This is a genomic window from Candidatus Omnitrophota bacterium (assembly GCA_028699255.1).
GTDB lineage: Bacteria > Omnitrophota > Gorgyraeia > 2-01-FULL-45-10 > 2-01-FULL-45-10 > FEN-1322.
This window is the reverse complement of sequence record JAQVUX010000002.1, coordinates 1-57671: the sequence shown is the minus strand read 5'-3', so window position 1 is coordinate 57671 and position 57671 is coordinate 1. Positions and strand designations below refer to the sequence as shown.

Sequence of the window (57671 nt, the reverse complement as noted above, 5' to 3'; positions counted from 1 at the left end):
TAATAAGTTCGGCATTATGCTGGTATAAAGACTACCGGGCCCCATCACTATTACATCAGCTTTTCTTATGGCATCTATCGCTTCATCGGCAGGCCTGCAATTTACCGGCTTCAGACGGATGCGTTTTATGGCTTTGCCCGATTTAGGGATTTGGCTCTCTCCGGCCGTTTCGGTACCGTCGGAGTGCTCTGCCACCAGCGTAACCTTATCCAGGGTCGAAGGTAGCACGCGCCCCCTGATCGCCAGGACCTTGCTCGATTCTTTTATAGCGGCGTCGAAATCTCCCGTTACCTGAGAAAGCGCCGTTATGAACAGATTGCCGAAATTATGTCCGGCAAGTTCCGTGCCTTCGGCGAACCTGAATTGAAACAGCTTACCCACCAATAACTCGGCGTCGGCCAGCGCAACCAGACAATTGCGTATATCCCCGGGGGGCAACACATCGAACTCTTTACGCAAACGGCCCGAAGACCCGCCATCATCGGCAACAGTAACGATAGCCGTAATATTGCTCGTATATTCTTTTAATCCGCGGAGAAGCGTGGAGAGCCCTGTGCCTCCGCCTATAACCACTACTCTGGCCCCTTTTTCGAGAACTCTCTTCTTATAAACTTTATCTACGAGCTCATCCTGGTTTTGCGGAAGAAACACCAGCACCAGGGATCGGATTATACGTTTTATCCCGGTCACCACCGCAAGTATGCCAAGGATTATTATTATTCCCGCGAAGGTTTTGTTCCTGGTCTGCTGTTCCAGTAGAACCATGACAAAACCCATAGAAACCATTATAACGCCGAATACGGTTAGAAGTATCCAGCGCTTCACCCACATGCCGGGATAAAGCCATTTGAAGGCTTTCAGTATTTTCATTAGTATTTCTTCGAATCTTCTTCCTGAATTATACGAAGAATCTCTTTTTCGTCGCCGGCTTTTTTAAGCAGCTCTCTAAAAAATTTATCTTTCAACATGCGGGAAATGCGCGCAAGTGCTTTAAGGTGGGGCCCCGCCGATTCTTCGGGCGCTATTAGAAGGAAGAATATATACACCGGGTCTCCGTCCAGCGAATCGAAATTCACGCCTTTCTGCGACAACCCGAATGCGGCCACGAGACCTTTAGCGTTAACCGATTTCGCGTGAGGTATGCCTATTCCTTGACCTATCCCCGTTGAGCCCAATGATTCCCTCGTCAGGAGCGCTTTAATAAGTTCTTCTTTATTCTTTATATCTTCGGCCGCGGCGAGAAGATCGACCAACTCCCGTATCACACCCTCTTTATCGGAGGACTTGAGATTGGCGGTTATCGCTTTTTTGCTTAAGAAATCCATGATCTTCATAAAGCACGTCTCCTTTTAGTACTAGCGTCTTAGAAATTTCCTCTTGAAAATTCCAAAATCAAAACCCTGCTTATTCCCTCATCTCCTTAAAATTTTTCTCTGAAAATTTCAGGGAAAATCGAAGTATCTGAAACTCCAGGACCCGAAAACTTTCTTCGAAAAGTTTTGCTCACTCCTTCGATTTTCCGGAGGAAAATCGAAGTATCTGAAACTCCAGGACCCGAAAACTTTCTTCGAAAAGTTTTCGGAGTACCCAGATTTTGTTCGGAAATTTCCAAACAAAATCTGGACTTGTCAAACCCCAGGACCCTAAAATTTCCTATTGGAAATTTTAGGAGCGTGGTGCCCGCACCAAGAATCGAACTTGGAACCTTGACATTAAGAGTGTCCTGCTCTGCCAATTGAGCTATGCGGGCGCTATAATCTTACTCTTTAGCCCTGTCGGCGAAATCTCGCCGAAGCTTCATCCAATCTTACTGTCGTAGCGCAGGAGGATGAGCTATGCGGGCCAGGATTTTTCAGAGCAAAATCGAAGTATCTGAAACTCCAGGACCTGAAAACTTTCTTCGAAAAGTTTTGCTCACTCCTTCGATTTTGCGGAGCAAAATCGAAGTATCTGAAACTCCAGGACCTGAAAACTTTCTTCGAAAAGTTTTCAGAATATGGAGCGGCGGATGGGGTTCGAACCCACGACATCGACCTTGGCAAGGTCGCATTCTACCACTGAATTACCGCCGCTTGGAAATTTCTCTTGAAATTTCCAGTCCTATAGCGAATCAATAAATTTTAAATTTTCTCCGAAAATTTAAAATTTGAAGGAGAGCTATAGGACAAATATATCAAAATACGAAAAATACGCTCAGAAAATCTTCTTTAAAATTTCTACGAATAAAGGCTCATTATACTTAATTTTGTTAAACGTGTAAAGATGAATTTACACTAAAGTACCTGAAAATTTTGCCATCCAATTTCCCGAGGATTTTTTGAAAGACTCCTTAGGAAAATCGGGGCTTGTGGTGCGGACGGAGAGAGTTGAACTCTCAAGCCTTGCGGCATACGGTCCTAAGCCGTACGTGTCTGCCAGTTCCACCACGTCCGCTAGAAAAATTCTTTTGTAAAATTTTATATTCCGCCCCTTGCGTAAACATATGAAAATTATCTTTGATAATTTTCATATATGCTTCGGGGCGTTTTCGCCATAGTCTTACAGTGGCGAAAACTGGCGCGCCCGGCAGGAGTCGAACCTGCGACCTAGTGGTTCGAAGCCACTCACTCTATCCAGTTGAGCTACGGGCGCAATTTATATATAGCTTCATTTACATCAACAGGGATCAATATCTGGGTTTTTTGATAATTTCCGCTGGCAGTGCCGTCTCGGAAAACACGTTTTTTGCAACCCACTCCTTGGCCGGTGAAGCTGGCGACGATATCTCGACTTTTGTATTACCATCGTCGATTTTTGTAAAGAACATACCTACCGGTGTAGTATTAGGATTTAAATAAAATACCGCTATCATTCCCTCGTCCTGATAATATATCGAAATGTTCGGCATGGTTTTCAGGATACCCTCTACCTTCGCGTAGCATGCCTGATAATCATATTTGAATACTTTTACAAGCGCGGTCTTGCGGGCCTCCTCTACGCTCAATGTCGAATTACCTATGGCGGCACGCAATATCTCTACCGGCGAGAACTGCTTTTTCGAAACCTCTTTCAGCGACGACGCACAGCCGCTTAGAAAGATGGACGCCAATAGCACAGTTAAAATATACTTCATCACTCCCCCTTTGCTCTTTTACTCAAAAGTTCCCTGATCTTGCCCAGCAATTCCTGCGGTTCGAACGGCTTCGTAACATATTCATCCGCGCCCGTCTCTTTAGCAAGCCTTATGTCTTCTTCCTGGGCCCTGGCCGAGAATATTATAACAGGTATACCGGAATACTGAGAATCCTTTTTCAGGATACTGCATACTTTGTATCCATCGAGCTTAGGCAACATGAGATCGAGCATTATCAGATCCGGTTTTTCTGTCCGCGCTTTTTCGAGCGCTTCAGCTCCATCCTCCGCCGTTACCACACTATACCCTGAGTGCGACAATCGGAACTTTACAGTCTCCAACAGGTCTTTTTCATCATCAACAACCAATATCTTGTATTCTCCTGCCATATCATCTCCTTTAGATTTAACTGCTTCTTCGCCTTTCCGCAATAGGAAGTACGAAACTAAAAGTAGCCCCGGCGCCCGCCGCTGTGGATTCCGCCCATATTCTTCCGCCGTGGGTCTTTATTATATCTTTTGATATTGCCAATCCCAGGCCTGTACTGCCGGTTTTTCTGGTTGAGCCCTGGTCTAATTGTTCAAACTGTTTAAACAGCCTGGGGATATCTGTATCTTTTATTCCCGCGCCGGTGTCACTCACAGAAACTTTGATAAAGTTTTCGCCGCCTCGGCTTGTTCTAATAATTATCTCGCCCTTATCCGTATATTTGATCGCATTGTCAATAAGGTTGATCAATACCTCCATTATCCTGTCCTTGTCGAATTTCACGCGGGGAAGCACCTCATCAAGCTCCGCTTTTATCTCCAGGCCTTTACCGCTCGCCGCAGAGGTCATCATGCGGCCCGCTTCCTCAACCACCTCGTTAATATCGTGCTCCGCAAAGCGAAATTCCATTTTTCCGGCTTCCAGTTTCTGGAAATTCAATATGTCGTTTATAAGCCGTGAAAGCCGGTCGACATTGCGCTTGGCTATATCGAGAAAACCTTCCTGGTCTTTGTTTATGGATCCGGCAGTGCCGTCGGCAACTATCGATATCCCCTCCTTGATGGCGGCTAACGGCGTTCTTAGTTCATGCGATACCATCGAAGTAAAATCTGTCTTTATCCTCAGGCTCTCCTCGAGCTTCTTCGAATATTTATCCAATTCCTTTTTCGATTCGGCCAGATCCTCCAGCATATTAAGAGTTGCCGCCTGGGTGTGGGAAAGCTCTTTAGTCCGATCCTCTACCATGCGTTCAAGGTTTTTCGAAAAGTCTTCAAGCTCCTCCTGTTTATTTTTTACTGTATTTACCATCGACTTAAATGCTTCCGTAAATCCTTCCAGATCGTCGCCGGTCTTAACATTTAATTTATAACTCCAATCTCCAGCCATTATATGCTCAGCGGCCACATTAAGCTCATGTATAGGAACGGACAGGAAGTTGCCAAAAAAAGAACCTACGGGTATTATAACTATCAATAGCACGATCGCTACACCAACAAGCTGAACTATAAATTTATAAAGCGACGCCATCGTTTCATCCGCATCCTGCAGGATGACCATCGTCCATCCTACGCCTCTTCCAACAATGTAATGCGGGTTAACAGCGGAGAACGCCGCAAATATTTTTCCGCCGTTAGGATCAGGATTATTAAAAAAAGCATACCCCTTTTTGTTCGCGCGTATACCGATAAGCTCTTCATCGCTGAAGAGCTGTCTGCTCATGGGCGGAAGATTTTGATAAAATATAATGCGGCCTTCGCCGTCAATCAAAGCGACGCGTCCGGTCTTACCAATACTGAGAGTTTTGATCCCGGCAAGAAGACGATTTAACGAAATATTGTACTTACAGATACCTATTACAGCGCCCGCCTTATCTTTGAACGGGATCGCGATAGGAATAACCCAAATGCCGCTCGACTCATCATGTTCCGCTTCCCCGACAAATATATTACCTTTACCGTCATTGTACGATTTTTGCCACCATTCCTCATCGGCCTGATAAAAATCGCTCGATCTTCCGGATGCCGCGACGAGACCGCCGAATTTATCGGTTGCCAATAACTCCGCTATGCTTTTTCTTACCGCCACTATCTCCGCCATTCCTACGCTTACCCTGTTTTCAAGGCACTCTTTTATTATCGGACTATCCGGTTTTGCACCCATCCACTTCTTATCCGTATCCAACAAATATGTTTTTATCGCTTCACTATTCATCCCTTGATATTTATTATTCTGTTCCTTCAAAAAATTTAGCCATATCGATCTTGTGGCGTAAGATTTTGCGTCTTCTACTTCGCCGTCAATGGTTTCATTTATATAATTGCTGAGCAATCGCGATATCTGTAAATATTCTTTTCCTATGGACGCCTGTAATAGATTGGCCTGTGAAAAATATACAAGTATCGCGCCAAGAGTCATGGTAACAAATATGGAGAAGGATATTATAAGTGTAAGCCGGGCCTTTATCGTGGTCTTCCTGGCCATAAAAGAAACGCCTTTATTAAAAACACCCGTCATCATAAAAAAGCCTAACGCCAGCATAGCGGCACATATCATACGAACCAACTGTACGGGAAAGCCGAATAGTTTCATAAAGTTAGAATTATTAAAAACAGAGGCCGGGAAAAATCCGTATTCCGGAGTAACTAAACCTGAGAACACGCCGTAAATAATAAAAAATATGCCCGAAACGTATATACCTATCGAAACGGTTAGGGGCAAGCCGGTATTTTTAAATTTTTTGAAAGCGCTTAACAGGACAGCGGCTGTTAGGAATATCCCCGGAGCCCCAATCAGGTAGCGTGAAAATATCATGGTAACCGTAAAATCTTTGGAGAAAATATATACGCCTAAAACAGTTATCAAACAAACTATTGGCAGGAAAAATATAATTTTTAATTTAGGCCGATACCGCACAAGTATCCTGACGCCAAAAACAAAAAGTACAATAAAAGACAGCGGTAGGAGCGCGCCACGGATCACGCGTATAACGTGCATCGACATCGAGCCTCCGCTTAACGTCAGAAGCTCGGTCCACTCATACAGGCCATGCAATAGGCCAAATAATCCGATGAATTTTATATCTCTATCCAGCCCAAAATAATCCTGTTTCCTGGGCATCAAAAATATAACCGCACCCATGGTCAAAAACGCCAATCCGTAAAAGAAATAGACCGTTACCATTTTACCGCCTGTTTTAATCCCTCGACAGAAATAATAGTATACACTAAAATCGTATTTTTCAAACGACTCTTACTTAACGTACGGATATTTATTCAGGACATTAAGAATCTTGTCCGCGGATTTCGGCATTTTGGTCTTATTCTCGAGTAATATTTCTCGGGCGGATAGCTTTTTCCCATAAAGCTCGTCATCGCCCTCCCAGTGCTGTACGATAACGGATCCGCCCAGTTTTGCGCCGGCAAACAATCCCCTGCTACGTGAATATGAAAGAATGCCGCCCTTAAGCTGAATGTCGGTCGAGGCTTCCGCGGCCCTGCCCACCGGCCCCGCGGCTACGTCCGCGTCCACGCCAAGTTTGAATTTGCCCTGCAGGATGCCATCCACGCTTCGCCTGTTCATGATAAGAAGCACGTAATCCGTCGCCTGCCCGCCTATCTGCAATCCTATAGATCCACCCGCTATTGTAAATATAGCCGGCGACGACCACTTGCCGCTCGCCGTATCCCTGACCATTATAATACCCTGCCCATACTGCCCGCCGATACCAAAACCCGCCGAGATCGTAGATGGAAATATCGCTATAGCCGAACATTTTGATAAAAGTTCCGATGGTATCGAATCATCCGGCATCTCCTGGACCTCGGATAGCACCTTACCCGATTCCTCAACGAGCGCCGTCCATTTATTTTCGGCAAACACATGCGCAGGCATAAACACAATGCTTACGGCCATAGCTATAATCAAAAAAAACACGCATCTTTTCATTTTAATCCTCCCGTTTTTATATTATTTTTACAACTATGATCGTAAGGTCGTCATGCTGACCGGCTCTGCCTTCGAATTTTTTTACATCTTTTTTTATCGCCTCTATCAATTTTTCCGATGAGGACATCCGGTTCTTTCCGGAAACACTCAGCAATCGCTCGGTACCATACATTTCGCGGCGGACATTCATCGCCTCGGTAACGCCATCCGTATAGAATATTATTATATCACCTTTCGCTATGGACGCGCGCGCGGCGGGATAATTTCCTTCAAATAAGCCGAGAGGCGTACCGCCGTCGGTATCTAAGAATTTCGCTTTCTCACCTTCATGTAAAAGGATCGCCGGTAAATGCCCACCGTTCGCGTAAACAAGTTCTTTGCCGGATACGTCCAGTATGGCGTAGAAAGACGTCAGGAATAGTCCCGACGAGGACTCTTTGAGAAGCTTCATATTGAGTGAGGACAAAACTTTATCCGGCGACGGGGCTGACTCTGCCGACGATCTGAACGCGCCTGCGGACAGCGCCATGAAAAGACTCGCAGGCACGCCTTTGCCGGAGACATCCCCTATCATTATGCCTATCCTGCCGGCGCCCATATCGACAAAATCATACAGGTCTCCGCCAACCTGCTTTGCCGTAACCATACCTGCGGCTATTTCTACCCCATCCATGCTCGGTACGCTCTTCGGCAAAAAACTCTCCTGTATCTTTTTAGCGATATCGAGTTCGCTCTCAAGAATAAGACGCCTCTTCCATTCCGCGGCGTATTTACACAAAGTAAAAAAAAGGTATGCGGCTACTAAAACGGCCAATGGGTAAAACAGATCGATCCATAGCCCGTAGAGATTGAAAAGCAAAATAGCGACGCCGGAGAAAAACAACGATTCGACCGCAAGCATTAAAAATCCGGCAACAGGTTTCATTTTTAACGCTATCAGAGATTGAAACGCCGCCAGGAACATCAGTACCGCTAAGTTCGGCCATCTTCCGATCCGCGTTATGAATCTTTTGTTAATTATGGAATCGATCACTTCGGCATGGACACCCATCGTTGGATAGAGCGGCTCGAGAGGGGTGGGGTGCAGATCTACCGTACCTGTGGCAGTCAAGCCTATTATGCATATCTTATCCTTAAAAGCTTTCATATCAAGGATCGGAGCGTCGCCCCGATCGGATGCCATATACGACTGCAACACATCAACGTAAGAGTAATGATGAAATGCCCGCTTCCATTTCCCGGAAAAGTTTATCACGATATTGGAATATTCGTCGAGCGGCACTGCCTCTATCCCGGGAAAACCGGGATAATCGGATGCGACGCGCAGGGCCATGGAGGGGCGTCTCGCCCCGTCATATTCTATAAGAAGCGGCGCCATTCTGAATTTTCCGTCATTATCGGGCGGAACATTTATATACCCTTCCCCTTTTGCCGATAAACTTAATTCGTTCAGGTTTCCGGCTATAATACCTGAAGCCGTGAGACAATCTTTCGTTTTTTTTGATTGAATGTCGAAGACAAACGGCAGGTATACGTTTCCCGCGTCCTTCATGGCGTTTTCCAGGTCTTCGTCATATTCACGAGGTTCGCTGAAAAATATATCGAATACTATCGCGCGCGCGCCGGCCGCTGAAAGGGCCCTTATGAGAAGCGCGTGATAATTCCGCCCGATCGGCCAATCGCCCAATTTCTTTAGAGTATCGTCCCCCATCTCGATAACCGCGATATTATCCGAAACCCCCGACGGTGGACGAAAAGCAAACCTTAGATCGAGGGCTTGCAGCTCCTGGGCGTCGAAGGCACGAAAATATGAACCCGCGGATACAGCCAGGATCAGGATGGGAACAAAATAGAGTAAAGGATTTTTGATAGGACTGTAGGTCATTTTCCCTTCATCAGCAGTTTCCATGGATGATGCTTAATATCCTCGCTGAATTCCTTAAAATTGACACTCGTCGCCTCCAGGTTTGACGCTATGCCATCAATCCTGGCTTTATTATCGGAAACAACGTTATTGACGTTTGAGGCAAGCGTCTTCACTTCCGCGAGCGTCTTGTCGAGGTTCTCGGATATCGCATCCGCCTTCTTCATCAGTTTTCTCATCTCGACAGGGTCTTCGCTCGCGAGCGTAGAACCGTCTTTTGCGAAAGGCTTGTCGGGCGAGCCCGGCGTTATGCCTACATAGGCGTCGCCTATCATGCCGGACGTCGATATGAAGGCAACCGAGTCCTCATGGAATTTAGCGATATCGTTTATTGTGAGCACCAGCTCTATCTTGGTCTCAGGCAGATACTGAAAAGTTATCTTCTCCACCCTGCCCACATCTATACCGGAGAGTTTTACTATCGAATCGGACTTAACTCCCTCGGCATAGTTAAAATATGTTTTGATGCGATACGGTTTGGTTTTAAAATCCGTCGTCTTGGCCCAAAATATCACACCTACAGCTATCGCGGATATCACAACAACGGCTGTTTTTATCTCATTGGTTATCTTCACGTTTCATCTCCTTTGGCCTTATTTCATCAACTGCTCTAAATAATCGTCTTTCTGCTGGAAAAATTTTATCGGGCCGTCCGGACTGCCCGCGACGAACTGTTGGACCATCTGATTTTTACTCCCGCGTATCTCATCCGGCGTACCCACTTCGAGAACCCTACCTTCGTACAACATGGCAACTCTGCTCGCTATGGAAAATACGCTCTTCATGTCATGGGTAACGACAACGCTCGTAATGGAAAGCTTCTGCGATAGATCCAGTATAAGCTTATCTATCACGCCTGCCACTATCGGATCCAGTCCCGCCGTCGGCTCGTCGTAAAATACTATCTCCGGATCCATCACTATCGCCCGGGCAAGGCCCACCCGTTTTCGCATGCCGCCTGATATCTGGCTCGGCATAAGATCTTCGAAGCCTCTGAGCCCGACAAGCTCGAGTTTCATCTTTACCACTATATCTATAACGCTCTGCTCTATCTTCGCGTGTTCTTTAAGCGGCAACGCGACATTTTCTCCAACCGTCATCGAATCGAAAAGGGCCGATGACTGGAACGACATCCCTATCTTCTTCTTTACGCCGTCCAGATCGTCTTCTTTTAAAATACTCAAATCTTTACCCAAGAGATAGACCTTGCCGGAATCGGGTTTTAGCGCTCCTATCAGGTGGCGCAGGAACGTGCTCTTGCCGCAACCGGAGCCGCCCATTATAACAAAGGTCTCGCCTTTATATACTTCGAGACTTACGCCGCTTAGAACGGTTCTGTCGCCGAATTTCTTTACCACATTTTCTGCTTTTATTACTATCTCTTTTTCCATATATTATTTTTGCGTAAAATAGAATAGCCCTGTCAATATGCAGTCAAAAAGTATTATAAGTATAAAACTTGTCACTACGCTCATGGTCGTCGCTTTGCCGACACCTTCGGCGCCGCCCTTAGTTTTTAATCCCGTATGACATCCAACCATCGCTATCGTTATCGCAAATACAACGCTTTTGACAAGCCCTGTCCAAACGTCTTTCCATTGCATATATTTGAATGAGAATGTTATGTACCTGTAAGGATCGAGATGAAGATTAAATACACCCACCAGAAAGCCGCCGAATATGCCGATGATATCCGCCAGAACGGTAAGGCATGGGAGCATAATCAGAAGCGCAAGAAACCGCGGAACGACGAGAAACCGGACAGGATTCAAGGCCATCGTCTCGAGCGCCTCTATCTGCTCGGTAACCTTCATCGTGCCGAGTTCCGCCGCTATTGCCGCGCCAACGCGCCCTGTAACCACAAGTGCCGTCAGTACCGGCGCAAGTTCCCTTGCCAGAGCCACCGCGACCATCGGAGCGACATAGATATTAGCGCCAAACCTCGCGAGCTGATAAGCCGACTGCATCGCTATGACTATGCCTGTGAAGAATGCGACGAAAGACGTTATCATAAGCGAGCCGACACCGGCGAATACCATCTGGCTGAAGATACTGTCCGCTTTTACAAATTTATTCTTCAGCGGACCGACGATCAGCCAGTATATGGTGTCGAAAAAAAGCGCCAGAGTATTATAACCCATCCTATAACCCCGCAACGGCTTCTTCTTCGCTGGCCATTATCTCGAATAGCTTATCCAATTTAGTTATCTCGAAGAGGCTCTTTATTTTCGGCGACATCGCGGCAAGCCGCATCTTCCCGCCGTAAGAACGCATATTCTTCAATATACCGACGAGCGTAGCAAGCCCCGATGAATCGACATACGTAACCTTCGACAACTCTATCACTATCTTCGGCGTCTTCTTCCCGGTGAGTTTATCAAAAATCTTCTTCATCTCCGGACTGCGCACTATATCTATCTCGCCGTCTATGTAACAGATCGTCAACTCGCCTCTTGTCTCCGTTTTTACCGCCATCTTACCTCTCCTCCGCCAACCGCACAGGTTGGCCAATTACTCTGTCAACCGCGTAGGTTGGCCAGTCATTTAACTCAGATAACCTACGCGGTTATCTGCTACACGCCAACCGCGTAGGTTGGCCAGTCATTTAACTCAAATAACCTACGCGGTTATCTCCTACGGTTATCTCCTACACTACGCGATTACCTCAACGACTTTTCCATCCTGATCCTGTTACCTCTTTTATTAAACTCCACCCGGTCCATAAGCCGCACGATGAGATGCAGTCCACGGCCGGACTCTTTAGTTATATTGCATTCTTCGGTAGGATCCGGAACGCGTGCCGGCTGAAAACCGGCGCCCTCGTCCTCTACTTCCACAGCGATATTATCACCGTCTATGCTGTAATCAACCTTCACTTGCAATTTTAGGTCGGAACGATTGCCGTGAATAATGGCGTTTCTGACCGCCTCCTCGATACATAATGTTATATCAAAGAGCCGCTCTTCGCTCACTTTGTACGGCAAAAGTTGTTCAAGTATCCCGGATGAAACTTTCTTTATCGAACTTGTCCGGCTCGGAACCTTTATGGTTCCCGCGCAACTATCCATTACTCACCTTTAACGTCAGGATCGTATTTTGCGAAATAGATGTCGTCTATATAAACAACTCCAACCTTTTTGGTAACGGCTATATCGCTGAATACAACAACTATTTCCTTCATATCCTTAAACGTATTTATGCCGACAAAATCCTTTAGCGGCAACACTATGCGTTTCCATTCCGACGTTATACCATCAACCTTCGCGCGGCCCGTCTGGCGCATATTCTTAAGCTCAACATTCACGCTGGTCGTAAATCCGGCTATCTTATCCCCTTTTATAGAGAATACAAGATACTTGTAGCCGGAGATGTCTATGCCCATCAGGTTTGTAAAGAAACCGTTATAGGCTGAGAATGATGTCTCGACATCATAAGTAAGTTTTAAAGCGTAGCCTTTTTCGCCCACCCTCTCCAATACCGTAAACTCATCCCTGCAATACTGACTGGGGTCGGAGAAGAACACATTCCACGATCCGAACGGCCCGCTTAAGTTGTTGAAATTTTCTTTCCTGTCAAAATCGTTCACCAGGACTTTGCCTTCTCTTAAGTATTCCACATTCTTCGCCCAGGATTGCCATACCTGCGCGTCGAGTTCGCCCAGCGGTACCTCTTTTATGATAACGCCCTTTTGTATGATCAACTCTGTGCCCTGGTTGGCAATGCGTTTACCCATCTTCGGTTTCCCTGCGTCATTAAGTTCTCGAACGAATACGGAGTTGTCGAATACACATACTTTCGTCATCCCCGGAGACGCTTCCTCCATCCATCCGGTGCCTCTGGCGCCGCATATAGCGGTGGGTGTCTTCACCACAAAGGAGGACTTCGGCTCCAGCCTCTTCACGTTTACCAGTAATTTGCCTTTAGAAAAATTGAGCGACGTCGGGTTGATCCCTTCGAATTCCACGATACTCTTCTCGCCTATCTTGATCGCCTTATCTGTATTGGCGCCTATAACTATATCGGCCGTCGATTCGCCGGCGGTCTCTATTACGTCTCCTTTTTCGATAACCGTAGAGGCTTCAAGTTTATGCCAACCGCCTCCCGCGCTTATCTTATTTATCTTTACATCGCCTTTTACGAGAAATGTATTACTGGTCTGATCTAATATAACCTCTTCCCTGGGCGCGAATAATTTTCCCGCAAATAGGAATACAGCAACGCCGGCAAGAACTACAAAAAGCAGGATTAAAACCACCACTAAAGGTTTCTTATTCATGACGCCGCTCCTTTTCTAGTTCTCCTTCGAGATCTTTTATCTTTTTCTTTAATTCAACCATCTTCAATTCACGATCCACGGTAGTCTTATTAATTATTTCCATCTCCCTGATCTTAATTTTTAGCGCCTCTTCAATGCGCCGGCGTAGCGTAATATCGTGCACTATATTCATGATAACCTGCTCACCGCGCAAATCCACCATTTGACTGTTCACTTCCAGACTGACAATCGTCCCGTCGCCTTTGTTATAAATAACATCCGAAGTGATGCGTCCATCCTTTTTTACTTGCGCGATTCGATCGGATATCAGGGCAGTGTTTATGGAGGATTCTACGTTCGATGCCGACATTTTGAGCAATACTTCGTGCTCATATCCCAATAAATTGCAGGCGGCGGGATTGGCCTCGATAAATTTTCCGGTCATGTCGTAAATATATACGGCATTGGGCGTATTATCAAATATAGTCGTAAAAAAAAGCGACTCTCTCTCTTGCTTATCTCTTAAAATTTTGTGCTTTAATTCCGTCTTATCTATAAAAGCCGCAAACCATATTATAAATGCGCTTATTACTGCCGCATTGGCTGTAGCCACCAGCGATATGCCGATCTCGTTGTTTATGACACCTCTTTTTTCGGCCAATAGCTTAGCCATACCGAAAATCGGCGGCACGATAATAGCGATAGGCGTCAGGCTCCGGGCCACAAGACCTCCTGCGCTATACCGTGTAACTATACTAATCAGCCCCGTATCCGGCCGGGCAAAAATAACTCCGGGAAACATTATAAAAAATGCTATGGAAGTATGGAATGCCATCACCGGATTCCCGCGCGGGAAATGATAAAGAAGCGGCACGTTATAAAGGTACCCCAATAACACGGCCGAGGCAATCAACATACCAAAAATTGCCGGAACCTGGTACAGATAATGACCGCGGCCCTCTTTTGATATTATTAAAAACATGGCATAACATACGAGAAAAAAAGTTATCACCGTACTCAATGCCATACGAACGGGGTTGACGGTGAAATCCGAGGGGATATTTACATGGATCAGTAATTGATCAATGCCTATATCTATACCGGAGATATATTCAAAAAACGTAAGGCCGGCTATCACGGCAATCAACGAAATACAACATAGCGCTATCAGTCTGTTCGTCCTGGTATTGCGGCTTATCTGAATCAGCCATAATGAAAGACCGGCGAGTATAAAGCATAATGCGGTATTGACCTTCATCGTAACGAGTCCCGGGATCGCGTTCCTTACGACGGGAGTATTTATAAATATGCCGATGCATCCCGCTATAAAAGTCAGGATGGCCGACAAATTTGAAACGGCCGCAAACGAAAGTATAAGGCGTTCCTGCGGGGTTGGTTTCATCAGCGCCTATTATAGCTGTATTTTATGCCCGGCGACAAGGAAAATCGTGCATAAAACTCAGGAGTGAACGCATTATCGTTAATGGATCCGGTGGGCATCCAGGGATGTGCAAAATAACAGGCAGGATATTTTCTACACCGTCGCGGGTATAATAAGATCCTTTGAATGCCCCTCCGTCCTTGGCACAATCTCCCAGGGCAATCACAAATTTCGGCTCAGGCATCGCCTCATATGTTTTCTTCAGGGCAAGGATCATGTTCTTAGAAACGGGCCCGGTAACAAGAAGCGCGTCCGCGTGGCGTGGAGAGGCCACGAAATCTATGCCGAAGCGTTGTATGTCGTACAAAGGATTAGAGCACGCGATTATCTCCGATTCGCATGCGCCGCATGAACCGGTATCGACTTCGCGGATGTGAAACGACCTGCCGAACTTCGCGTGAATAGCTCTTTTAAGATCCCGGCCGATATTTTCGATTTCGGGCAGTGCGACAATACCGGCCTCGTCGAGTTTTAACGTAACTCTGCCCTTTTCGATGCTACTTTTAAATATTCTAAAGTTCATAGGTCATTACCCGCGTATGATAGATCGAAACTTTTATTGCATAAAGGAAAATCGGGAATAATGTTTCCCAAAACGGCAAACGAGAGAGCGTCCCAGTTATGAAAAGAAGGATCCACGATCTTGCATCTGGCTATCTTACCGTCGCGATCCAACCTCATCCAGACCAGTACAGCTCCGCGCCATGCCTCGACATAGCCGAATGCAATCCCTTCCTTCACTTGCCCCGTAGCTTTGATTTCCGGACTGCATGAACTGAGTTTTTCCAAGGATTGGCTAATAAGGCTAAACGACTCTTTCGATTCGGCGATTCTTACCCTAAGGCGCGAAGCGACATCGCCCGCATGCTCTTTCGCCGCGGCGAAAGATAGGGTATCGTAAATACCCGGCAAGGCCTTTCTCAAATCCAGCGCAATGCCGCTTGCGCGCGCGGCTACACCAGTTATGCCGAGGTCGCGGGCTGTATTGGCGCGCAAAATCCCCGTCGCGTCGACACGATCCATAAAAGAGACGCTCGTTAAAAGCATATCTTCCAGAGAACAGATATCTTTTTCTATCTTCCCAAGCGCCTCGCGGATAATTACGGCTTTATTTTTATCGATATCCTGTAAAATCCCCCCGACTGCGTTAATACCTTTAAGATATCGGGAAGCGGATATTTTCTGATTGAGCTGGAGTATCGATTCTTTTATCAGGCTCGCGAATTGCGCGGGGAAACTGAAACCTACATCGAGGGCGATGCCGCCCATGTCGTTTGCGTGATTATACAAACGTTCGAGCTCCAGGTATATCACGCGAAGCAGTTGCGCCCTTACAGGAACGTCTATGCCAAATATCTTTTCCGCGGAACGGCAGAAAGCGAGGCTGTAGCCAAATGCCGTGTCGCCGCTTACGCGTTCAAATATCTTTACCGCCTCCGAGGTATCCATACCTTCGAGAAGCTTCTCGATGCCTCTATGCGTCCACCCGAGCCGCAACTCCAGATTTACTATCGGTTCCCCCGCCGAGCTGAACCTGAAATGGCCCGGCCCTATAATACCGGCATGCACCGGCCCGACTGGAATCTCGAATATGCCTTCCCCTTCTACGCGTTTAAATCTATACGCCGGACCAGGTGCGGGGAGATCGCGCGGCGCGATAAAATCTTTACGAAGCGGGTAATATCCTTCGGGCCAGACCTCGTCGTGAAGCTTAAGCCTTCTTAAGTCGGGGTTGCCCGATGGCATTATCCCGAACATCTCTTTTATCTCGCGCTCAAACAGGCTGGCGGAATAAATATTCTTCGCAAGCGAATCGAACGCCGGATCATCCTGCGCGATATTCTGCCGGACGAATATCCAGGAACGCGTCTGCAGGCTTAAGAAACCGCAATAAAGCGCGAAGACGCCCGAAGCCTCGCGCAGGTCCTCGGCAAAAAATGTCATCACCGGAGAATCGAGCTTCTTATGCATGAGACTGCATGTTCCGGCAAAATCCGCGGCGGAAACGGTAAGATACAACTCGTCCCGGCGCAACATATCAAACCCGGACGTCTTGATATTCGCGGAATCCAGAATGTTCTTTATATAATCTTGGGTATTCATCTTACGTTCCTAATATCAGACGCTCGCAACTTACGAGCAGGTCAAAAAACGGCTTCGGAATATTCAACCCGAACCATAATATAAAGATACCTAAAAACACCAGCGCTATCTTGGCGCTAAGCGGCTCTTTCCGGACCTGCGCCGCATTGGGCTTGTTCCCCAAAACAACTTTACTTATATGATGCAGAAGTCCCGCGAATGCCATGGCGATAAAAGCGAGTATAATCGCGGCCAGAAGATAATGTTTTCCGTTAAAAACAGATATCAGGATCATCAATTTGCTTACAAATATGGAAAAAGGCGGCATGCCGACCAACGCGAACAGACCCAAGAACATCGCCGTCCCGGCAAAAGGCGCGACCTTGATCATCCCCTGCATCCGGCTCATGCTATTGCCATGGTATGCGCGCACCGCCTCTCCGGCGCAGAAGAACATGAGCGCTTTGGTAACCGCGTGATTAAATGCCTGGAGAAGGCCTGCGAATATGCCGCCACATGGGCCAAGACCGAGAGCCAGAGACACCAGCCCTATATTTTCAACGGTCGAATACGCAAGCAGTCTTTTCAAATCCTTTTGCACAAGTATAAAAGCGCCCGCTATCACGATAGAAACGATACCGAAGAATACGAATATCTTCGCGCTGAACGCGTATCCGACGGAAAGATTCGCCAGCATCACAAAACGGAGCATTGCGTACAAGGATATTTTTATCAGCACACCCGAGAGTAACCCGCTCACCGGCGAAAGGGCCTGGCTATGAGCGTCGGGAAGCCAGTTGTGCATCGGCGCGAGTCCCGCCTTGGTGCCGAACCCGACGAGGATAAAGATAAGCGCAAGCTTCACGATCTTAGGGTCGAACGCCCCCGACCCCGAAAGCATGCTCGCCCATTCCAGGCTCTTGACGCCCGCATCTTTAGAAGATGTGTAGTAGAAAAATATTATCCCTAAAAGCGCGAACGCTATTCCTACCGAACATATAACGATATATTTCCAGGCGGCCTCTATCGATTCTTTCACATTGTGAAAACCGACGAGGAACGCCGAGATGAGCGTCGTCATCTCTATCGCGATCCAGATCAACGCCAGATTGTTCAGGACGGGAACCATGAGCATCGTGAATGAGAAAAGATTGAATAACTGAAAATACCCGGACGCCTTACGGACAGATATCTCCGAGTTTTCCACTTCCTGACGGATGTATCCTATCGAATATACGCTTGCGGCGAAACTAACAACGGCGGTAGTGAATAAAAAGAAGACACTGAGCGAATCGACATATATCCATCCCCACAAACTTACCGCGGAGCTTCCCTTTGCTAAAAAGTCCTTCATGAAGAATACAAATGCGGCCAGAAGCGCCAGATAGCCGAACGCATTCACCATGCCGAGTATTTTCACTTTCTTGATAAAGGATGAAAGGATCGTCAGGAGGATCGGTATAAATATTATCGTTGCGATAAGCATAAATTAACCTTTAAGCGACTTCATCTTTGATGTGTCGATATGCGTAAAAAGCCTGTTTACCTTATATACGAAAACTTCCAATATTATAATGAAGACAAATACGTCGAAGAAGAGCGCTATCTCGACGAAGAACGGCATGCCGCCTGCTATAGCGCCCGCCGCCAGGAATATGCCGTTTTCCATTACAAGAAGCCCGATGACCTGGCTTAGCGCCTTCATCCTGCTAACCATAAGAAAGAATCCGACGCACACCGTAGTAAGCGAAACTATGAAAGCCGCCGAATGAGCGAAGTCGGTAAGCGCCATGGTGTGGCGCGCGAAAATATATGAAAGATATGTAAAAACGAGCGCTATCACCATGGAAACCTGCGGATTTATGAGAAGCCCCAAGTCCTCTTCTACATTAATACGGCGCACGATACGTTTCAGCATGAATGGTATGGCTATGACTTTTAATACGAGGATCAGCCCGCAGACGATAAATAATTCCATATGCAACTGGCTAAAGCCCATATATAAAGTATAAAGAAACAAGAATATCGCCTGAGCCATGAATGCCCGTATGAGAGCGGTCACTCTTTTGGCAATGACCAGAAGAAACGTAACCACAAGGAAGCCGCTTAAAAGAAAGTTTATCATCATAATTTTACAACCCCAAACTCGCTGTAATCGTCGCGACGAGCGCTACAAAAAAAGCGAAGCTTAAAAAATCTACAACCCTGAATAACCGCATCTTTGCCACCGATACCTCGATAACCGCCATGACAAGACCTATGGCGGCGATCTTTATCGGGAATAGCGCCCAGCCCCAGCGCCCTGCTTCTACGGGCATGAAAAAACACCCGGCGATAAGTACGAAAAATAGCATCTGTTTTACATGGCTTGCCAGCTCTATGAGCGCCAGGCTCCTCCCCGAATGTTCAAGCACCATCGCTTCGTGCACCATCGTAAGCTCGAGATGCGTCTCCTGGTTATCGACGGGAATACGCGATGTCTCGGCGATCGCCGCCATCAAAAGCGCGCACCCCGCGAGTATGCCTGATACCTTGAACGTGGTGCCGGTGCCCATGCATAACGCGAATACCGCGACAAATATCGTCGGCTCGGCAAAGCTCGAGACGAACATTTCTCTGGAAGACCCCATCCCGCCGAAAGCCGAGGCGGTGTCGAGCCCGGAGAGCGCCAAAAAGAATCGCCCCAGGCTTAAGATAAAAAAAGCCGCTATGATAACCGCCACCCCGCTATTCGCAGGAGGACATATCCGGGCAAACAATATCAAATATAGCGCCAGCGCGCTCGTTGCGAATACGACTACCGGCGCAGTATAAAATATCCACGAAACGTTTTTCGAAATGACCTCGTTCTTCGAAAACAATTTTCGTAAATTATAATATGGCCAAAATATGCCCTGCCCTTTTCTCATGCGGAAATTATTCTTTAACTTCCGTATGAAACCGCTTAAAAGCGGCGCGAGAGCCGCCAGTAAAACCGTTTCCATCCCGATAATGATAACGTTATATAATATTGTCATGATTTAAAACATTCCCATAAAGGCCAAAAGGCCCGCCAGAGTAATAAAAACGTACAGGATATACAAATGAATACTGCCGGGTTGAAGCTTCCGCATTTTGAACGCGGCCGAGTATATCAGATTCACCGCCGGCTCATAAAAATAGTGTTTGAATACCTTGGTAGTGTGCGTCTGATATGTAAACGTACGCACATGATAAAAAGAATCTCTTATCTTTTCGCTTTTACGGTACGGCAAAAGGAAAAAGCTGAACGCGATCCTGAAAGGTTTCGAAAAAGCGGTCGAGGTGTATTCATTGCGGCTGTCTATGGAGTAATATCCGCAATCCCATGTGTTGCAACTGACCTGCGCGCGGCGCAGGCCGAACTTGAACCATAAGAAAACCGCTATCCCGATAAAAGCAAGCGCAACAGCGATAACGGGCGGCAGTACGCAGACCATGTAAAACGGCGGCTGAATACTTTCGATACCGAGCACCGCGCCGGAGATCTTTAAAATAACGGGGGCTATAAATCCGGCGCCGATACCAAAGAGCGCTACCGGCACGGCCAGAAGCGCCATCCCCGCCTTCATCGCAAATCCCGCCTCCCTTGCGCCTTCGGCGCGCGGACTGCGCGGCAGGGCGAGAAAAGTTATACCAAACGCTTTGACAAAACATGCCGCCGCAAGTCCGCTGGTCAAGGCCAGCGCCGCGCCGGCCAATACCATGGCCAGCTTAACCGCGCCCTGCGATTGTAAAACTCCTGCAAAAAACGCCTGGAATGCAAGCCATTCGCCGACGAAGCCGTTTAAAGGCGGCAGTGCGGAGATACCCATCGCGCCTATAAGAAAAAATATCGCCGTAAGAGGCATGGTCTTTATGAGGCCGCCCATCTTCTCCATGTCACGCAGATGAGTCGCCTTGAATATACTCCCCGAGCATAAGAAAAGCAGGCCTTTGAATAACGCGTGATTGACCAGATGATATAACCCTGCGCACATGGCAAGTGCCGCAACCGCATTTACGCCGAGGGAGTTAAAGAATATCGCGGTGCCAACGCATAGAAGTATTATACCGACATTCTCTACGCTACTGTACGCAAGCAACCTTTTAAGGTCCTGGTCCATGAGGGCATAGATCACGCCGGCAAGGCATGAGATTATTCCAAACGCGAGGATGACGGCGCCCCACCAGGCGGGAGCTGGCCCAAGGAGCGTTACAAAAAACCTGATCATGCCATATACCGCTATCTTTATCATAACGCCCGACATGATGCTCGAAACATGGCTCGGGGCCTGAGGATGCGCGTAAGGTAGCCATATATGAAATGGCACCACGCCCGCTTTTACGGCAAAACCGGTAAATAACAGCAGAAATATTATATTGCGTTCCTGCGGCGCAAGCAATAACGCGGCTTCCTTGACCGCGTTATAATCAAAAGATCCCGCGTGGTTATACAGGATGAAGAACGCGGCCATAAGGCAAGCGGTGCCCGCGTGAGTCATGATAAGGTATATCGTTCCGGCGCGCACAGACTTTTCGTGCCGAAAATCGGATACAACGAGAAAATAGGACGCCAGCGACATCAGTTCCCAGAATATAAGGAAGGAGAAGAGGTTCCCCGCTGTCGCTACAAAACACATCGACAGGACAAATACGGACAGAAGCGCCCAGGAGACAGCCCTCTTTCTTAGTGAATCTTCGCGCATATAACCGATTGAGAATATCGCCGAAGGAACGCACACCAGAGCGATGACTGCGAGGAAAAATACAGCGAGAGGATCGAACAGAAAAAGTTGTTTTGGTAAAAAATCTATCATAAAAATAAAACCTCCATTGGCCGATAATAATATCGCGTCAACAAAGGTTTCTCGTTATTGCGAATCCAGACCCACCTTTAAACCCGGAACTATCACAATGTTGTTTTTTATTTATAACATTTTTTTACCTAAAAATCAAGATATTTTAATATTTTTTTTAATTGTATTGTGTTTTATCACATTTAAAGGTATACTACTGCAAAAAGGAGGCTGTATGGGTTATCAGGGAGGCGGCAGTTTCGGTTCAGGTCCAAGAGAGATGCACAAAGCGGTATGCGCTGAGTGTAAGAAAGAATGTGAAGTGCCATTTAAGCCCAGAGAAGATCGTCCGGTATATTGCAAGGATTGTTTCTCTAAGCGCAAGGATAGCGGGCGTTAAATAGGGTTATAGCTATAGATGTATGTTATTGGGGCGTGTTGCGTTTTAACACGCTCCAATTTTTTATGATCTGCTTATTTTTTTAAAGTTTTTGGTTATCCACGAAAGAACTGCCATTTGACGCTTTGTCTGGGCGATCGGCCTGGCCGGGATACCCCAAACGATAGCGCCGCTTTTTACATTGCCGATAACCGCGCTTTTAGCGCCTATAATTACGTCATTGCCGATCGTAACATTATCCGCGATCCCCGCCTGTCCGCCTATCGTTACGTTGTTCCCGACGGTAGTGCTCCCGGAAATGCCGCATTGCGCGGCCATCAGCATATTTTTCCCGATCTTCACGTTGTGAGCGATCTGGCAAAGATTATCTATTTTTGTGCCCTCATCTATTATCGTATCGCTCAAAGACCCCTTATCTATGGTAGTATTCGCGCCTATTTCGACGTTGTCTCTGATAATTACTTTTCCAAGCTGAGGGAACTTATATACGCTGCCATTATCTTTTACATATCCAAATCCGTCCGACCCTGCCACCACACCGCTATGCAGGATAACATTTTTCTGTAATATAGTATTTTCATACAGCGTTACATTAGGGTGAATATGGCAAAACGAACCCATTTCGCAATTTTTCTTTATTACGGAATTGGACTCTATAATTACATGATCTCCGATTATCACGCCTTCTTCTATCGATACGCCCGAACCGATCCACACCCCTTTTCCGAGATGAGCTTTATCGGAAACAACGGCTGTCGGATGTATGAACGACTCCCTGACCGGCGGCACATTCAATATATTACTGCTTATAAGAAAGGATAGTTTTGGGTTCGTTACCCGTATAAGAGTTTTTGTGGATTTTCTTATGGTTTTATTTGTCAATACGCAGGAGACGTTACTTTTTTCGGCGCCCGACAGCCTTTCTTCGTTAAGCGCAAACGCCATATCTCCGGATTTTGCGGTCTCTACGCCGCTTACTCCGTTTATATCGATATTGCCGTCACCTTCAACCGCACCACCTATCATCTTTGCTAATTCCCTTATCTTCATGCACTGCTCCTTATTTTTTTTGAACTAAAAACGCGATGGCGGCGGATATTGCATAAAATAATATTATCGATATCCAGATTATCCATGTCTTTTTGCTCGCCATGTTTACCTCTTCATGTATAAACTTAATGCGCCGCGATCATTCCCGTATTTTTAACCTTACGGAAGAGGAACACCGTAAATGCGCACAGAATAGCCATCGCGCCAAACGAATAGAAACTATCTATATACGCAAGAAGCGCGGATTGACGCAATAAGTTTTGATAGATCAAGCCATCGCCCATTCCGCGACCCATAGCCTGAGATGTCTGCCGATACACGGCATCATACGGCGTAAGGTGTCCTACGAGAAATGTCTGATGCACCTGCGACATACGCGAAAGCATCGTTGTGGTCATCGCTATGCCTATGCTTCCTCCTATATTCCTCATGAGATTAAAAAGGCCCGAGCCGTTCCCCATATCCTTGTTCGCGAGATTCCCGACGGCAAGCACCGACAGCGGAACAAAGGCTGTGCTTATCCCGAAACCGATAGCGATGGTAGGCACTAACATGCTGAAAATACCGATCTGCAGATTAATGCCGGCCATATAAAAACAGGCTACACCCAGGATTGACATACCCAGCACAAAAAATATCCGTCCGTCGAAACGTCTGCTCAATATCCCGACAGCTATGGCTGAAACGAACGCCCCTATTCCGAGAACGGCAGACGCCAGCCCGCCTAAATAAGCGGAATAACCGAGAAGCGTTTGATAAAATAGCGGCATTAAAGTCATGATGCCGTACATGGAGGCGCCTATAAACGTAGCCGCTATCAATCCTCCGGAAAAATTCCTGTCTTTTAATATTTGAAAATTAACTACGGGATGCTTTACCCGCAATTCCCAAAAAACAAATACTATAAGGGCGATACAGGTAAGCACCGACATCTTGCAAAGCCAGGGCGATTGGAACCAATCAACCTCCTGCCCTTTATCCAGCACGATCTGCAAAGCGCCTAATCCTATCGCCATGAAAGAGAAACCGACGTAATCGATCATCGTCTTCTCCTTCTTAATATACGGCGGATCCTCTATAAATGTCTTGGCCATCATGACAGCTATTATCCCTATAGGCAGATTGATAAAAAATACCCAACGCCAGGAATAATTATCGGTAAGCCACCCTCCTATGATCGGGCCCACTATGGGCGCGACGATAACGCCAACCGCGAAGACCGCCATCGCGATACCGTGCTTCTCCTTGGGAAAAGTCTCGAGCAATACCGCTTGCGATATCGGCATCAACGCGCCGCCGCCCAATCCTTGAAAAACCCTGGCAAAAAGCAAAAAACCCAGGCTATTGGCAAAACCGCATAATAAAGACGCTACGGTAAATAAAATAATACAGCTTATAAGTAGCCGTTTCCTCCCGAAAAATCCGCCCAACCAGGCGGCCGCCGGCAAAATTATCGCATTCGCCACAAGGTAGCTTGTTAACACCCATGTGGCTTCATGCGTAGTTACCCCCAGGTTGCCGGCGATGTTCGGCATAGCAACGTTGGTGATAGTAGTATCCAAAACCTCGATGATGGTCGCCAACATAACCGCGGCGCAGATCAGCCATGGATTATGCGAAGGGCGCCAGTGGGCCTCGACATTGCCGAGGACTACCTCTTTTTGCATCAACGCACCTTGACTTTTGGAACGACGGACATGCCTATGCTTAAAGGATGTTTTTCATCCTGTTCTTTATCGAAGACTATCTTCACCGGGATGCGTTGGACGACTTTAACAAAATTGCCCGCGGCGTTCTCGGGAGGGAACATGCTGAATTTGGCCCCGGTGCCGCGCTGGACACTATCTACATGCCCCTTCAGCACATGACCCGGATAAGCGTCTACCCGTATCTCGACGTCCTGTCCAGGGCGCATGTGAGCCAATTCCGTCTCTTTGAAATTCGCCACTACCCACATATCTCTGGGAACAACCGCCAGCAGAGGTTGCGCGGACTGTATCTGGTTACCCACCTCTACCGATTTTTTGGTTATATAGCCGCCCGACGGAGCGCATATCTTGGTATAATCCATATTTTTCTGAGCGATCTTCATCTGTGCCTCGGCGGAATCTGTCTGGGCTTTCGCCAGGCTAAACGCGGTAAGCGCGTTCTCATAGCGCTCTTTCGGGAATACCTTTTCGTTATAAAGCGCCTCCGCGCGTACTTTGTCGCACTGAGCGTCTTCGAGAGCGGCCTTTCGCATATCAAGGTTAGCCGACGCCTCGGCAACTTTGAGCTCGTAATCTACCGGGTCGATCTCGATAAGAACATCGCCTTCGCTGACGATCTGATTATCTGTAACATTAACTAACTTGACTGTACCGGGGATCTTCGATGCTATGCTGTGGATCCTGCCTTCGACATAAGCGTCATCTGTACTGACATAACCGAAATTACCCATGACATAGCGCGCGAGAAATATGCCGCCGATCAGCGTTACTGCTATAATAAAAAATATCTTCCTGCTCTTTTTATGTGCCATGGCTATTTCTCCGTTTTATTGTAAATCGACATCAAATCGTTCCCTGTAGAATATACCAGTTTCGCGTAACAGCGTTTTAACTCATAATCCGCGCTGTAATAGTTGGTCTCGGCTTTGGTCTGAAGATTGATAGCCTCGAGAACATCCGTCGAAGTCGCGGCGCCGTTATTGTATTTGACACGGTAAAAACGCAGGTTCTCTTCGGCCTGCTGTAAAGCGCCCTTGGCAACCTCCATTTTCTCAATAGCATCTTTTAATCCGAGAAAACTACGTTTGACCTCATATCGAATATCTTCGACTATTTTACTCTTCTGCTCGTGAAGTTGCTTGTTCATGTTGCGCTCTTTCATGATCTCCGCGCCGGTCAGGCCGCCATCATACAGATCCATCTTCGCGCCTAACTTGACGTACGCGTTATCTTCGTGAACCATGTATTGATTCTGCGTATAAGCGTAACCGCCGTCGACAAAAACGGTAGGAAGGTTCTGAACCGTCTTGGCCTGTTCCCTTAAAGCGGAAGACTTGATCTGTTTATTAAAGAATAATATCTCCGGCCTTTTAGCTTCCGCGCAGACCCAGGCATCACTTAATTCGGGAAGTGCCGGCACCTCCCCCGTAACATCCTGAGTGATTATGCCTTCTGTAAGCGGCATGGTGAGCATCGTATTGATAGCGGAGGCGACCACCTCCCGCCTGTTGCCGGAAGCTATGAGTTTTTGTTTGGCATCGGCAAGCTTCACCTTCGCCGGCAAAAGGTCATTCTCTACAATAACGCCCTGCGTGTAGAGGTGCTCCATATCATTAAGGTAAGAGGTAAGGCTATCGACTTCTTTGCCGGCCACCGCGATCATTTTTTCCGTCTCTAATAAATCGAAGTAAGAAACTATGAACTCGAGCGTTATTGTCCTCTTCACGCTTTCCACGCTCGCCTTGCGAGCGTTTAGCATTTCCGTAGATGCTTTATAGTTCGAAATGCTTTTGCCGAAATCGAATAGAGTCTGATATACATCGATGCCGCCGGAGAACGGATTCCGATCGCCCATAGGCACCGCTACCGCTCCGAACATCATTTCCGGTGTATACTTATTATACGTCTTGGAAATACTGGCGCTCAAATGGGGTAGTAGCGGAGATAGCGCTATAAGAGTATCATCAAAAGACATATCTTTGCCGGCTATTTCGATCTTTACGAGCCGGCTGTCTTTAAGTACTATGGAGATGCCCTCCGGTATCGTAAGTAGCCTATCGCTCTTTTCTTTGAGACTTCCAAAAGATTCCGCGCCGTAAGCGCAAAACGGAGAGTAGCTAATCAGCACAATCAGAACCGATAGGATCATTTTCCTGGAAATCATAAATATGCCTTTTTCTTGAATGTTAAATCGTTTTTTGAATTATAATTCATATATAAATGGTACCATTCATTTTTACTACCTGTCAACATTATTTTTTGCCGACACCGTTTAAGAACATGTTAAAAATAAAACCGGCCTTGTCGATTAGATTGCCCGCGTTACCCGATTTCGTTTTCGTCCAATTTATAATCATAGAACCCATGATCGACGTCAATACATCCGCGACTTCCGAGGCGTTGCAATCTTTTCTTATGACTTCCTGCTTTTGCGCCAACCTGATGATATCCTCAACGTAATCCGTAAGATATTCTATCGACGCGAAGGATTCGGAAGCCTCCTTCCCCACTATCAGCTGGAGGGAACTTTTTTCAAGCATATATATACGGAAGAAACTCTGGTTCTGTTCGAAAAAGATGAGGCTCTCCTGTATAAAAACCTCCAGCTTCTTTCTGGCATCCTTAATATCCTTTATCTTTTCCTGCACCGTTTTCGCCAAACTCTTTATTTTTTCCTCCAGGAGAGAAAAATATAGCGCGTTCTTATCCTTGAAATACAGATAAACTGTTCCGGTCCCGTACTGGGCCACTTTGGCGATATCCTGTATAGTCGCGTCGTGATACCCTTTGGACGCGAATACAGATTCCGCCGCCTTTAAGATATCCGTCTTCCGTAGTTGCTTATCTCTTTCCTTCCTATCGATAGTAGCCATTGCCGTATCCTTCCGGTTGTATTTTTCAATAATTGAACATTTATTCATATTATAAATATACCATTCATTATTGAATTTTGCAAATATATTAACGGGCGGCTTTATTGGAAAGAAACACGCCTGCGCATTAGAAACAAAAATCCTATGGCTTAATGAACGAAGTCATAGGATTTTTGTTTACTACCGGCAAAAGAGGCTTATGTTTTAGACCAGCCCCTGCGCTATCATGGCATCTGCTACCTTCACAAACCCGGCGATGTTCGCACCCTTTACATAATCGGTGTACTTACCGTCTTTGCCATAACGAACACAATTTTCGTGAATAGCTATCATGATGTCGTGAAGCCGCCTGTCGACTTCTTCGCGCGTCCATGACAACCTCATGCTATTCTGGCTCATCTCAAGTCCGGACGTAGCCACGCCGCCGGCGTTAGCCGCTTTCCCGGGCGCAAACAGTATCTTGGCTTTCTGGAACACAGCCACTCCCTCGGGAGTAGTCGGCATATTGGCGCCTTCGCCTACCGCTATGCAACCGTTCTTCACGAGCATCCTGGCGTCTTCGCCGGAGATCTCATTCTGGGTCGCCGAAGGGAAAGCCACGTCGCACTTTACCTGCCATGGCCTCTTCTTGTCGAAATATTCGCACTTGAACTCCTTGGCGCATTCTTTGATACGGCCGCGACGGACATTCTTCAGATCCAGGATGCATTTCAATTCCTTATGATCGATACCGCCCTCGTCGTAGATGAACCCGTCCGAGTCGGAAAGGGTCACGACCTTCGCGCCCAACTGAAGCAATTTCTCAACCGTATATTGGGCAACGTTACCCGATCCTGATACCGCGCAGACTTTGCCTTTGAGAGAATCCCCTTTTGCCTTCAACATCTCTTCGACAAAATAGACACATCCGTACCCGGTGGCTTCCGGGCGTATAAGACTGCCGCCCCACGCTAACCCCTTGCCGGTAAGAACGCCGGTAAATTCATTCGTCAGCTTCTTGTATTGGCCGAACATGTATCCGATCTCGCGGCCGCCCACTCCTATATCGCCGGCAGGAACATCCGTATCGGGCCCGATATGCCTGAAGAGTTCACTCATGAACGCCTGGCAGAACTTCATCACTTCGTTATCGGACTTTCCTTTTGGATCAAAATCGGAGCCGCCCTTCGCGCCGCCCATAGGAAGCGTGGTCAAGCTATTCTTCAGCACCTGCTCGAAAGCAAGGAACTTAAGAATGCTTAAGTTTACGCTGGGATGGAACCGTATGCCGCCTTTGTAAGGCCCTATGGCGCTATTCATCTCGATACGATAACCGCGATTGATCTGGATCTCCTCTTTATCGTTAAGCCACGGCACGCGGAACATGATCAGCCTCTCCGGCTCGATCATTCTTTCGATGATTTTAGCATCTTTGTACTTTTTATTCTTTTCAAGGAACGGGACTAAGGTTTCTACGACTTCCCCGACCGCCTGATGAAACTCCGGCTCCCCTGGATTTTTGCTTTTAACCTTATCCATTATCTCTTCCATATAACTCTTCATCTTCTTCTCCTTGTTATTTTTTTGCCTTGTCCAGATAATCAATGATGGCGGCGGCCGCCTTTTTGGCCATCCCCATCGCTTCTATAACCGTCCCTTCACCTCCTACGATATCTCCACCCGCGAAAACCCCTTTAATGGAAGTCTCCATCGTCTTGCCATCCACCACCACATCACCGTATTTATCCGTGGTCAGTTGTGGAGTAACGCCGGTGAGTATCTTGTTGGCACCCAACCCTATAGCTATTACTGCCTGATCGCAGTCTATCTCAAAAGAACTACCCGGAATAACCGTCGGCTTGCGTCTTCCACTGCTGTCGGGCTCTCCCAATTCACAACGTGAAGCGCGCAGATTCCTGACGAACTTCTTGTCATCACCTACGAACTCTTCCGGCTTGACCAAAAGCTCGAATTTAACGCCCTCTTCTTTGGCATGTTCTATCTCGAGCCGACGAGCGGGCATCTCCACTTCCGTGCGCCGGTACAAAACTGTCGTATCGGGGGTTATCCCGTTCATATGCTGTAACCTTATGGCGATACGCGCCGCATCCATCGCGGTATTCCCCCCGCCTATAACGACTATATGCTTACCTATATTAATAGGGGTGTGGCTTTTGGGAAATTCATGTGCGGACATCAGATTTACTCTGGTTAAAAATTCATTCGCGGAATAAATATTACAAAGGTTCTCTCCTGGAATACCCAGGAAAGAAGGAATCCCTGCGCCCAGACCGAGGAATATGGCGGAAAATCCTTCGGCAAAAAGCTCGTCGATCGTCTTTACCTTGCCTATGACGGTATTGGTCCTTATTTCAACTCCGAGTTTTTTAAGGGAGTCTATCTCGAAATCGAGGACATTCCTCGGCAACCTGAAAGGAGGTATGCCATAGCGCAATACCCCGCCGGTTTTATGCAACCCCTCGAAGACCACGACTTTGATGCCACGTCTGGATAATTCTCCGGCGCAACACAAACCCGCCGGACCCGATCCGACAACGGCCACTTTCTTCTGGGCGTGCTTTCCTTCACCGTCAGCCTTTACCTGCAGACCTTTGCGAGCCCCGTGATCACCGACGAAGCGCTCGATAAAATGAATACCGATCGCTTCGCGGGAAGCGTAAGGGGCCGCCTTCTTCGTAAATACGCATGCCTTGCGGCACTGGTATTCTGCGGGACATACCCTGCCACAAATGGATGGGAAATTATTTTTCTGGCGTATGGTAAAATACGCGCCGTCGTAATCTTTCTCCGTTACCTGCCTGATAAATGTCCTGATATCGATCCCGACCGGACATCCGGTGGTGCATTTCGGATCCTTGCACTGGATGCAACGCGAGGCTTCCTGCAGGGCTTCCGCCTCCGAAAAACCTTCCACAACTTCTTCGAAGCTCTTGGCCCTGACCGCACTGCTCTTTTCTCTTACTTTAACCGGTTCTTTTTTCATATGAATTAACCCGCCCCATGAAGACGACAGATATGTTTTTCTTTTTCGGAATAAATATTATTACGGCTTAAAAGTTCCTGCCAATCGACCTGGCTTGCGTCAAACTCCGGGCCGTCGACACAGCTGAACTTCACCTCTTTGCCGACAGTGACCCTGCAACAACCGCACATCCCGGTACCGTCGACCATTACCGCATTGAGCGATACCAGAGTAAGAACGCCCGAAGCTTTCGTCACCATGGAAACCGCTCTCATCATGGGTATCGGGCCTACCGCGTAAACGAGATCGTATTTTGATTTTTCGAGAAGTTCTTTGAGCGCTTCGGTAACAAATCCCTTACGGCCATATGAACCATCGTCGGTCATGACAATAAACTCGTCCGAAGATTCTTTCAGGTCGCGCTCGAGTATCAAAAGCTCTTTGGCGCGCGAACCGATAATAACGGTCACGTGATTACCTGCGTTCTTCATAGCTCTGGCAACAGGCAGTATCTCCGCTATCCCAACGCCGCCGCCTACAAGAATAACTTTACCGTATTTCTTTATTTCTGTCGGATGGCCTAATGGGCCTACAAGGGAATAGAGCGAATCTCCCGGGACAGCCTTACCTAATAGCTTCGTAGTAAGCCCTGCCTCCTGAGCGATAAGCACGATGGTACCCTTTGCCGCATCTGCTTTCACGACAGTCAGAGGTATTCTCTCGCCCTCTTCCTTCACCATCAGAACGACAAATTGTCCTGCCTTTGCTTTCGCCGCGATATCCGGAGACCGAATAGTGATCTTCACTATTCTCACCCCCTGGCTATCTACCAAAACTTCCTTCTCGAGTATCTTCATATGATATTTCCCGATTGCACATTTTTTAGGCATTCAAAAATAAAAAAGACGTCCACAAATACTATATGGACGTCTTTGTCTCATACTTATCTTTTCGTATAATTTAAACCTTTTACGCCCGCTTGTCAATATTTATTTTCCCCGCGACGCGGCGAAGAATACGGCTTTTGCCACGCTTTTATGCACGGCGGTATTCATGAAATTCGGAACAACTTCATTTTTGCCGGCTAATGACGCGACCGTTTCGGCGGCGGCAAATTTCATGCAACTGGTTACTTCGCGAGCACGCGAGTCGAGCGTACCGCGCATGATTCCAGGGAACACAAGCGCATTGTTTACCGTCCGGCCATCCATCGCGATAGCGGCCCCCGCTTCTTCGGCGTCTTTCGGCCATATTTCCGGCACAGGATTAGCCATTGCGAAAATGACCGGCCGTTTATTCATGGTTTTTACCATTTCTTTTGTAACGAGCCCGGGTGCCGATAGGCCTATAAAAACATCTTTACCTTTAAATACATCCTTCAGAGCGCCTTTTTCCCTGCGCTTGTTAGTGATGAGGGCAATCTCTTTTTTAAATCCGTTCATGTCGTTCGTTCTGCCTTTATATATAGCTCCGGCCCTGTCGCACAGCACTATGTTCTTAAAACCATATTCCAAAAGAAGCTTCGCCGTGGCAATGCCGGCCGCGCCAGCGCCGTTTATCACGATATTTACTTTCTCTTTCCTCTTCTTGGTGATTCTAAGCGCCTTGATCAATGAGGCCAATATAACGGTGGCGGTGCCATGCTGATCGTCATGGAATACCGGTATCCTGACTTTCTTCTGCAACCTTTGCTCTATCTCAAAACAAAGAGGCGCCTTAACATCCTCTATCATGATAGCGCCGAATGTTTCCGCGACACAGGAGAGCGTATTAACTATTACATCTGCATCGGCGCTTTCCAATAACAGCGGGATACAGCTCACGCCACCCATCTTATTAAGTATGATCGACTTGCCTTCCATTACAGGCATCGCGGCCAGAACACCGATATCCCCAAGCCCCAGTACTGCCGAGCCATTCGTCGCGATACATACGGTATTGCCTATGGATGTATATTTTTTCGCCTCGTCAGGATGCGCAACTATATAATTACATACCTGCGCAACGCCGGGAGTATATATCATGCGCAGATCATTTAGGGTCTCGAACTTCACGCGGGGCTTTATCTCTATCTTTCCGCCTTTGTGTAAATTTAAAACCTCATTCTGCACACCCAGCATCTTATAACCTTTGAGTTTTTTGACGGCAGTCATTGCTTTAAGAAAATGTTCCTCGTCATCAAAAAACGCGGTAATATCCCTCACTACATAATTAGAGGTAAGATGCACCCGGGCTATGTCGCCTAAAGTAACCTCTTCCGTGCCAAGTCCAAGCGCGAGGGCGCCAAGCGCTCCGGGGACATCCGGTATCCTGAACCTTATCTTTTTTGCGATCTTATGTGAATGCTTTTCTATTTCCGCCATTTCTTCTCTCCTTGGTATAAAATATATTATAATGGCTTTGCGGCGATAAACAAGCAAATTATAACTATTGAACCCATTCCTCACTCTAACGGTGGCGGGGAGCTCTGTGGCGATTAGCTAAATTGATACGAAATGTCCGCCTCGTAGGGGAGGGCGGACATTTCTGGTACGACCTGGAATTGCGCGGAAAACTATTTAGTAAAACCCGCCATGATCTTTGCGAAATTTAAATATACCATGTTAGCCTGTTTTTCAAACGCCTCTCTTTTTTCATATGCGTCTATCAGCATATCCTTGGCGACAAGACGTTCTTTTTCATCTTTTATATATTCTTTTACCCATGATCCTATTATGGCCGGCGTAACTTCTATGTGAAATTGTAAGCCATAAGCATTTTTACCAAATCTAAACGCCTGATTATGACAGGATTTAGAATTAGCCAGGCACACCGCGCTTTTCGGAATATCAAATGCATCTTCATGCCATTGAAATACTTCGAGTTCCTTGGATAATCCGGCAAAAAACGGATCCTTTTCTCCATCAGCCGTTAATTCTATCCTATGCCAACCCATTTCTTTCTCCGGAGCCTTCCTTACTTCCGCGCCGCAGGCCTTCGCCAGTAATTGAGCACCTAAGCATATCCCCAGAATCGGGATCTCTTTCTTGATGGCTTTTTTCAAGAACAGATCCTCGTCCCTCAAAAAAGGATAATCGGCTTCTTCATAAACATTCATAGGGCCGCCCATAGATATTATCGCTTTGATATCATTAAGATCGTCCGGAGGAAAGCCTCCGGCGGTAAAATCGAGTGTCGCAAGCGACCAATCAGTATTTTGAAAAAAACGCTCAATGGTGCCCGCACCTTCGATTTCAACATGCTTTATGATCAATATCCGTCCTGACATAATTACTCATACTCCTATATATCGAAATATAAATAGAACTCATACGGATGCGGTCTCATCCTGACCGGATCTATCTCTTTCTTTCTCTTGTATTCAAGCCACACGTCGATAACGTCTTTTGTAAACACGCCGCCTTTTAACAGATATTCATGATCCGCCTCAAGCGCATCGACCGCGCGCCTCAGGGATGACGGCACCGTTGGGATTCTCGAAAGCTCTTCTTCATTTAAGTCAAACAGGTCCGTATCTGTCGGGTTCCCCGGATCTATCTTATTTTGGATACCGTCGAGACCTGCCATCAACATCGCGCTGAATGCCAGATATCCGTTACAGGCAGGATCGGGTGGGCGGAATTCTATTCTCTTTGATTTAGGACTATCGGAATACATAGGTATTCTAACCGCGGCCGACCGGTTTCTTGCTGAATAGACCAGATTTACCGGAGCTTCATAGCCCGGGACTAAGCGCTTGTATGAATTGGTCGTCGGCGCGCAAAAAGCCATAAGTGAGTTTGCGTGCTTAAGCAACCCTCCTATATAATACTTTGCCGTCTGGCTTAATAACGCATAACCTTTTTTATCGTAAAACAGATTTACTCCGTCTTTCCACAAGCTTTGATGGCAGTGCATGCCGGATCCGTTATCCGCAAAAAGCGGCTTCGGCATAAAGGTTGCCACCATCCCGGCTTTTTTCGCCATATTCTTTACTATATACTTATACAGCAGGAGGCTGTCGCCCATTTTTGTCAGTTTATCAAATCTCATATCTATTTCGCACTGCCCGGCTGTCGCAACTTCATGATGGTGCACTTCCACATTTATACCCGACTCTATCATCTTGAGGATCATTCTGCTTCTTAAATCCTGGATAGAATCATTCGGCGGTACAGGAAAATAACCTTCCTTAAAACGAATCTTATATCCAAGATTCGGATTTTCTATCCTTCCGGTGTTCCAATCGGCTTCTTGAGAATCTATAAAGTAGTATCCGGAATTCTCCGTCTGGTCGAAACGGATATCATTAAAGATGAAGAACTCGGCTTCGGGGCCAAAATAAATCGTATCGGCTATGCCTGTTGTGTTTAGATATTTTTCCGCTTTCTTAGCTATATACCGGGGATCGCGCGTATAAGCTTTTCTCGTTAACGGATCATAAATATCGCATATGATACTTAAAGTCGGCACTTCACATACCGGATCGACCACAGCAGTATCCGGATCCGGTATCAGTATCATGTCCGATTCCTGTATCTTCTGAAAACCTCGTATCGAAGAACCGTCGAAACCGATGCCGTCGACCCAGATAGATCTCGTAATATCCTCCATATTCAGCATTTCCCTCGCGGGTATGGAAAAATGCTGCCACAGGCCAGGCAGGTCGTTAAATTTCAGATCGATTATCTGGATGTTCTTCTCTTTGATTAATTTCAACACACCCCTTGCGGCCTTTTCATTAAATGAGCCGTTTATAAGCGGGTTTGCCAACTTGACCTCTTTTTTTAATGTTTTTTTCTTATTCATAACCACTTCCTCCTTTTATTTAACCATCCACTTCAATTGCGCAAGGATCAGTAGGTGCGCAACGATAAGAGATGGGATCGCCACAACGACCCCCGCCTTTAACCATTCTAAAAAACTTATCTGGCCAAGCTTACGCCGTTCCATAACGCCTACAGCCACCATATTGGCGGTACTGCCTATTATGGTTAAATTACCGAGTATTGTAGAGCCAAACAGTATCGCCCACCACAGCGAAGGCGAATGCACTCCGGCAGTCCCTATATCCTTAACTATAGGAACGAAGGTCGACACGGCCAGCACATTATCTATAACGGAAGTAAGCGCACCCGATGCCCATATAAATATACTTACCAAAGCGGGGACATTATTTCCTGCAACTTCCATTATTCTATGGGCCAATACACCGGTTATGCCCTGATATTTTAATGTACCTACAGATGCGAACAGAAATAAAAAGAAGGCGAGCGTCCACCAGTCGATGCGTTTTTCTACCAGGCCCCGCGCCTCGTTTTTATGAAGTGCGAGTGCGGCGCATGCGCCCAGTATCGCGCTTCCGAGAAGCATCGTATTCTTTTCCAGAGCAAAAAAATGCTCTATCCCGGCATGAAAGACAAGCCCAAGTATCACGCACGCAAAAAGGATGCCCGGGATAAAGGCTTTCTTATAAAGATGAGCGCCTTCCAGAAGTACGGCCTTGCCTGCCATTTCTTTCTTGTGAGCTTTAAAAGCTTCATTGAACTGTCGAATGGGTCTGGCATAATATATATAGAAAAGCCCGATGGTAACAACCAGAACCACGAGTGATATAGGCGCCGCCCACCGCAGGAATTCCATAAAACCGAGTCCGCTCCTTAGTGCGATTATTACCCCTACGGGATTGCCTATTACGGTCGCGCTCGAACCAACATTTGTCGCGAAAACTATCATAATGATGAATGGAATAGGGTTTAGTTTAAACCGCGAAGTAAGATTGAGCATTGCGGCACTCATAAATAATATAGAGGTTATCTCATCTACAAGAGCGGCTGAAGCGAAGGATGCTACCATCAAAAGGATAAAAAGGAGATGGCCATTAGTCCCTACAAGCGCTATCAATTTATTAACAAGGTGTTCAAAAAATTGCTTCTCTTCGAGAAATCCTATGATTATCATCATTGATATCAGGAACAGGACAATGTCGATGCCGGCAAATTCGATCACGTGTGGTACGTCCAGTAGGCCCAATGTTAAAAGCATGCCCACTCCGAAGAATGCGAACACAAGACGATGGCGCCAGAAAAAAATAGCTCCGAAAAATATAGAAGAGAACCCGCCTATTGCCATCAACTGCTTTGCGGTAAGCCCCAAAAAAGACGATGCCCACACAGTCGCGATAATGCCGATTACGTAATATAATATTGCATTGACCATATAAATTATGTTGTGTCCGCCGATGTTATCCCCACCGGCGGACACCCTTATTTATCCTTTAAACAGCCGTTTCGCCTTTTTCTCCCGTTCGGATACGTACGGCATCCTGTATATCCGAAATAAATATCTTCCCGTCACCCACTTCTCCGGTTTTCGCGGCTTTTATTATAGTTTTAATTATTGAATCTACATCTTTATCATTCACTACTACGTCGACTTTCATTTTTGGAAGCAGCTCCATCCTGTATTTTTCTCCACGCCACTGCTGTACAACGCCCTTCTGTTTGCCATGTCCTTCGATCTCACTGATCATGAGTCCGCCACAATCGACCTTTTCCAGGGCTTGTCGGACTGCATCGAGTTTCTCGGGTCGTATAACAGCTTCTATTTTTTTCATTTTGTGTGCCCTCCGATTTTATTTAGGACTTATCTTCATTCAAGCCCGAAAATGAATATGCCGGTTTTCGGGTCAAAAATTCCGGATAAGCGGAATTACCATGTTCACCTATATCCAGCCCATCTATCTCTTCTTGCAAACTCACCCTAAGGCCGATCGTAACTTTTATAAGCTTCCAAGTGATAAAAGACGCTATGAAAACAAACGCTCCGCATGCCAGGACGCCTGCCAATTGCGCCATAAGCAGTTTGGTTCCGCCGCCAAAGAACAACCCGTTCCCTGTGGCCGTACCTGTAAGCTTATCCTGCGCGAACAATCCTACGCATATGGTACCGAAAACACCGTTTACCAGGTGGACCGATAAAGCGCCCACGGGATCGTCTAATTTAATTCTGTCAAAACCCATAACCGCAAGGACTACTAAAACACCGGCTATCAGGCCTATTATCACGGAACTTCCGATACTTACAAAAGCGCATGAGGCTGTTATCGCCACAAGTCCTGCCAGGCAACCATTAAGTGTCATACCAAGATCCGGTTTACCTGATAATATCCACGACAAGAGCGTCGCGCTCAATATTGCCGCCGCGGCCGCCGTATTAGTAGTAATGCATATGTGGGCTATTGCAACAGGGTCGGCGGCCATAGTGGAGCCGGGATTAAAGCCGAACCAGCCAAGCCACAACACAAACGTTCCGATAGTTGCTATAGGTATATTGTGCCCTGGTATCGGATTTATCTTGCCACTATCCGTATATTTTCCAAATCTGGGGCCTAAGACCAGGACTCCTGCTAAAGCGGCCCATCCGCCAACTGAGTGAACTACTGTAGAACCGGCAAAATCGAACATTCCCATTGTTGCCAAAAATCCGCCGCCCCATATCCAATGTCCTACTATCGGGTATATAAGCATAACCAGAATAAACGAAAACACTATAAAGGAAATGTACTTTATTCTTTCAGCTACGGCGCCGGATACTATCGTAGCGGCCGTTCCGGCAAAAACAAGTTGGAAAAAGAATTTTGCCAATAACGGAACCCCTGTCCAAGCTAACGCGGTATATACTCCTTTATAAGCCTCGCCTGTTGCTGGCGAATTGTCCAATCCTCCTAAGAAAAACAGTCCCTTCAGACCTATAAACGGGTTACCATCGCCAAACATAAGCCCATACCCTACGGCAAGGAATCCGATCGAGGCTATGGCGAAGACTATAAAGTTCTTTGATAAGATATTCACGCAATTCTTCACCCTGGCAAAACCCGCCTCCACCATCGCAAATCCAAGATTCATAAAAAACACGAGCATTCCCGTAACTAAAACCCACAGCGTATCAAGAACAACTTTTGTATCCATACACAAACTCCTTTCCCATACTTAGAATTTTCTATTCTAGAAAGTGAATAGAACGTCTCCTGCTAATGTTACCTGGCTTCTATCGCCTTTGGCGAAAACCGCCTCATCGGCCCAGTCTATTCTTACTTCCGGCCTGAATAACATATTCGACAGAATCTTATCTTTAGGGAACGGTTTTATAGCGGCTCCCAAGGTAGTCTCATAATAATTTGCGCCTATTCCGGCGCCGGTGGCAAATCCGTATGACGAGTCATTAAACCATTCTAAACGCCCATTCGCTGTTGCATATTGATTGATTGCATAACTCAAATATCCGGTTATACCCCCCCATTGCTTGGAACCGTTTTCTAATCCCGGTATACGCGGAGCGTTTACAAAATCCACGCCTGTACCTAAGCTAATCTTATCGGTAAGCTTGTGAGTTATCACGAGATCCATGGAGGTCCACCAGTCCTTAGTATCCGCATCAGGCAATCCTCGCCCTACTGCGACAGGATATTCCGGGCCTTCTGTCATCGCAAATATTATTGTCGTCTTATCCGTTGGCGCGTAGGTAATTCTTCCTATTATATCCAGATAACCGTTAGGATTACGCGAAGAGTGGTTCCAGCCTTCTGAAAATCCTAAATCTAAGGTCAGATGAGGGTTTACTACATATGTGCCGAGAAGGCCTGTTTGAGTGCCAGGCTCCGCGTAAAAACACTGATAACTATAAGAGTAGAAGGCCCGCATCGGATCGCCAAACGCCCCATAGAGATTAGCATCAAACTGTTCAAATCCTCCGAGCTCTAACCATTTTCCTACGCGAATTTTCACGGGAATATAAGGAAGCGCTACATCCACATAAGCCTGAAGCGGGTCAAGCTGATACCGGCCTGTCTGGGTATCGCCAAGACCTGCCGAATGAATAAATTTCGCATCATAGCCCCATATACCTTGCAAACAAAACCCTATGTCAAATTGTTTTTTAGCGGCGTCAACTGTTCTTTCCGCTTTTAATGATATCTTATTTACAACCGGCGTATTTCTTAAACTGTCAAAAGCCAAATATGTCGGCCCGGCGTAAGGTTGCGGAGCCGTCGTATCGTACATATATCCGGCTTCGGCGTAACCATAGATTTTAATGCCCGTCTGATTTAAGTACTTCCCTAACCCTACCTTATCCAGGATAGTCATCAGGAGTCCCTGGTCCGGCGCAGACACGACCTCCGGCGTAGACACAGATGAGGACGATTCTGCTGATACTATTTCCTTTATACTGCCCGTCTCGTCGGCATACACACAGACAGAGCCGGCAATCATACCGGCCATCAACAAGCTGATAATTGCAAAACTTTTTAATCTATTCATATACGCTCCTTTTTGTCATATCCGATAAAACGAGGCGCCCCGTCTTTTGCCACCGCGGCGGCAAACAGGGCGACCATGCCCTCTACTGAGCACTTCTTTGTGCTCAAAACTACGAAAATAAAAAAGACGTTCCTTTTTTAGGAACGTCTGTGCCCCACCTATATTGCTACCAACGCATCAATGCGCCATAATATCTTAAACTACACTGCTACAAGTAAAAAATGGACCTTTTTGGTAACCTCCTTTTAAATTTATTTTTACCTCTACTGCTTTTTCATATCCCAAGCCAAAATAATCGCCTCGGCAATCTCACGCATCGGCTTGCATGTATCCATACTCTTACGATGGATTATCCTGTATGCCTCATCTTCGCTTATCTTCGACTGTCTCATCAGTATACCTTTTGCCCGCTCCACCATCTTTCGCACTTCCAACGCTTCTTTGGCTTTTAACGCATCTTCCATCAGTTTTGTATTTTCAACCGCCACAGCCGCCTGATTCGCCACCATTTGCAATATATCGATTTCCTCTTGCGTGAATAAGTGTCGCTCTATTGTATAAACATTAATAATGCCTATCGCTTTATCTCTTACGACCATAGGTACCGACAGCATCGATGTAAGATTTTCTTTAACCGCTAAATCCCTAAAATGGTATTTTTTCTCACTCCGGACATCATAGATTACAATGGGTTTTTTGGTTGTTATAGTCTCTCCACTTATACTGGTATTCACTTTTATATTTGGCTTCTTTTTATACTCTTCGCTCAAGCTCTGGGTAGCTTTAATAGCCAGCTCATCACCTTTTTGATCAAGAAGCATGATAGAACAGATTTTAGAATTAAGCATTTTAGCCGTAACAACAACGATAAGGTTCAAGATCTCGCCTAAATACCCTTGTGAAGTAATAGACCTGCTTACCTTGGTTAAGCTGTCGAATTGCAGGGCCTTTCTCTTATCCTCTTCATGTAATCTGGCATTTTCAATAACACCGCCTACCTGTTTAGCTATGATCGAGATTAAGCTAACAGTATTTACGGCATATTCGTGCGGCTTTTTATGTTGGACATTAATAACTCCCGTAGGCCTTCCTTTATAAATGATAGGAACAGAAAGAAGCGCCTCATATTTATCCTCCGGCAGTGCGTCAAAATTTTTAAACCGTGAATCCTGATAAGCATTTTTTTGTATGGCGACAGGCTTATTCTCGCGAGCGACCCAGCCCGCAATGCCTTCTCCTATTTTAAGATTCACGCTACCTATCTCTTTTTTATGCGGAGTTTTTGAAGCGATAAGAACCAGATGCCGCTTTTTCTCATCAAATAGATAGATAAAAACAGAATCCGCTTTGGTTATATCGTTAACAACATTAACGATCTCTCCAAGAATTAATTTTAGGTCAAGCTCGGAATTCGTGATCTCAACGATTCTTCTCAGGATCTTAATTTCCTGAGAAAGAGTAATATTAGATCTTTTATCTTTTATATTTGCCATTTGATACCTTCAGTCACATTTTTTATTATAGGCTGAAATAAAAAATCCTCCTTCAAACAACTATGTTTGCAAAGAGGACCTCATCGCCCATATTAAAAAATATCTAACTACTTTGTTTAGTCTATAACGTCTTTGAAGGATTGTCAATAATTTTTATTTCGCATAAAAACTTCGCTCTCACGCAATATTATAGCGGGCAGGCTTTTCCTGTTAATATAAACTTTTATCTTTGACTCTTCAGACGTAATATTACTTATCTCCTTATCCTTATCCCACGGCAATCGTATGATATTGATACCTAAAAACGATATCTTTTTTATAAGCGTATAGATTATAGGGGTAACTATATTTATATTACTTCCCGCAATAATAATATTATCCACCCCGCCCATGGCCGCTACGCCCTCTCCGATATATTTCATTATCTGAGATTCATATACGTTGAATGCCAGATCAATTTTGGCATCCTTCCCGCGCATTTTGATCATATCTTTTAACTCAATATCATAGCCTGTAAGGCCTTTAAAACCGCTTTTGTTCTTTAGCATTTCATCGATCTCGTAGATCGAGAAATTATGAACATTCATAAGATAAAAAACTATCCCGGGATCCAGATCCCCGCAAGCCCTGCCTGACATTATGCCTTCGAGAGGAGTATAACCCAGGCTTATGGAAAGCGGCCGCTTGTTATAAATGGCGCATACGGTTGTCTGCTTATCAAATACCAGAGAAATCGTCCTGCTCCCCGAGGGCACCATGCCGGCATTCGCTTCGTGGAATATCCCGTGAAATCCAAATTTCTTTATCTTGCTGTTTTTGTTGTATTCGAATGGCAGGGCGTAATATTTTTCCTCATCCGGTAAATTCAGAAAAAATGAAGTCTCGAAGAAAACTATTAATGGGATATCCCTGAACGCGCCGCGAAATCTCTGCAACATGTCCAGCGTCGACGGAATATAAAATGGGAAGAAAATTGTCAATTTTCCGAACTGGGGGAAAAAATTCGAATTGATAATCTGGGGTTTGTTGAAATAATCGCCTCCGAAGAGTATCCTGAAAGCAATCGCCCTTACTTTATTTTTACCGGCAATGGAGAGTATGCATTTTCTGAGGGCATCATCGTCTTGCATTTCTTCAATGTTTTTGATAAAAAGAGATGGCGTCCAGATCCGTAAATCTTTCAGGTTATAGTCAATAACCGGAATCATTTTTTATCAGCTCCTTGTATGCTTCTTTTGCGATCATATTTTCTTCGTCTGTGGGAATTATAAGAACTTTTGTGCCGGAATCGGCAGGCGAAATAACACTTATGCCTTTATCGTATTCTTTGTTCTTTTCTTCGTCAAGGTTAATCCCTAAAAACCCCATATCCTTACAAATACTTTTACGCAATACCGGAGATCCTATGCCAAGCGAATCTGTGAATATCAAAATATCCGCTTTCTTCAGGATCATGGCGTAAAATGCCACATACGTCCTTACCCGGCGTACATACATATTGAATGCCATTTTGGCCTGTTTACTTTTGTCGATATCCTTAATAGCATCCCTAAGATCGGATGAGCTATTGAATACACCCAAGATGCCGCTTTTATTATTAAGGATATTTTCGGTTTCTTCCGAAGAAAAACGTTCTTTGAACATTATGTAAAAAACCGCCCCGGGATCGATATCCCCGCAACGGGTATTCATCATCAAGCCTTCGAGCGGAGTAAATCCCATGGAATTATTAACAGATTTTCCATTGCTAATCGCGCAAATACTCGAGCCGCCCGAGCCTAAATGACAGCTTATTATTTTCTGAAAAGATTTATCTTTACCTAAAAATTTACACGCTTCCTCCATAACGTATTTGTGGGATATGCCATGAAAACCTATTTTTTTTATATGATATTTCTTCATAACTTTTAAAGGAAGCGCGTAGGTAGAAAATTCCGGCGGGATCGTCTTATGAAAAACGGTATCGAATACTACAAACTGGTCTATACCGACGTATGAACGGTGACAAAATTCTATTAATTTGTAGATTATCGGATTATGGATAGCCGCAAGCGGCAATGTCTCTTTCAATTTTCTCAAAACAACCTTGTTAACCTTCGCGGTCTTACTAAATGACATACCCGGGTGAACATACCTGTGCGCAAAAATATCAAACCTTATATCTTTGTTCTTTTTTTCGTTATCGGCTATCAACTCAAGCACTTTTTTAAGAGCCGCGGAATGATCCGCAAGCGGCGTTTCAATCACTGTTTTTTTACCAAAAACAAAATGCGTAATAATAGAAGACTCTCGAGTTTTAGCGCCTACTCTTTCGGCTTCCCCGCGTACGATCTCGGCCCCATCCGGCATTCTTATTATTTTATACTTCAGGGACGAGCTCCCGCAATTAAGCACAAGGATATTAACCTGTTTCTTAGATTTCATCCGAGCTCCATCCGAATGTCGGCATACCTATGCTTCTTAGAACAATTAACGCCTGGCCACACCCCGCCTTCTCGGTCTTGTCGGCAGTTAATGAATTCGGCCCCGAAGACACAGCATCTTCCGACCCCGCCCCAAACCCTATAGTAGGGATTTTAAGCTGTCCATAAGTATACGAGCCTTCCGTAACTATCTTCTTCCAGTAGCCGAAATCGGACTTAAACCCGTTTTCGGTCAATGTGTTAAGTGATTCCATGGCGAATGGTTGATGGCTTTCCATAGACCACGGCTTAAACTCTTTCTCGGATACCGATTCAAGCCCGGTATATGTTTTCACCCTCTCTTTTGCCATAAGAGTATTGATCGTGATATCCGGCTCCTGCTTATATACAGTCTTAGCTATAGTCTTAGCTTTGTTTAAAATAAAACTTTCGCTCTCTTCCGGTATAAATACCCTATCTACAACTATACGAAATTCACTGACCGCATCCTGCGGCTGATATCCGCTGTAACGCACATCTTTTATCCTGAGCCCTGAACGGCCCAAGTTAAAATCACTCGGTAATTCTTTCGAAACTTTTTCCAGCTCATTTATCAACGGAAACATCGTACCGAGCATGTTTATACCGCGATTTTCCAGAAAATTTCTGTTCAGGCGGCCTTTAACTACTATCTCATATTCCATCCTGCCCTTGTGTCCCAGATTAATATTAAAACCGGTAGGCTCACAGAGAATCACACCTTTAATCTTCTTAATCCTGGACTTTAAAAAATCGTCAAACAGATATTGAATGCCAAAATCACAACATTCTACTCTCGGCACACAACAGATAATCAAATCACCCGTCAGCGGCAAAAGAGTTCTCTTTATCAAAGCGCCGGCATAAACGCTTGAAACAATACCGGACTTAAATCCTTCCATGCCGTTTGCGTCTAAGCCTTCCAGTTTTTGCTGATTCGCCGTCCTCATATCAATATGCGACACCATGACGACAGCATCCTTATTACCGTATCCTTCTATAACCCCTATCAGATTACCGGCCTTATCCTTCGTAATCTTATTAAAGGACGATTCCTTCATTTCTGCCGCGACGATATCGGTGAATTCGCCGATATTTGCGCTATTCAGTTTAAAATTTTCAACGCTTTTGTAAAACTTGTTCAGATTTGCTTTAAGGCCTTTTGCTTTTTCTTTTAGCAGTTCTTTCATGGTGCTCCTCCACTTTGTTATCTTATAGTTAACAATATTAACTCTGGATTAACAATTTGTTCAAAAAAATCTTTTTAGAAAGTAGGTGGTGTCACAACCCATACTGCCTCCGCTTCTTCCTTCCCCATATTTTTAAACGCATGCGGGACATTTGAATTAAAATATATACTATCGCCCTTCCTTAATATATATGCCATATCGTTAAGAGTAACTTCTATCGATCCCTTTAGCACCAAAACAAATTCCTGCCCGAAATGCTTATACGATCTTTCTCCTGACGTCGCGCCTTCCTGGAGTTTAAATAACAACGGCTCCATCTGCTTATTCGGATCACGTGATGTCAAGAGATACAGGTTTATCCCCTTCCCCACTTCCTGGACATGCTTTCTTTCGCCGGATCTTACTATGGGGTCGTTTTCCAGTTTCTGCCCTTCGCCTATCAGACTGCCGATAGTCGTCGACAGAGCATCCGAAATGCTTTTTAAGGTTGCTAAAGACGGTGAAGCTTTACCGCTCTCAACCTGTGATAAAAAACTGGCGCTGATCCCAAGTTTATTTGCCAGGGCCCTTAACGTCAGCCCCTGGTCGCCCCGCAATCTTTTTATATTCACACCAACGATCTTCATCTCTTCCCGCCTCTTGCTAAACATTGTACAACGAGAAATGTTCTGTGTCAAGTACTAATTAACAAAATAAATATTTATTAACTATTACTTAACATTAGAAACTTTTCGTTTTTAGAATAATCCCACCACATTACCGCTCTCATCTAAATCGATATGCGCGCCTGCCGGGTCCGAAGGCAGTCCGGGCATTGTGCGCATCTGTCCGCATAGAGGATATAAAAAACCGGCCCCTGCCGCCACCCGTATATCGCGGATCGGGATAGTGAATCCTGCCGGAGCGCCTTTTAATTCCGGATCATGGGAAAGAGACAGATGTGTCTTTGCCATGCAAATAGGAAATTTATCATAGCCCAGCTTAGTATAAAGTTCTATCTTTTTTTCTGCCTCGGGTGAATATTCAACTTTCGCCGCGCCGTAAACGCTCGTTGCTATCTTTTCGATTTTTTGCTTAATAGGCCCATCCAGCGGATATAGAAACTTGAAGTGAGAGGGTTTATTTGCGGCCCTCACTACCGCCCGAGCCAAATCCATCCCGCCTTCTCCGCCTTTTGCCCATACTTCGCTTACCACCGCATCATCGGCGCCGGCCGCTAAAGCTTTTTTGCGCACAGCCTCTACCTCTTTATCGGTATCGGTAGTAAATCTATTTATCGCCACTACTGCGGGTAACCCAAATAACCGTATATTTTCGATATGCTTTTCCAGATTTACGGCGCCTTTTTCGACCGCATCTATATCTTCCTTTAATAAATTTTCACTCAAAGGTTTTCCCGCCACCACTTTGAAACGCCCGCTATGCATCTTTAGCGCGCGGACAGAACAGACGATCACTACCGCGCTCGGCACCAATCCCCCTATACGGCATTTAATATTAAAGGCTTTCTCCGCGCCGCAATCAGCGCCAAAACCGCTTTCCGTAACCACATACTCACTCAGCTTAAGCGCGATCCTATCTGCAATGATAGAATTATTTCCATGGGCGATGTTGGCAAAGGGCCCCGCATGCACAAAACATGGGGTATGTTCGGTCGTTTGCATCAAGGTAGGTTTGATCGCGTCTTTTAAAAGCACCGCCATCGCCCCGGCCACTTTCAGATCCTCGGTAGTAACCGGTTTCCCGTCATAGGTAAAGGCAACCACGATCCTGCCCAAACGCCGCCGCAGATCTTTAAGATCGCCGGCCAGGGCCAGTATTGCCATGACTTCCGACGCTACGGTAATATCAAAGCCGGTTTGGCGCGGGATACCGTCTTCCTTTGCCCCCTGGCCTATGGTAATATTACGCAAAGATCTATCGCTGACATCCACAACTCTCCGCCAAAGTATCGCCGAAGGGTCTATATTCAATTTATTACCATGATAGATAGAATTATCTAAAAATGCCGCGCATAGATTATGCGCCAGGCCAACCGCGTGTACGTCTCCTGTCAAATGCAGATTAAAATCCTCCATCGGCACAACTTGAGAATACCCACCGCCCGCGGCGCCGCCTTTTATACCAAACACGGGCCCAAGCGACGGCTGGCGTATACAAGTAGAAACCCTCTTCCCTAATCTGGCTAATCCCAGCGACAAACCGATCGTAGTAACGGTCTTGCCTTCACCGAGCGGCGTGGGCGTAATAGCGGTAACATCTATATACTTACCGTCAATATTCCCTTTTATCCGCTGTAAAATAGAAAGCTCCACCTTTGCCTTGTATTTTCCATGTAGCTCCAGCTCATCATCGCGAATACCTATTTTTTCAGCGATCTCCGCAATAGGCTTTAATTTCACCTCTCGAGCGATCAATATATCACTCTTCATCTTTATTTTTCCTTTCCTTATTCAGGCATTTATCCGATACCGGCTAAAGCTTTTTTTATATCTTTCGGGCTTGCCGGATCGGTATCGCCAAGCGGATATTTTAGTTTCATACATTCCCATTTATGCTTACCCAGGGTATGATAAGGCAGAAATTCGAATTTTTCACAATGGGCTTGCCCGTCGAGTATCTTCTTTAACGCCTGCATATCTTTTTTCGAATCGTTCAATTTGGGAACAAGAACATATCTTAACCAATAAGGCTTTTTTTCTAATTCCAGGATGTTCAAAAAATCGATTACCTCACCTAAAGGCCTCGACGTTATCTTTTTATGCAATACCTCGCGCGCGGCCTTTATATCAAGGATAAAAAGATCTGTAAGCGAAATAAGCTTCTGCAGTAACTTCCTATTATGGTCATTATAAAAAGCGCTTGTATCCACGGCGGTATGGATGTTATTCTTTTTACAGAGCCTGAATAACTCTATCAGGAACTCCATCTGCAAAAGAGGCTCTCCCCCGGAAACCGTGATGCCTCCGCCGGATGCTTTTATATACGGCATGCAACGTTTCACTTTTTTAAGCACGTCCTCCGCGGTCATATCAAATCCGGCTTTTAAATCCCAGGTATCCGGATTCTGACAATATAAACAGCCGGCGGCACACCCCTGCAGAAACACAAGAAAACGTATGCCGGGACCATCCTGTGTCGCAAAACTTTCTATCGAATGTATCCTTCCGGCGCGAGATCTTCTGCTACATGGCTTCATGAAACGTCCTCGCCAATACCTCCCTCTGCTGATCGGGCAATAATTTGTTGAAATGAACCGCATATCCTGACACGCGAATAGTAAGTTGCGGATATTTATGCGGATGGCGCATGGCATCTTTAAGCGTTTTCTTATCGATCACGTTGATATTCAGGTGTTGGGCGCCCTTGATAAAGTAACCTTCGAGCAATGCCACGAGATTGGAGACCCGCTCCTCTTGAGTCTTTCCTAAAGTATCCGGCACGGTAGTGAATGTGTTCGATATGCCGTCCCTGCATTCGGAATACGGGATACCCGCGACGGAATTCAGGGACGCTATAACCCCGCTTTTATCTCTGCCATGCATTGGGTTTGCCCCGGGAGCAAAAGGCTCGCCTTTTTTCCTGCCGTCCGGAGTAGCCCCTGTTTTTTTACCGTACATCACATTCGACGTAATAGTGAGAACAGAAAGCGCCGGGAGAGAATCCCTGTAAAACTTATATTTTTTTATCTCCGCAAGAAATGTATTTACCAGATCAACGGCCCTGCCATCTACCCTGTCATCATCATTCCCGAAGGCGGGAAAATCTCCGCTTATCTTAAAACCTGCCGTAAGGCCTTTATTATTACGCATGGCCCTGACTTTGGCATAACGAATGGCGCTCAAAGAGTCAGCGACAACCGATAATCCCGCGATACCGAATGCCATATAACGCGTCAGCTCTGTATTGAGTAACGCCATTTGCGATCTTTCATAATAATATCTGTCGTGCGAAGAATGTATAATATTAAGAGCCTGGACATAGGTTCTGATCGTCCAGCGCAATACTTGCATAAAACCCTGTTTTACTTCGTCATGATCCAGGAGATCGGAACTCATAGGAGGTATTCCCGGAACTATTTTTTCGCCGGTGATCTCGTCCCTGCCTTCATTTAACGCGTAAAGCAATACCTTCGCAAGATTACATCGCGCCCCGAAATATTGCATCTCGCTTCCGTTTTTTAACAGGGATACACAGCATGAGATACTGTAATCATCCCCGCCGATCAATCGCATTAAATCATCATTCTCGTACTGGATAGAACTCGTAGCGATAGATACCTTGGCGCAGAATCTCTTAAAATTATCAGGAAGCCTGGAAGACCATAGAACTGTAAGATTGGGCTCAGGCGCCGGCCCTAAATTGTACAAAGTCCGTAAAAACCTGTAGGATGTCTTTGTAACCTTATGCCTTCCGTCTATACCCACCCCAGCGATAGATTCTGTGATCCACACCGGATCGCCGGCAAATATTTCAGAGTATGATTTTGGCCTTAAGTGACGTACCATGCGCAGTTTTATCACAAAATCATCTATCAATTCCTGCGCTTTCTCTTCAGTCAATGACCCTAAGCCAATATCTCTTTCAATATATATATCGAAGAAATTGCTCACGCTCCCTAAGCTCATAGCGGCGCCGTCCTGCTCCTTTACGGCGGCGAGATAAGCAAGATAAACCCATTGGATAGCCTCTTTCGCATTCTCCGCCGGCCTGTTTAAATCACACCCATAGGATTTACCTAATCTTACAATATCCTCTAAAGCGCCTATTTGATCCGCTATCTCTTCCCTTAATTGTATCGCCTCCTGAGAAGAATAGTCCTCGAACAGCTCCTTATCATGTTTTTTAACTTTAATAAGCTTATCTATGCCATAGAGCGCCACTCTCCTGTAGTCGCCTATGATCCTTCCTCTTGAATAATTATCCGGTAGTCCCGTAATTAGCCCGGTACCGCGGGCTTTTAATATATCGGCAGTATAAGAATCAAACACACTGTCATTATGCGTCTTCCGATATTTTAAATATATCTCCTTTACCTTGTTATCCAGTTCGTACCCATAATCCTTACAGGCATTCTCGACTATACGTATTCCTCCCAGCGGCTTTATCGCTCTTTTAAGCGGCTTGTCGGTCTGCAATCCTTTAATAATTTCGAGTTTTTTATCTATATAACCGGGCCTGTGGCTTGTGATCGTCGATACGGTCGACACATCGATGTCATATACGCCGCCCTTCTTATGCTCTTTCTCAAAAAGATTAAGACACTTCTGCCATAACTTTTTAGTTCTTACGGTAGGCCCGCATAAGAATGACTCATCGCCATCATACGGCTTATAATTTCTATTAACAAAATCCATCATATCTATCGTCTTATCCCATCGTCCCCGTATGAACATATTACCTTCTCCTGTAAAAAATATAAACGCCTGGATTCTTAAAACCCAGGCGTTCGATTTTGCTCAAGTCGCGCTCCCGCATGGTTACCCATGATACTACCGCCAGTCGCGCTTTTAAACCAAATTGTAACCATATCTTACCGGAAAATGAAAAAACTGTCAATGAGGAAATCAATCGATGCCGAAATGAACAGGTTAAATCTTAAGCACATTTTACACGTTTGTGGAGCCCGCTCGGCCTAAAAGCGAGGCTCCCTCTCCCCAAGGGTTCGCGAAAGCCGCATTCATTCGCAAACTGAAATCCGGAGATTTCTGCCGGGAGATTAAACTCGTTTAAAACATTGGTTAGGTTGCGCCAACCAAGTCATATTACAATTATGTTTTACCCATTCCTTGATAGTAAAATGGCCTATAAAACGAAACATCGCATTTCTAAAATGCAGTTGAATAAGCGAAGCAAACGCCCTGCGTAGAGAATAAAATTTTGTATACGCCTGAAGAGCATTCACCTGCAGATCTCTTGCCGATAACAATTTTGGATTAAATACAACGTGCTGGCCGTCATAAAGACTCCAGTCTTTTGTGAAGATCCTCTTCTGTGCATCGAGAGATTCATAGACTTTCGTGCCCGGGAACGGAGTAAGTATCGCCATCTGTATAGTGTCTATCTTATGCTTTATGGCAAACTTCAAAGTTTCCCATATAGCGCCTTTGCCGTCATCCTCACCCCCCAGGATAAACATACCATGGATCTTTATCTTTCTTCTATGGAAGGAACGGATAGCGCTCACGATATCATCGAGGGTCTGTTTCTTCTGGTAGGCCTTTAACGTCATTGGATTTATAGACTCGAACCCAACGCATACGGCTTTGCATCCTGCGCCTGCCATAAGCCTTAAAAGCTCTTTATCTTTGGCGGCATCACAGCGCACCTGGCAATTCCAATGATTTATATTATTCTTCAGTAGAAGTTCCAGCAGGCGGCGCGTGCGTTTCGGGTCTGCCGTAAAATTATCATCTACGAAGAAGAACGATCTCGTGCGCCTGGACTTCATCTCTTCGATGATATTTTCAGCGCTACGGAAACGGTATTTGCGGCCAAAGATCTTTGTGACAGAGCAAAAACTGCAGTCAAAGGGGCATCCTCTCGACGTAGAGATAGGCATGGTAAGAAATGAGGACCAAAATCCTTTTATCAATGTGAAATCTGGGTTAGGTAAAGTGTCCAGATTCTGAACCGGCGTGCCGTAAACGATAGGCTCGATTCTTTTGCCCTCAACTACATCGACAATAACATCATCGGCCTCTCCCACTACAACCTGCCTGCAGAATGGAAGCGCCTCCTCGGGGAGCAGGCTTGCGTGAACGCCGCCAATGATCACTTTCTCTTTAGGAAATTGTCTGGCTATTTCATAACCCCGCTTGGCCGTTGAAGTCAAAATGGAGATGCCGATAAGATCCGCGTCGAGCTTCGCATAATCCGGTTTATGAAGATCTTCATTGTAGATCTCGACCTCATGCCCTCTTTTTTTTAAGATGGTCCCGAGGTAGACCGGGCCCAATAGAGGCATGGATGATTTACTGTAGACATTCCCTTCTGAAGCGGTGGGCTCTATGAAAACTATCTTCATTCATCTCCTTTTTCTGCGTTTCTTATTCGCCTTTATATGCCACTTGTCAAACTCCTGACTTATTATACTCTCATTCCGGCCGGCTGTATACCGGTATCGCTCAGCCGCACCTTATCGCTCTGTTCAGGGCGGATGATTAAATTGCGCGAGGAAGCGACCTTTTCGCATAAAGCGATAAATAAAAAGCCTGCTATCGACTAATTCGACCATAGGCTTTAAACTTTAGAATATGTACATGCCTCTTGTACGAGTATAAGGAAATTTTCGTAGGTATTTGTTATGGTCGAATTATTGACATGATCAAATAAAACTACTACTTAGAAAGGCATATTCCTCACAAAAATGTATATTCTATTTTGTCGGATCCTTCTTACAATGCAAAGGAATGTCGACAAGCAACGGCCAGGCTTTCTGCCAACCAAATGCATGACTTGCGCCTTTTACGATAGTTATACTTTCGTGTTTTTCGTCGCCGATCCTGTCAGCAAATGATTCAATAATAGATAGAGGTATGACTTGATCATCCACTGCGGCAAAATGTCGTTGCGGAATATCCGATACCTTTGAGGCAAAATCCATTGGGCTCAACGCCCCTTCGAGAGGTGTAACTTTATGGTATAGATTAACGGCTTCCGGATCGAGATTTCCGGCGATCGTACGAATGCTTACTACGTCGTTTCTTCGCGACGCGATAATAATAGCGATGGTAGCCCCGCCGGAATAGCCCACTAAATTTATATCTTTTGACTTACTCTGCGCCTTCAGTTCATTAATTGCCGAATTCATGGCGCTCATAACTTCACCCGAGAAACGCTTTCTAGACCAATATTCCGGATCACAATCCGGGTTTCCGGAAATAGTTAACTGGCCGGGTCTGGCTAAATAAGCAACGTTCCCGGAATGGTCCATGACTGCAAGCGAAAGGGCAAGTGCGTGGCGCGGCGTCGGATCGCCGGATAGTTCACGGCGTGTTTTCCATGCCGCGCCGTCACCTTCTATATAGACTGCAAGAGGTTTGCCCGGAGAGGTAATCTTGCTAAAAACCGTAAGGGTACATAGCCCGGTCTTTATGTATTCTTTTTTTAAATTGTTTTCTGAGACGATGTTGTCGGCTATACGATATCCGCTATTGACAGTGGCGCATCCAGCCAATGAAATAATGACAACTATCCCGGAAAGAATGTAACTTAGATATTTTATCGTCCGCTTATCCAGGTTTTTAGAAATTATATCTTACGTTTAGACTTCCGTAATGCTCGTAGTAATCTTCTTTGAGCAGGAAGTCATAATCCAAATCAAGAGAGACATTATTTTTCGCCATTATACCTACTTTTGTTCCTAAATTATATGCGGACCTGGCGGGCCTGAAACCATTTGTCCCGAAAGAAGTACCGCCGCCGGAGAAACCTGCTGTCGTCGCTTGGCTTTCGCCGATCCAGTCATAGATCCATCTGGCGTGTAGATCCGGTAATATAGTGACGTATTTCAATTCTACTGGATAGGCTAATTTCATGCCGATACCGGTCTGAAACATATCGTAATCCTGAGAGCTGACGTTCAGATTGAGGGAATCTGCGCCTGTTTCAGTATAGCTTCCGACACGCAGATGCATGTAGTTCAGAGCCAGAAGCGGTGTTAAGCGTAGATTCTTATAGAAGAATGAATAACCGCCTTCGACATATCCACTGTATTGCTGGCCGCTATAATCAGCTTTTGCCGTACGCTCGATAGCGCCCACCGCTATCTGGCGGGAACCTGTGTAGCTGTTATACATGAATGTAAACGCGGAGTCGAGATAGAACGGGTATTTGTTATTATCGTAAGTGCAGTATATGGTGCCGGGAATAGAGTCAATATCTGTATGTCCGCAATAATCTTTTGACCTTACAAATGTCTGCCCGTAACCAGAGCCTATGCCCATGCGCAGAGAATCGATACCTATATTAAGAGGAATATCTGCGCCGCCCGTCACGCCCCATGAAGTAGCATTGTAGCCGTTACTCGACTGGCGCGGATCCTGATGGGCGTAATCACCTAAGACCTGGGTCCAGATGCCTAGGCCCTTAAAATAATCATCGCCTGTTGCGACACCAGTAACACCGGCCGGTAAGCGCATGTCTTCAAGATGTATCGTCAACGTATCGAGTACCTGATTAAGCATGGCTATGGCTGATTGGGTCACCGCGCCGTCTACTGTAGGGCTCATAGTATTCTCGGAGGAAGCTACCTGACTAGATGATAAGTTGCCCATGGTATTAAGAATATTGGTCATGTCGGCTGTCGGATTGGTAACATTATCCAACACATTACCGACAGCCGCTGCGTTCGTATTAGTTGCCTGTCCCCTAAAGCTGTTGGACCCGGAACGAACGGCGGTAAGGATTAGGTTACCGCTGGACCTCGACCCCGAAAACGTAACATACGAATTACTTGATGTTATGGTTCCTGGCGCATTGTCAACTACGCCGCCGTCGGTATCAATAACCGTAAGAGATGCGCCATTAGGTATATATCCACCCACGTTAACGTATACCGTACTATTAGCAGCGGTAATGCTAGCCCCACCGGTAGCTTTCACGGAGCCATAAGCACTGGAAGAGTTCGCGGTAAGCATAAACGTTGATGCCGCGGTAGCACCCTGCGTATAGGTAGAGCCGGCTCCAAGATCGAGACTGGTAGTACCGACATCCAGCGTGCCGCCTTCTATCGCAACGTTGCCGGAAGCTAAGGCTTTAGTGTTACTGGCCGTTATCGTGCCGCCGTTAATGGCGGTGCCGCCAGTGTATAAGTTAGTGCCTGATAGAGTCAGAGTGCCTGTGCCTGATTTGATCAAGCCGCCCACATTGGAGGCCGCTAACGCGCTTGCGAACGTAACATCGTTACCATTTGTATTGATACTCATGGCGCTGGTACTATTTTTGATCATACTAGAAATATCCTGTGTATTAGTGCCGCCGTATTGGAACAAACCGCCTGTAAAATCGATCTCACTGGTTGAGAGAGTGCCGCCTGAAGTACCGGTACCGAGCTGAAGCGTCCCGCCGGCAATCGTCGTCTTTCCGGTATAACTAAGGCTATCACCGTACAATATCTGTGTTCCGGTACCGCTTTTTGTCAGAGCGAGCGTGCCGGTCGAGGCACCATTATCTTTGTCACGCATCATTCCGTTCCAAGTATAAGATTGGCCGACAGCGGTATCAATAGTCAATGTGCAGTCCGACCAGACACCGGCTCCGCCTCCCCACGGTGTATTCTGAATGACAGCATTAGCGCTATCAGTGCTGGAAATACCCGCTACCGTCTGATTAGTGCCCTGCATTTGAAAACGTCCGTTACCCGAACCGGAAGTGGTCCAGCTTATCACCGAAGTAGCGCCAAATTGGTTGGCCTGTGTCATATCGAGGAATGGCGAATTATAATTGTCTATAGTCACATTTCCGGCGATAGCTACAGCACCGCCCGTCTTACTTAACGTCAAACGCTCTTTTTCGAATCCGGCAGATCCAAGAGTCGTAGTGCCGCTGTATGTATTTGACGCGGCTCCCGATAACGTCGTAACAGCGCCGTTGGCCAGCGTAAGGCCGCCCGAACCCGATATTGCGCCGCTAAGCGCCATATTGCCGGTAACCGCGGCGGAAGTCGTCGTTATCGTCAGCGTGTTCCCGCCGTTATCGACAGCGCCTCCGACCGTCAGCGTACTGCCGCCAAGCGTAACCTGTCGTGCGGCATTCATCGTAACAGCGCCAGTGCCGAGATTAAGATTTTGAGTACCGCCAAATGCGAAGTCGCCGTTCCAGCTTTGAGTATTATTGTTTGCCAGCGTGATAGCTCCGGCGCTCGTATTATCGATAGTACCTCCGGAAATAGTAAATGCGCTCGTTGCGCCGCCAAGAGCCGTGGTACTATTAATATTCAATTTACCGGCAGTAAGAGTCGTGCCGCCTGTATAGGTATTGTTGGCGCCAGATAGAGTTAGCGCTTTACTGATATCAGTCATATTGATCTCGATCTGCCCCGCATTAGTTATATTGCCTGTCAGTGCAAGGCTATTCGAACCGGATATTATAAGAGCATTCGTAGCGGTCGCGCTCAAATCGATAGCGTTAGATATGGATCGGGCATCGTTATTCGACTGCAAGGTACCCGAAGCGCCGTTTAAGGTAAGGTCTCCGTCACCCAAACAGGTGTTATTACCAAGAGTAATATTGCCGGCAGTAAGAGTCGTACCGCCGCTATAGGTATTGCTATTGCTCAAAGAAAGAGTTCCGCTACCGGCCTTAGTCAGGCCGCCCGCGCCTGCGCCTATGACTCCGGTAATACTAGTATTGCCGTCTCCGGTTACGGTAAGCAGGTTGGCTCCGTTAGTCACACTTCCGCCCACCGTAAGCGTCCCGGCATCGGATTGCAGAGTGCCGTCTGCAGTCAGCGTAATTGCGCGGTTAGTCCCTAAATCAGTGGTGGCGGTACTTTGCAAAATGCCTGTGCCACCGGTAAAGTCAATGGTGTTACCGGCCGACCCATCGCCTATGGCAGTGTCCGCGTCGATCTTTAGAGTGCCATCATTGATTATAGTCACTCCCTGATAAAGGTTTACGCCTTTTAAATAAAGGGTGCCTGCTCCCTGCTTACTTAAACCGCCTGTAGTTGTCGGACACGCGCCGGTCATTGTAAGAGTTGTGCCGGCGGTATCGACGGTAATAGAAGCCGTCTTTCCGGCGTTAATGGTAAAATTTCGATTGGTACTGGCGGTAGCACCGGTATAGTCCAAAATGCCACCGTCGAAAACAAGATTGGCCGCAACGCTCGCCGCGGCACCGATAGCGCTTACAACGCCGCCATCACTAATAGTAGCTACGCTTAATGTGCCGTCGCTTATGGTGGTAACACCGGTGTAACTATTAGAGTTGTTGCTCAAGGTAAGAGTCCCGGCCCCCGATTTAGTCAGGCCGCCTGCTCCCGAGCCTAATATACCGCTGATAGTGGTATTACCGGCACCTGTTACGGTCAGGGTGCTGGCGTTATTAGTAATATCGCCTCCTATAGTTAGAAGCCTTCCGGTATTGACATTGAAAGCCTGGCTCGCAACTAATTCTATACCGCAATTCATGGTTACATCATTGTTTGCGGCGCTCATATCAAGACCAACGGATCCATTGTGTAAAGTATTTCCGGTCTTAATTAGGACATCACCGTTAAGGTCGTTTTGAAAAACAAGGCCGTCACAAGCTACTTCTCCGCCTAATGTCAGATCGCCTGCATTTCCAGCTGAAATTACGCTACTAAAGATGCCTGTCTGGCCGGCTACGATTGCACCGAGACTCCAGTCTGGCAATCCATTCATAGTATTCGTATCTTGCTTAACTGTATCTGCCGCAAATCCATACCCAGCGGAAATTAATAAAATAACGGAAAAGATAAGCACTGCTAAAAAAAATTTCTTCATGCGATTTCTCTCCTTTTAATATATATATATATATTAACATTTATTGATGCTAAAGTATAACATAGAAATGGCAAAAAACAAGACGCGGCAAAGAAACTGAAATCATCCTCCAGCGGATAATATAAAATAGTCTGTTGCTTTTCGTTCTAAAAAAGCTCTTTAACAAAGAAGCAGAGCTTAGTAACCTTATGGTGTTACGACCAATAACACCAAAAAAGGAGGTTACTATGGAAACGCTCTG

General features: G+C 46.1%; 47 protein-coding genes, 4 tRNA genes and 1 riboswitch (1 of these 52 running past the window's edge). Of the genes, 1 reads left to right on the top strand and 50 read right to left on the bottom strand.

Going from position 1 to position 57671, the window contains the following annotated elements:
* The 24 genes from PHS46_02015 to PHS46_01900 all read right to left on the bottom strand — a co-directional run.
* Positions 1-870 carry the 5' portion of a YvcK family protein gene (locus PHS46_02015; GenBank protein ID MDD3905285.1) on the bottom strand. The gene continues 372 nt to the left of window position 1, outside the view, so 870 of the gene's 1242 nt are visible here — the first part of the coding sequence; it begins with the start codon at positions 868-870; its stop codon lies off the left edge, out of view.
* Positions 870-1334, bottom strand: coding sequence for a PTS sugar transporter subunit IIA (locus PHS46_02010; protein ID MDD3905284.1), 465 nt, complete (start codon positions 1332-1334; stop codon positions 870-872). Before PHS46_02010 ends, PHS46_02015 begins: the two co-directional genes overlap by 1 nt.
* Positions 1335-1674: 340 nt before the next feature.
* A tRNA-Lys gene (locus tag PHS46_02005) sits at positions 1675-1750 on the bottom strand.
* A gap of 247 nt (positions 1751-1997) precedes the next feature.
* Positions 1998-2072, bottom strand: a tRNA-Gly gene (locus PHS46_02000).
* 276 nt (positions 2073-2348) lie between these two features.
* Positions 2349-2433, bottom strand: a tRNA-Leu gene (locus PHS46_01995).
* 121 nt (positions 2434-2554) lie between these two features.
* Positions 2555-2631 (bottom strand) — tRNA-Arg (locus PHS46_01990).
* A 34-nt stretch (positions 2632-2665) separates the two neighbouring features.
* On the bottom strand, positions 2666-3112 hold the full coding sequence (locus tag PHS46_01985; protein ID MDD3905283.1) for a hypothetical protein: 447 nt from the start codon (positions 3110-3112) through the stop codon (positions 2666-2668).
* Entirely contained in the window at positions 3112-3501 is a 390-nt protein-coding gene (locus tag PHS46_01980) for a response regulator (protein ID MDD3905282.1), read from the bottom strand. The genes PHS46_01985 and PHS46_01980 overlap by 1 nt, the downstream gene beginning before the upstream one ends.
* A 16-nt stretch (positions 3502-3517) precedes the next feature.
* Positions 3518-6280, bottom strand: a complete 2763-nt coding sequence (locus PHS46_01975; protein MDD3905281.1) for an ATP-binding protein — start codon at positions 6278-6280, stop codon at positions 3518-3520.
* A gap of 69 nt (positions 6281-6349) precedes the next feature.
* Positions 6350-7045 carry a lipid-binding SYLF domain-containing protein gene (locus PHS46_01970; protein ID MDD3905280.1) on the bottom strand — a complete coding sequence of 232 codons (696 nt, stop codon included), beginning with the start codon at positions 7043-7045 and terminating at the stop codon, positions 6350-6352.
* Positions 7046-7061: 16 nt separating this feature from the next.
* Positions 7062-8954 carry a CHASE2 domain-containing protein gene (locus PHS46_01965; GenBank protein ID MDD3905279.1) on the bottom strand — a complete coding sequence of 631 codons (1893 nt, stop codon included), beginning with the start codon at positions 8952-8954 and terminating at the stop codon, positions 7062-7064.
* Positions 8927-9544 (bottom strand): MlaD family protein, encoded by a 618-nt coding sequence (locus tag PHS46_01960; GenBank protein MDD3905278.1) that lies wholly within the window; start codon positions 9542-9544, stop codon positions 8927-8929. The genes PHS46_01965 and PHS46_01960 overlap by 28 nt, the downstream gene beginning before the upstream one ends.
* A gap of 18 nt (positions 9545-9562) precedes the next feature.
* The gene (locus PHS46_01955) at positions 9563-10360 is read right to left on the bottom strand and encodes an ABC transporter ATP-binding protein (protein ID MDD3905277.1); all 798 of its coding nucleotides are present in this window, start codon (positions 10358-10360) and stop codon (positions 9563-9565) included.
* Between the two features lie 3 nt (positions 10361-10363).
* Positions 10364-11110 carry an ABC transporter permease gene (locus tag PHS46_01950; protein ID MDD3905276.1) on the bottom strand — a complete coding sequence of 249 codons (747 nt, stop codon included), beginning with the start codon at positions 11108-11110 and terminating at the stop codon, positions 10364-10366.
* A gap of 1 nt (position 11111) precedes the next feature.
* Complete coding sequence (locus tag PHS46_01945; protein MDD3905275.1) at positions 11112-11444, bottom strand: STAS domain-containing protein; 333 nt, start codon at positions 11442-11444, stop codon at positions 11112-11114.
* A gap of 185 nt (positions 11445-11629) precedes the next feature.
* Entirely contained in the window at positions 11630-12037 is a 408-nt protein-coding gene (locus PHS46_01940; GenBank protein ID MDD3905274.1) for an ATP-binding protein, read from the bottom strand.
* Positions 12037-13245 carry a FecR domain-containing protein gene (locus PHS46_01935; GenBank protein ID MDD3905273.1) on the bottom strand — a complete coding sequence of 403 codons (1209 nt, stop codon included), beginning with the start codon at positions 13243-13245 and terminating at the stop codon, positions 12037-12039. The genes PHS46_01940 and PHS46_01935 overlap by 1 nt, the downstream gene beginning before the upstream one ends.
* On the bottom strand, positions 13238-14626 hold the full coding sequence (locus PHS46_01930; protein ID MDD3905272.1) for a PAS domain S-box protein: 1389 nt from the start codon (positions 14624-14626) through the stop codon (positions 13238-13240). The genes PHS46_01935 and PHS46_01930 overlap by 8 nt, the downstream gene beginning before the upstream one ends.
* Before the next feature lie 22 nt (positions 14627-14648).
* Entirely contained in the window at positions 14649-15188 is a 540-nt protein-coding gene (locus PHS46_01925; GenBank protein MDD3905271.1) for an NADH-quinone oxidoreductase subunit B family protein, read from the bottom strand.
* On the bottom strand, positions 15185-16768 hold the full coding sequence (locus PHS46_01920; protein ID MDD3905270.1) for an NADH-quinone oxidoreductase subunit C: 1584 nt from the start codon (positions 16766-16768) through the stop codon (positions 15185-15187). The genes PHS46_01925 and PHS46_01920 overlap by 4 nt, the downstream gene beginning before the upstream one ends.
* Before the next feature lies 1 nt (position 16769).
* Positions 16770-18233: a proton-conducting transporter membrane subunit gene (locus tag PHS46_01915; GenBank protein ID MDD3905269.1), complete on the bottom strand. Its 1464-nt coding sequence runs from the start codon at positions 18231-18233 to the stop codon at positions 16770-16772.
* 3 nt (positions 18234-18236) lie between these two features.
* Positions 18237-18875: a hypothetical protein gene (locus tag PHS46_01910; GenBank protein ID MDD3905268.1), complete on the bottom strand. Its 639-nt coding sequence runs from the start codon at positions 18873-18875 to the stop codon at positions 18237-18239.
* A gap of 4 nt (positions 18876-18879) precedes the next feature.
* Positions 18880-19764 (bottom strand): NADH-quinone oxidoreductase subunit H, encoded by an 885-nt coding sequence (locus PHS46_01905; GenBank protein ID MDD3905267.1) that lies wholly within the window; start codon positions 19762-19764, stop codon positions 18880-18882.
* Positions 19765-19767: 3 nt separating this feature from the next.
* Positions 19768-21564, bottom strand: coding sequence for a proton-conducting transporter membrane subunit (locus PHS46_01900; GenBank protein MDD3905266.1), 1797 nt, complete (start codon positions 21562-21564; stop codon positions 19768-19770).
* Positions 21565-21778: 214 nt separating this feature from the next.
* Here PHS46_01900 and PHS46_01895 point away from each other — a divergent pair, with 214 nt between their 5' ends.
* Complete coding sequence (locus PHS46_01895; GenBank protein MDD3905265.1) at positions 21779-21943, top strand: DNA-directed RNA polymerase; 165 nt, start codon at positions 21779-21781, stop codon at positions 21941-21943.
* Between the two features lie 63 nt (positions 21944-22006).
* On the opposite strand, the gene lpxD is transcribed toward PHS46_01895, so the two are convergent.
* From lpxD to PHS46_01765, 26 genes are all read right to left on the bottom strand, one after another.
* Positions 22007-22993: a UDP-3-O-(3-hydroxymyristoyl)glucosamine N-acyltransferase gene (lpxD, locus tag PHS46_01890; protein MDD3905264.1), complete on the bottom strand. Its 987-nt coding sequence runs from the start codon at positions 22991-22993 to the stop codon at positions 22007-22009.
* 125 nt (positions 22994-23118) lie between these two features.
* Positions 23119-24660 (bottom strand): DHA2 family efflux MFS transporter permease subunit, encoded by a 1542-nt coding sequence (locus PHS46_01885; protein MDD3905263.1) that lies wholly within the window; start codon positions 24658-24660, stop codon positions 23119-23121.
* Positions 24660-25514, bottom strand: coding sequence for an HlyD family secretion protein (locus PHS46_01880; GenBank protein MDD3905262.1), 855 nt, complete (start codon positions 25512-25514; stop codon positions 24660-24662). Before PHS46_01880 ends, PHS46_01885 begins: the two co-directional genes overlap by 1 nt.
* A 2-nt stretch (positions 25515-25516) precedes the next feature.
* A complete protein-coding gene (locus PHS46_01875) occupies positions 25517-26866 on the bottom strand; it encodes a TolC family protein (protein MDD3905261.1) in 1350 nt (449 codons plus the stop codon).
* A gap of 88 nt (positions 26867-26954) precedes the next feature.
* Entirely contained in the window at positions 26955-27623 is a 669-nt protein-coding gene (locus PHS46_01870; GenBank protein MDD3905260.1) for a TetR/AcrR family transcriptional regulator, read from the bottom strand.
* Positions 27624-27779: 156 nt separating this feature from the next.
* Positions 27780-29117 carry an NADP-specific glutamate dehydrogenase gene (gene gdhA, locus PHS46_01865; protein MDD3905259.1) on the bottom strand — a complete coding sequence of 446 codons (1338 nt, stop codon included), beginning with the start codon at positions 29115-29117 and terminating at the stop codon, positions 27780-27782.
* A 13-nt stretch (positions 29118-29130) separates the two neighbouring features.
* Entirely contained in the window at positions 29131-30558 is a 1428-nt protein-coding gene (gene gltA / locus PHS46_01860; protein MDD3905258.1) for an NADPH-dependent glutamate synthase, read from the bottom strand.
* 5 nt (positions 30559-30563) lie between these two features.
* Positions 30564-31394, bottom strand: coding sequence for a sulfide/dihydroorotate dehydrogenase-like FAD/NAD-binding protein (locus PHS46_01855; GenBank protein ID MDD3905257.1), 831 nt, complete (start codon positions 31392-31394; stop codon positions 30564-30566).
* A 132-nt stretch (positions 31395-31526) separates the two neighbouring features.
* Entirely contained in the window at positions 31527-32900 is a 1374-nt protein-coding gene (locus tag PHS46_01850; GenBank protein ID MDD3905256.1) for an NAD-dependent malic enzyme, read from the bottom strand.
* Between the two features lie 191 nt (positions 32901-33091).
* Positions 33092-33805, bottom strand: coding sequence for a type 1 glutamine amidotransferase (locus PHS46_01845; GenBank protein MDD3905255.1), 714 nt, complete (start codon positions 33803-33805; stop codon positions 33092-33094).
* Positions 33806-33819: 14 nt separating this feature from the next.
* Positions 33820-35325, bottom strand: coding sequence for a type I glutamate--ammonia ligase (glnA, locus tag PHS46_01840; GenBank protein ID MDD3905254.1), 1506 nt, complete (start codon positions 35323-35325; stop codon positions 33820-33822).
* A 15-nt stretch (positions 35326-35340) separates the two neighbouring features.
* Positions 35341-36780: an SLC13 family permease gene (locus tag PHS46_01835; protein MDD3905253.1), complete on the bottom strand. Its 1440-nt coding sequence runs from the start codon at positions 36778-36780 to the stop codon at positions 35341-35343.
* Positions 36781-36793: 13 nt separating this feature from the next.
* A complete protein-coding gene (locus tag PHS46_01830; GenBank protein ID MDD3905252.1) occupies positions 36794-37132 on the bottom strand; it encodes a P-II family nitrogen regulator in 339 nt (112 codons plus the stop codon).
* A gap of 22 nt (positions 37133-37154) precedes the next feature.
* The gene (gene amt, locus PHS46_01825; GenBank protein MDD3905251.1) at positions 37155-38486 is read right to left on the bottom strand and encodes an ammonium transporter; all 1332 of its coding nucleotides are present in this window, start codon (positions 38484-38486) and stop codon (positions 37155-37157) included.
* A 36-nt stretch (positions 38487-38522) separates the two neighbouring features.
* Positions 38523-39836 carry an outer membrane beta-barrel protein gene (locus tag PHS46_01820; GenBank protein ID MDD3905250.1) on the bottom strand — a complete coding sequence of 438 codons (1314 nt, stop codon included), beginning with the start codon at positions 39834-39836 and terminating at the stop codon, positions 38523-38525.
* Between the two features lie 263 nt (positions 39837-40099).
* Positions 40100-41329 (bottom strand): GAF domain-containing protein, encoded by a 1230-nt coding sequence (locus PHS46_01815; protein ID MDD3905249.1) that lies wholly within the window; start codon positions 41327-41329, stop codon positions 40100-40102.
* Positions 41330-41472: 143 nt separating this feature from the next.
* Positions 41473-42537 (bottom strand): hypothetical protein, encoded by a 1065-nt coding sequence (locus PHS46_01810; GenBank protein ID MDD3905248.1) that lies wholly within the window; start codon positions 42535-42537, stop codon positions 41473-41475.
* Positions 42521-43753 carry an acetate/propionate family kinase gene (locus PHS46_01805; protein MDD3905247.1) on the bottom strand — a complete coding sequence of 411 codons (1233 nt, stop codon included), beginning with the start codon at positions 43751-43753 and terminating at the stop codon, positions 42521-42523. The genes PHS46_01810 and PHS46_01805 overlap by 17 nt, the downstream gene beginning before the upstream one ends.
* On the bottom strand, positions 43743-44960 hold the full coding sequence (locus PHS46_01800; protein ID MDD3905246.1) for a hypothetical protein: 1218 nt from the start codon (positions 44958-44960) through the stop codon (positions 43743-43745). Before PHS46_01800 ends, PHS46_01805 begins: the two co-directional genes overlap by 11 nt.
* Before the next feature lie 74 nt (positions 44961-45034).
* Positions 45035-45586: an XRE family transcriptional regulator gene (locus tag PHS46_01795; protein MDD3905245.1), complete on the bottom strand. Its 552-nt coding sequence runs from the start codon at positions 45584-45586 to the stop codon at positions 45035-45037.
* Positions 45587-45697: 111 nt separating this feature from the next.
* Positions 45698-47392: a formate--tetrahydrofolate ligase gene (locus PHS46_01790; GenBank protein ID MDD3905244.1), complete on the bottom strand. Its 1695-nt coding sequence runs from the start codon at positions 47390-47392 to the stop codon at positions 45698-45700.
* Between the two features lie 29 nt (positions 47393-47421).
* On the bottom strand, positions 47422-48159 hold the full coding sequence (gene pflA, locus PHS46_01785; GenBank protein ID MDD3905243.1) for a pyruvate formate-lyase-activating protein: 738 nt from the start codon (positions 48157-48159) through the stop codon (positions 47422-47424).
* A complete protein-coding gene (gene pflB, locus PHS46_01780; GenBank protein MDD3905242.1) occupies positions 48146-50356 on the bottom strand; it encodes a formate C-acetyltransferase in 2211 nt (736 codons plus the stop codon). The genes pflA and pflB overlap by 14 nt, the downstream gene beginning before the upstream one ends.
* Before the next feature lie 36 nt (positions 50357-50392).
* Positions 50393-50476, bottom strand: a riboswitch (ZMP/ZTP riboswitch).
* Positions 50477-50679: 203 nt separating this feature from the next.
* Positions 50680-51987, bottom strand: coding sequence for a radical SAM protein (locus tag PHS46_01775; GenBank protein MDD3905241.1), 1308 nt, complete (start codon positions 51985-51987; stop codon positions 50680-50682).
* Positions 51988-52338: 351 nt separating this feature from the next.
* Positions 52339-53139 (bottom strand): alpha/beta hydrolase, encoded by an 801-nt coding sequence (locus PHS46_01770; protein ID MDD3905240.1) that lies wholly within the window; start codon positions 53137-53139, stop codon positions 52339-52341.
* A gap of 67 nt (positions 53140-53206) precedes the next feature.
* Positions 53207-57430, bottom strand: coding sequence for an autotransporter domain-containing protein (locus PHS46_01765; GenBank protein MDD3905239.1), 4224 nt, complete (start codon positions 57428-57430; stop codon positions 53207-53209).
* Positions 57431-57671 lie beyond the last annotated feature (241 nt).

Excerpts from the sequence above, each read along its gene's own strand:
- PHS46_01810 (MDD3905248.1), bottom strand. The coding sequence starts at position 42,537 with ATGATTCCGGTTATTGACTATAACCTGAAAGATTTACGGATCTGGACG.
- gdhA (MDD3905259.1), bottom strand. The coding sequence starts at position 29,117 with ATGAAGAGTTATATGGAAGAGATAATGGATAAGGTTAAAAGCAAAAAT.
- PHS46_01775 (MDD3905241.1), bottom strand. The coding sequence starts at position 51,987 with ATGAAGATAGTTTTCATAGAGCCCACCGCTTCAGAAGGGAATGTCTAC.
- PHS46_01900 (MDD3905266.1), bottom strand. The coding sequence starts at position 21,564 with ATGATAGATTTTTTACCAAAACAACTTTTTCTGTTCGATCCTCTCGCT.
- PHS46_01945 (MDD3905275.1), bottom strand. The coding sequence starts at position 11,444 with ATGGCGGTAAAAACGGAGACAAGAGGCGAGTTGACGATCTGTTACATA.
- PHS46_01790 (MDD3905244.1), bottom strand. The coding sequence starts at position 47,392 with ATGAAGAGTGATATATTGATCGCTCGAGAGGTGAAATTAAAGCCTATT.
- PHS46_01975 (MDD3905281.1), bottom strand. The coding sequence starts at position 6,280 with ATGGTAACGGTCTATTTCTTTTACGGATTGGCGTTTTTGACCATGGGT.
- PHS46_01920 (MDD3905270.1), bottom strand. The coding sequence starts at position 16,768 with ATGAATACCCAAGATTATATAAAGAACATTCTGGATTCCGCGAATATC.
- PHS46_01915 (MDD3905269.1), bottom strand. The coding sequence starts at position 18,233 with ATGCTTATCGCAACGATAATATTTATACCGATCCTCCTGACGATCCTT.
- PHS46_01955 (MDD3905277.1), bottom strand. The coding sequence starts at position 10,360 with ATGGAAAAAGAGATAGTAATAAAAGCAGAAAATGTGGTAAAGAAATTC.
- gltA (MDD3905258.1), bottom strand. The coding sequence starts at position 30,558 with ATGAAAAAAGAACCGGTTAAAGTAAGAGAAAAGAGCAGTGCGGTCAGG.
- PHS46_01845 (MDD3905255.1), bottom strand. The coding sequence starts at position 33,805 with ATGTCAGGACGGATATTGATCATAAAGCATGTTGAAATCGAAGGTGCG.
- PHS46_01815 (MDD3905249.1), bottom strand. The coding sequence starts at position 41,329 with ATGGCAAATATAAAAGATAAAAGATCTAATATTACTCTTTCTCAGGAA.
- PHS46_01795 (MDD3905245.1), bottom strand. The coding sequence starts at position 45,586 with ATGAAGATCGTTGGTGTGAATATAAAAAGATTGCGGGGCGACCAGGGG.
- PHS46_01930 (MDD3905272.1), bottom strand. The coding sequence starts at position 14,626 with ATGAAACCAACCCCGCAGGAACGCCTTATACTTTCGTTTGCGGCCGTT.
- PHS46_01950 (MDD3905276.1), bottom strand. The coding sequence starts at position 11,110 with ATGGGTTATAATACTCTGGCGCTTTTTTTCGACACCATATACTGGCTG.
- PHS46_01765 (MDD3905239.1), bottom strand. The coding sequence starts at position 57,430 with ATGAAGAAATTTTTTTTAGCAGTGCTTATCTTTTCCGTTATTTTATTA.
- PHS46_01970 (MDD3905280.1), bottom strand. The coding sequence starts at position 7,045 with ATGAAAAGATGCGTGTTTTTTTTGATTATAGCTATGGCCGTAAGCATT.
- PHS46_01830 (MDD3905252.1), bottom strand. The coding sequence starts at position 37,132 with ATGAAAAAAATAGAAGCTGTTATACGACCCGAGAAACTCGATGCAGTC.
- amt (MDD3905251.1), bottom strand. The coding sequence starts at position 38,486 with ATGGATACAAAAGTTGTTCTTGATACGCTGTGGGTTTTAGTTACGGGA.
- PHS46_01805 (MDD3905247.1), bottom strand. The coding sequence starts at position 43,753 with ATGAAATCTAAGAAACAGGTTAATATCCTTGTGCTTAATTGCGGGAGC.
- PHS46_01850 (MDD3905256.1), bottom strand. The coding sequence starts at position 32,900 with ATGGCGGAAATAGAAAAGCATTCACATAAGATCGCAAAAAAGATAAGG.
- PHS46_01855 (MDD3905257.1), bottom strand. The coding sequence starts at position 31,394 with ATGAAGATACTCGAGAAGGAAGTTTTGGTAGATAGCCAGGGGGTGAGA.
- PHS46_01875 (MDD3905261.1), bottom strand. The coding sequence starts at position 26,866 with ATGATTTCCAGGAAAATGATCCTATCGGTTCTGATTGTGCTGATTAGC.
- PHS46_01985 (MDD3905283.1), bottom strand. The coding sequence starts at position 3,112 with ATGAAGTATATTTTAACTGTGCTATTGGCGTCCATCTTTCTAAGCGGC.
- PHS46_01905 (MDD3905267.1), bottom strand. The coding sequence starts at position 19,764 with ATGACAATATTATATAACGTTATCATTATCGGGATGGAAACGGTTTTA.
- PHS46_01935 (MDD3905273.1), bottom strand. The coding sequence starts at position 13,245 with ATGAATAAGAAACCTTTAGTGGTGGTTTTAATCCTGCTTTTTGTAGTT.
- PHS46_01800 (MDD3905246.1), bottom strand. The coding sequence starts at position 44,960 with ATGAAAGAACTGCTAAAAGAAAAAGCAAAAGGCCTTAAAGCAAATCTG.
- lpxD (MDD3905264.1), bottom strand. The coding sequence starts at position 22,993 with ATGAAGATAAGGGAATTAGCAAAGATGATAGGTGGTGCGGTTGAAGGT.
- PHS46_01980 (MDD3905282.1), bottom strand. The coding sequence starts at position 3,501 with ATGGCAGGAGAATACAAGATATTGGTTGTTGATGATGAAAAAGACCTG.
- PHS46_01940 (MDD3905274.1), bottom strand. The coding sequence starts at position 12,037 with ATGGATAGTTGCGCGGGAACCATAAAGGTTCCGAGCCGGACAAGTTCG.
- PHS46_01880 (MDD3905262.1), bottom strand. The coding sequence starts at position 25,514 with ATGGCACATAAAAAGAGCAGGAAGATATTTTTTATTATAGCAGTAACG.
- PHS46_01925 (MDD3905271.1), bottom strand. The coding sequence starts at position 15,188 with ATGAACTTTAGAATATTTAAAAGTAGCATCGAAAAGGGCAGAGTTACG.
- pflB (MDD3905242.1), bottom strand. The coding sequence starts at position 50,356 with ATGTTCATACGGGGACGATGGGATAAGACGATAGATATGATGGATTTT.
- PHS46_01820 (MDD3905250.1), bottom strand. The coding sequence starts at position 39,836 with ATGAATAGATTAAAAAGTTTTGCAATTATCAGCTTGTTGATGGCCGGT.
- PHS46_01870 (MDD3905260.1), bottom strand. The coding sequence starts at position 27,623 with ATGAATAAATGTTCAATTATTGAAAAATACAACCGGAAGGATACGGCA.
- pflA (MDD3905243.1), bottom strand. The coding sequence starts at position 48,159 with ATGAAGCCATGTAGCAGAAGATCTCGCGCCGGAAGGATACATTCGATA.
- PHS46_01910 (MDD3905268.1), bottom strand. The coding sequence starts at position 18,875 with ATGATGATAAACTTTCTTTTAAGCGGCTTCCTTGTGGTTACGTTTCTT.
- PHS46_01885 (MDD3905263.1), bottom strand. The coding sequence starts at position 24,660 with ATGCAAAAAGAGGTAGTCCTCGGCAATGTCGAGGCCCACTGGCGCCCT.
- glnA (MDD3905254.1), bottom strand. The coding sequence starts at position 35,325 with ATGAATAAGAAAAAAACATTAAAAAAAGAGGTCAAGTTGGCAAACCCG.
- PHS46_01895 (MDD3905265.1), top strand. The coding sequence starts at position 21,779 with ATGGGTTATCAGGGAGGCGGCAGTTTCGGTTCAGGTCCAAGAGAGATG.
- PHS46_01965 (MDD3905279.1), bottom strand. The coding sequence starts at position 8,954 with ATGGAAACTGCTGATGAAGGGAAAATGACCTACAGTCCTATCAAAAAT.
- PHS46_02010 (MDD3905284.1), bottom strand. The coding sequence starts at position 1,334 with ATGAAGATCATGGATTTCTTAAGCAAAAAAGCGATAACCGCCAATCTC.